Origin of the sequence: Streptomyces novaecaesareae (assembly GCF_000716875.1) — a bacterium.
GTDB classification, from domain to species: domain Bacteria; phylum Actinomycetota; class Actinomycetes; order Streptomycetales; family Streptomycetaceae; genus Kitasatospora; species Kitasatospora novaecaesareae.
Genome location: NZ_JNWQ01000054.1, coordinates 1 through 48,206, shown reverse-complemented (window position 1 = coordinate 48,206; position 48,206 = coordinate 1). Strand labels below are relative to the sequence as shown.

Genomic DNA, 48,206 nt, shown 5'->3' with positions numbered 1-48,206 from the left:
CCCGGCCACCGCCACGGCCTGGACCGCTGGTTCACCACCGGGAACCTGACCGTCGCCTACCTCTCCCTCACCGCCGCCCGCCCCATGCCCCGCACCGGCGACCCCACCCGCTACTGGAACACCCTCGTCACCGCCGGCGAACTCCTCGCCACCGCCCCCAACCCCGACACCCGCATCACATTCGCCCTCCTCCGCTGCCGCACCCACGCCACCCAAGCCACCCAAGCCACCCGCCCGTAGACACAGAAAGTCGACCCCACCGACTTCCTGTACAGCACAAGCACCGGCAGTCGGCGCCCGGCAGACCATCACCTATGCGGCCCTGGACTTGGCCGCCTCCGCGCCAAATACTCCAGCGGTGGATCGTGATCTGGTTACCGTCTTTCGGCAGAGCGCGCCGTGTGCTGCGGCGCGCTCCGCCGGGGTCGACTACTGCGCGGATGGCGGCTGCGCGAATCTCAGGATATTGCCGTACGGATCGATGACCTGAAGCGTCGGCCCTCCGGGCGCGTCCGGAGAGATTCCGGGACGTACCGGCGCGTTCGGTCGGGCGAGCAATTCCCTGTGCAGCGCGGCCACGTCGCGCACCGGGATCCAGACCGCGCCGTTGGGGCCGCCATCGCCGTGGTGCTCGGAGAGGTGCAGCACTGCTGACGAGCGCGATACCTGCACGTACAGTGGCAGCCCAGGCTCGAACCGGTGCTCCCAGTCCAGGGCGAAGCCCAGGTAGTCGAGGTAGAACGGCAGTGCCTGTGCGACGGACATGACGCGCAGGACCGGCACGCCCGGGCTGATGTCCGGCGCGTCAGGGCTCCCGGCCCGGCGGGCCAGAGCGGCGAGCACGTTCCAGTCCTTGGTGCCGAGTTGGTGGGCGACCAGTTCGAGCGCAAGGCTGTGCGGGATCTCGACCCCTGCTGCGGCAAGGTCCTCGCGCAGCAGTTTGGCCAGCTTCTTGGCCTGGTCTGTGGTGGTGAACGTCATCGCGCCCGGCTTTCCACGCTGACCCGAGAGGGGGCTATATGAACTTTCGTCCGGTAGAGGGCTAGGCCCACGACTGGAGGGTCCTGGCCGCAGCCCTGCCCAGCTCCGGGTCACTCACCAACTGCCGCAGCAACTCGGCACTGCGGTCGTCCCTGCCGGCCCGCTGGAGAGAGCTCAGCGCGTTGTCGCGCACATTGGGGTCGCCGTCGTGCAGTACCGCGGTAGCCAGCGCCTCGAACACCACCGTGTCACCGACATACGACTCCAGCGACCGGGCGGCCCACTGGCGCACCAGGTAGTCCTCGCCAACTTGAAGCGCCGCCACCATCGCCCGCCCGACCCGTTGCCGACCGGCCGCCGCGTCCGGCGGCCACAGGCGAAGAATCTTGATGCACTCGATCCGGGCGAGATCGTACTCGGCCGGATCGCTGATCACCGAGACGAAGAACGAGAGCACCCGGGCGTCGTCGAGGTGGTCTTCGAGTTCGACGATGACGTCAACCTTACTGCTGCCCTGGATGTCGGCCCCGGCGGGCGTGGACCGAAACAGGTCGACGAGACGACGTCCGAGCCACCGGCGACGCCTGACAGAAGAATCATCCGGTATGGACGCAAACAGCTCGATGAGATGCCCTACCTGATCCACGGCCCCCCTCCGACTGCCCGCCGCCCTGCGTGCCCCATCGGAGCCCGCCGGGTCAACCATAACGGGACCGGCCGTCAACCGGATCGACGCCACCAGGGGCTTCGGAGGCGTTAGGTAGGTGTTCTATGCGTTTCATCCCCGCTCCGGCGAAGTAGCTTCTGCTTCAAGGTGGTTGACGTCCGGCCGCGCCGGTGTGCTGACGGCCAATGCCGGACCCTCACACCGGGCATGGTGCCTCGCCCAGGGCCTCGCCGCCGAGGCGTGGCGGCACACCCTCGGCTGCGATCCAGACGCCAACCACCTTTATTACACCGAACTCGAAGCCGGACGACTGAGCCAGGCGGAGTGGAACCGGCAGGTGGCTCCCATCCTCGGCGTGCCGGAGCACGAGAACCTGAGGAGCCGGGCGTGGACGAGTCTCCGTCTCCGGCGAGTACATGCGCCTGGCGCCGCTCGACCCGGCCACCGGGCGGCGGGACTTCCGCCCACTGGCAGAGCTGTTCACCATGCTCAAGCGCGCCGGGGCCGAGCGGATCATCACCTACGAGGCCCTGGACCTCGCCCGCCTTCTCCGCACCTAAACGGTGGGCCGGATCTCCGCGAGGATGCCCTCCGCACCTCGGTCCAGCAGGAGGCCGGCCACCTGCACGCCCAGCTTCTCCGGCTCGCTCAACGGGCCGGAGCAACTGGCCTCCACCTGCCTCTTGCCGTCCACGGAGGTGACCTGCGCGTGCAACGTCAGCACGTTCCCGTCGGCCTTGCCGTAGGCGCCGATCGGCACCGAGCACCCGCCGTGCAGCTCGGCGAGCATCGCCCGCTCGGCCCGCACCTCCGAGTCCACCACCAGGTCTCCGGCGGTGGACAGGATCTCGCGGAGCGGCTCGTTGTCCTCCCGGATCTGGATGCCCAGGGCCCCCTGGCCTGGCGACGGAGGGAACTGCTCAACCGGCAGGATCTGGCTGATCGCGTCGTCCAGCCCAAGGCGCTTGAGCCCGGCCGCCGCCAGCACCACCGCGTTCAGGTTCATCGTCTTGAGCTTGTGCAGCCGCGGCGGCACGTTACCGCGGATCGGCACCGGCACGAGGTCCGGGCGGACGTGGAGTAGCTGGGCGATCCGACGTGCCGCCCCGGTGCCGATCCGCCCACCCTGCGGCAAGCCGGCCAACGTACTCCCGCACAGCGCGTCCCGGACGTCCTCCCGTCCCGGTGGCGGCAGCAGGACCAGGCCGGGCGGGTTGGCGGTCGGCAGGTCCTTGAGGCTGTGCACGATCACGTCCACCTCGCCGGCCACCAAGGCGGTTTCCTGGTTGGTCGAGAACGCCGAGCCACCGGCGCGCGCGGAGACCTGCGGCAGGGCCGTCTTCCTGTCCTGGTCGCCGCGTTCCAGGATCACCTGGTGGCGGAAGGTCACGTCGGGGAAGCGCTCCCGCAACGGCGCCAGAAGCTCCTTGACCTGGGCCCGCGCCAAGTGACCGGCTCTCGACCCCACCACCAGTGTGCTCATACGTCAACTCCCGGCATCCGGAGAGATGTTGGCCGCATGCTACCCGGATCGACCGTGCCCGGTTTCCGACGTTATGTCGGAACCATCGAAGGAGCAGCCCGTGCTGGACACCGCCCCGGTCCTCGCCGCCGGTTAGGCAGCCAGTCAGCCGCGTGCAGCCAGGGAGGTGTACGACGCGGCTCGCAACCGCCGATGGGCCCGGACGAGGGTACGAGGCTGCACCCGGGCCCGGCCCCTGGGAGGCAGCGGCCGACCACCTCAGTGCGGCGGCGGCGTCGACTCCGGGATCGACTCCGGGCCGATCCTCGCCGAAGCGGTCTTCTCCATCTGGCCGGACGTGGACGAGGTCAAGGACGTGTGGCGGCGGGCCATGGCACACGGGCGGCTGCTCATCCCCGGGCTCCCGGCCGTGACTGCTCGTCAGTGCTCGACGGCGGCCGAGAGGAGCAGGTCCACCAGCCGGTCAGCGGCATCCGGCCGGCCGTAGGAACGCGCCCGCTCGGCCATGCCCGCACGGCGGTAGGCATCGGTCAGCAGCGGGTCGACCGCCTCTCGGAGCCGCTTCGCCGTCACCTCACCGAGGAGCGCGACCGCCGCCCCGGCCTCGTGCAGGTGGCCGGCGTTGTGCGCCTGCTCGTTGCCGGCCGAACTGGCGAGGGGGACGAGGACCGCAGCTTTACCGAGCGCCGTCAGCTCCGCGATCGTGCCCGCCCCGCTGCGGGAGACCACCACATCGGCCAGCGCGAGGACGTCGGGCAACTCGGGACCGACGAACCCGGTGAGCAGATACCGGGACGCCAGATGCGGGGGAAGAGCCGCGGCCCGGGCCCGCAGGGCTTCGACGTTCGCCGGGCCGCACTGGTGGATCACGTTGGCGCCGGTCAGCAGCCAGGGCAGAACGTCGGCCACCAGTCCGTTGATCTGCTCCGACCCCTGCGCGCCGCCGGTGACGTACACGGTCGGCAGGTCCTGGCGGAATCCGTGCAGCCCGAGCGCCTGAATCGCCTTGTCCACATGACCGGTCAGCATCTCGGGCCGCACCGGGTTGCCGGTGACGACCGCGATCGAGCGGGACGCCTCCGGCAGCAGCGCCAGCGTGGACTCGGAGGACACCGCGATACGGGCCGCCCGTCCCGCGAGCGTCCGGTTGGCCAGGCCCAGGCGCACCGTCTGCTCGTGGACGACGAGCGGGCGACGACACAGCGAAGCGGCGATGCCCACCGGCACCGCGACGTATCCGCCCGTGGCCAGCACCACATCGGGGCGGAACCGGGAGACCACCGCGCGGGCCTGGGCGACACCGAGCGGCACACGCGCCATGTCGCGCACATTCGCCGGAGAGACCATCTTGAGCGGGTTCCGGTGGCGTCGGATCTTCCCCGTCGCGACCGCCGCGAACTCGATGCCTTCACCCGCCGCGACACGGGACTCCAGGCTGTCCGCCGTGCCGACCCACAGCACGTCCAGCGCCCGACCGGCAGCGGCGAGTCTCGCCCCCGCGGTGCGGATCGCGGTGAGCGCGGGGTAGGTGTGCCCGCCCGTTCCACCGCCCGTCACGATCAGCCGGAAGGCCCGCGCCGGGAGACGGTCGACGGCATCGCTGGTCACAGAGGAGCTCCCCATCCATTCGCGCCCGGAAGCGGCGCCCGAACACGGCGGACGATAGCAGGCCACCACAGCAGTCAGGCTCGCCGTCACTGCTCGAACTGTGCGATGCCGCAGGCAACTTCACCCGATCGAGGACACATATGCGACACGCCGAGAGCCCGTCGCCGATCTCCCGGCAGGGCAGCCACCGACCGCCCTGCCGGCACGCGCGGGTGCGTCAGTGCGCGGCGGCCTCCCGGTTGGCGCCGATGCCGACGCAGACGCCGAGCCGACGAAGCGCACCAACGCCCGCCAGTAGGCTCAGCCCCCGCCCGAGTAGCCGGCGGAGTTGGCCGAACCGGAGCCGCCGTAGACCCGGGGCGAGGGCGGCGGGGTCTTGGACCGGACCCTGCGGAGGGTCTCCAGCTCGACCCGAACCCCAGCCGAGGACAGCAGCGCCGTCAGCTCCCCGGCCAGCCGCGTGGGATCCCCCGCACGCGAACGCACTGAGGGGGCCTTCTGGTTGTGCCGCAGCACCATGCGCAGGTCGTAGGCGTGACCGGCCGGGCGCCGGTCGCCCGGGTAGGGCTCCTCGATCCGGTGGGTGATCACGAACCTGCTCAACTCCGACACCGGGAGCCAGGGGTCGACGCGGCCGGCCCGGACGTACCGCATCCGCTCGGGAGCGGCCGGCGGAGCGAACTCCACCCGGTGGACCGCCTTGAGGTCGGCGAACGCCCCCAGGGGCGCGAAGACCAGGACCTCCCCCACCGACACCAGCATGACGACCAGCAGCACCGTGCCCAGGCCCACCCCGAAGGCGAGGAACAGCACAAAGCCGAGCAGCACCGAGAACCCGCCCAGGACCACCGGCGCGATCAGCGCGGCGCGGCCCGCCATCAGGACCGTTCGCACCGCCTGGGCGCGCGTCCCGCCGCCCTCCGCGAAGACCAGGTCCGTCGAGTCTGTCCCTGTGCGCAATGCCGGTCCGGCCGTCATGGTCCCAGCGTAGGGGCTGTGGGTGCGGCCGGGAACAGGCCCGCACCCACAGCCACCTGACGCACCGTCAGCGTATGGCGTCAGTGCGCGGCGGTCTCCCAGTTGGCGCCGACGCCGACCGAGACGTCCAGCGGGGCGCGCAGCGGGTAGGCGCCCGCCATCTGCTCGCGGACGACGGCCTCGACCTGCTCGCGCTCGCCCGGGACCAGCTCCAGGACGATTTCGTCGTGCACCTGGAGCAGCATCCGGGAGGTGAGGCCGGCCGCGCGCAGCGCCTCGTCCACCCGGAGCATGGCGATCTTGACGATGTCGGCGGCCGAGCCCTGGATCGGGGCGTTGAGGGCCATCCGCTCGGCCATCTCGCGGCGCTGGCGGTTGTCGCTGTTGAGGTCGGGCAGGTAGCGGCGGCGGCCGAGCAGGGTCTCGGTGTACCCCGTCGCCCGGGCCTCGTCGACGACCCGGCGCAGGTAGTCCCGCACGCCGCCGAAACGCTCGAAGTAGGTGTCCATCAGGCCCTGCGCCTCGGCCGGCTTGATGCCGAGCTGCTGCGAGAGCCCGTACGCGGACAGCCCGTACGCCAGGCCGTAGGACATCGCCTTGATCTTGCGCCGCATCTCGGCGTCGACCGCGTCGCCGGGGACCTCGAAGACCTGGGAGGCGACGGTGGTGTGCAGGTCCTCTCCGGTGGCGAAGGCCTCGATCAGCGCCTCGTCCTCGGACAGGTGCGCCATGATCCGCAGCTCGATCTGGGAGTAGTCGGCGGTGAGCAACGACTCGTAGCCCTCGCCGACGACGAAGGCGCGGCGGATGGCGCGGCCCTCCTCGGTGCGGACCGGGATGTTCTGCAGGTTCGGGTCCTGCGAGGAGAGCCGGCCGGTGGCGGCGACCATCTGGTTGAAGGTGGTGTGGATCCGGCCCTTGGGCGAGACGGTCTTGAGCAGGCCCTCGACGGTGGTGCGCAGCTTGGCCTGGTCGCGGTGGCGCAGCAGGATGACCGGCAGCTCGTTGTCGGTCTGGGTGGCCAGCCAGGTGAGGGCGTCGGCGTCGGTGGTGTAGCCGGTCTTGATCTTCTTGGTCTTGGGCAGCGCGAGCTCGCCGAAGAGGATCTCCTGGAGCTGCTTGGGCGAGCCGAGGTTGAACTCGTGCCCGGCGGCGGCGTGCGCCTCCTCCACCACGCGCTGGATCTCGGCGGCGAACTGGGCCTCCAGGCCGGTGAGCCACTCGCGGTCGGCGGCGATGCCGTAGCGCTCCATGCGGGCGAGCAGGGCGGCGATGGGCAGTTCCATGTCGCGCATCAGCTCGGTGGCTCCGACCTCGGCGAGGCGGGTGTCGAAGAGCGCGGCGAGGTCGAGCACGGCGCGGGCCTGGAGCATCAGCGACCGGGCGCCGGCCGTCTCGTCCTCCTCCGGTGCGTCGAAGGCGAGTTGGCCGCTCTCGGCGGCGGGGGCCGGGTCGAGCGAGCGGGCCAGGTACTCCTCGGCGAGCACCTCCAGGGTGAAGGTGCGGCGGCCGGGCTTCTCCAGGTAGGCGGCGAGCGCGGTGTCGGCGACGACGCCCTCGATGCTCCAGCCGCGCTCGGCGAAGGCGCGCATGACCTGCTTGGCGATGTGCAGGGCCTTGGGGGCGGCTGGGTCGGCGAGCCAGCCGGCGAGGGCCCGCTCGTCCTCCTCGGCGAGCAGCGCCGGGTCGAACCAGGCGGCCGACTCCCCTGCGGCGAGGGCGACTTCGGTGACCTCGCCACTGCCGAGCGCCCACTGGTAGACGGCGGCCAGCGCGACCGTGGTCTTGCCGTCGGAGGCGTGCTCGCGCAGCCAGGCGGCCAGCGTGCCCGGGTCGGTGAGCAGTTCGCCGTCGACCTCGACGCCGGGGGCGAGTTCGGCTTCCGCGGCGGCCTCGCCGGCGGACGGGTCGATGCCGAAGACGCGGTCGCGGAAGTTGGCGTTGCGGAACTCCAGCGACTCCATCAGGGTGCCGACGGCGGCCTTGTCGAACGGCGCGCGGGCCAGGTCGGCGACGCCGAGCGGGAGTTGGACGTCGCGGACGAGCTCGGTGAGGACGCGGTTGCGCTTGACCGAGTCGAGGTTGTCACGCAGCTTCTCGCCGATCTTGCCCTTCACCTCGTCGGCGCGGGTGACCAGTTCGTCGAAGGAGCCGAACTGGTTGACCCACTTGGCGGCGGTCTTCTCGCCGACGCCGGGGATGCCGGGCAGGTTGTCGGACGGGTCGCCGCGCAGCGCGGCGAGGTCCGGGTACTGGCTCGGGGTGACGCCGTACTTCTCGGTGACCTTCTCGGGGGTGAAGCGGGTGAGCTCGGAGACGCCCTTGGTCGGGTAGAGGACGGTGACGTGGTCGGTGACCAGCTGGAGCGAGTCGCGGTCGCCGGTGACGATGTCGACGTCGTAGCCGGCCGCCTCGGCGGCGGTGGCCAGGGTGGCGATGATGTCGTCGGCCTCGAAGCCCTCGACGGTCAGCCGCGGGATGTTCATCGCGTCGAGCAGCTCGCCGATCAGGCCGACCTGGCTCTTGAACTCGTCCGGCGTCTTGGCGCGGTTGGCCTTGTAGTCGGGGAACTCGACGGAGCGGAACGTCTGCCGGGAGAGGTCGAAGGCGACGGCGAGGTGGGTGGGCTGCTCGTCACGGACGGTGTTGGCGAGCATCGACGCGAAGCCGTAGACCGCGTTGGTGGGCTGGCCGGTGGAGGTGTTGAAGTTCTCCACGGGCAGGGCGTAGAAGGCCCGGTAGGCCATCGAGTGCCCGTCGAGCAGCATCAGCCGGGGCCGCGGGCCGGCCCCGCCGCCACCCGTCGCGCCCTTGTCCGTACTCTGCGTAGCCACGTCAACGTCCGTTCCTGCCGATTCCACTACCGGCCACCGATCCTATGGCCCGGCACCGACAAATGGGGCGCGGTGCCGGTGGGGCGCCGCACCACACCGGCCGCGCACCGCCGCCGAGTAGGACGGCCGTACGATCACTGGCAGCAGGACCCGTGACCCCCTGACCGGCAGGAGTTCCCCATGGCCGATGCGGCCCCCGGCACCGCCCCCGTCCTGAACGTCCCGCAGGACGTGCTGGACCACTTCGCCAAGCTCGGCGTCACCCCGGCGACCTTCTCCGGCGGCGACCTCGGCGAAAAGCTCGGCATCCGGATCGTCGAGGCCTCCGCCGACCGCGTCGTCGGCACCATGCCGGTGGAGGGCAACCAGCAGCCGTACGGGCTGCTGCACGGCGGCGCGTCGGCGGCGCTGGCCGAGACGCTGGGCTCGATCGGCGCGATGCTGCACGCCGGCCCCGGCCGGTACGCGGTCGGCGTGGACCTCAACGCCACCCACCACCGCTCGGCGACATCCGGGCTGGTCACCGGGGTGGCGACGGCCGTGTTCAAGGGCCGCACCGCCGCCACCTACGAGATCGCGGTCACCGACGACACCGGCAAGCGGATCACCAGCTGCCGGCTGACGTGCATGCTGCGCGACCGCTGACGGGCCCACCTCCGCCCCGGCCGCGACGCCCGCACCGTCCGCGACGCTCGCCCCGGCCGTAACGGCCGTAACGTCCGCGCTGCGGCGTCGAGTTCAGCCAATACGGGATCAAGTCCCTTGGCCGCCCCCCTGTTTGACCATCTGCCACGCTGGGCAGGCGTTGGTCTGGACAGGGGGGCGTTCGCATGTCCGGGCGCGGTCGGCGCGCGGCCCGGCCCCATCTCAAACTTGTAACACTGCGTAACAGGTAGGAAATCAGATCACCTGCCGGTTCCGGGGACCTCTCCCCACCCCCGGAGCCCCTTCGCCGCGCCCTCCTCGTCCGAAATCCGGACGCTCAAGAACGAAACCAGGGCACCGGACACGGCTGTCCGATTATCGGCACTGCCAGCTGCAACCCCTATTTCTGGGCCTTACATCCCCTTAGCAGGCGGTAAACGCCCGGCGCTGGAGGATCGATCGAGCCGAAACGACCACATGCTGAGACAACTGCTCCGTGTGCTCATAACAAGAGAATCACAGCATGCTCGCACCACTGCCCGAGCAGCCCATCGACATCTAGAGTCACGGCCAGTCACCGCGCTATCCGATTGGGCCCGGCCCTCGCGCACTCCGGCTCCCGCCACTCCCGCGCGGGCGCCTCCTGAACCGAAGGGGACCCTCGTGCGTCACCGTTCTGCAATTGTCGTGAGCATTGCCGTGATCGGCGCCCTCAGCCTCAGCGCCTGTGGCTCCCGCGGAGAGAAGAAGAGCGGCGACGGCGGCTCCGCCAACTCCGGCTCCGCCACCACCGTCGTCATCGGCGTCGACGCCCCGCTCACCGGCGACCTCTCCGCCCTCGGCCTCGGCATCCGCAACTCCGTCGACCTCGCGGTCAAGAAGGCCAACGAGACCAACGAGGTCCCGGGCGTCAAGTTCGAGATCAAGGCCCTCGACGACACCGCCAAGCCCGCCCCCGGCCAGCAGAACGCCACCCAGCTGGTCGGCGACTCCAAGGTGCTCGGCGTCGTCGGCCCCCTCAACTCCAGCGTCGCGCAGTCGATGCAGCAGATCTTCGACGACGCCAACCTGGTCGAGGTCTCCCCCGCCAACACCGGCGTCGCCCTCAGCCAGGGCGAGAAGTGGGCCAGCGGCGACAAGAAGCGCCCCTTCAAGTCCTACTTCCGCACCGCCACCACCGACGCCGTCCAGGGCCCGTTCGCCGCCCAGTTCCTCTACAACGACGCCAAGAAGACCAAGGTCTTCCTCATCGACGACCAGAAGACCTACGGCGCCGGCCTCGCCGCCACCTTCAAGGGCGAGTTCACCAAGCTCGGCGGCTCCCTCGCCGGCGAGGAGCACGTCAACCCCGACGACCGCGACTTCTCCGCCATCGTCACCAAGGTCAAGAGCTCCGGCGCCGAAGCCGTCTACTACGGCGGCGAGTACCCCGCCGCCGGCCCGCTCTCCCTCCAGCTCAAGGAAGCCGGCGTCAACATCCCCCTGATGGGCGGCGACGGCATCCAGAGCGGCGACTTCATCAAGCTCAACCCCAAGAGCCAGGGCGACTACGCCACCGCCGTCGGCCTCCCCGTCGAAACCCTCGACACCGCCAAGAAGTTCATCGCCGACTACAAGGCCGCCGGCTACAAGGACGCCTACGAGACCTACGGCGGCTACTCCTACGACAGCGCCTGGGCCATCATCCAGGGCGTCAAGCAGGCCGTGAAGGACAACAACGGCAAGGTCCCGGACCGCAAGGCCGTCCGCGACGCCGTCCAGAAGGCCTCCTTCGACGGCGTGACCGGCAAGGTCTCCTTCGACGAGTTCGGCGACACCACCAACAAGCAGCTCACCGTCTACACCGTCAAGGACAGCAAGTGGGCCGTGGAGAAGTCCGGCACCTTCAACGGCTGACCCGGCCCGACGGCCGACCCGGTCCACCAGCCGAGCCCGCTCAACGGCCGAGCCCGCTCAACAACTGAGCCCGCTCAACGGCCGAGCCCGCTCAACCGCTGACCCGACCGGCACCGCCACCACCAGCAGCACAGCGCGCGGGGGCGCCACGAGTGCCCCCGCGCGCCCCCACATCCACCACCCACGCGGACACCCCCGAACGCACTACGGAGGCCCAGCGGTGCACGACCTACCGCAGCAGCTGGCCAACGGCCTGATCCTCGGCGCCCTCTACGGACTCGTCGCGATCGGCTACACGATGGTCTACGGCATCGTCCAGCTCATCAACTTCGCCCACGGCGAGATCGTCATGGTCGGCGGCTTCGGCGCCCTGACCGCCTACCTCGCCCTCCCCGGCGGCACCACCCTCTGGCTGGCCCTACCGCTGATGCTGATCGCCGGCGTCCTGGTCTCCACCCTCACCGCCGTCGCCGCCGAGCGGTTCGCCTACCGCCCCCTGCGCAACGCACCCCGGCTCGCACCGCTGATCACCGCGATCGGGCTGTCCATCTTCCTCCAGCAACTCGTCTTCTCCTTCTACCCCGACGCCAAGAAGGCCCGCGTCTTCCCCAAGATCCCCGGCGACCCCTTCAGCCTCGGCTCCGTCACCATCCAGCGCAGCGACCTCTTCCTGATCATCGCCGCCCCCCTGTGCATGCTCGCCCTCGGCTGGTTCGTCACCCGCACCCGCTCCGGCCGCGCCATGCAGGCCACCAGCCAGGACCCGGACACCGCCAAGCTCATGGGCATCGACACCGACCGGATCATCGTCATGGCCTTCGCCATCGGCGCCGCGTTCGCCGCCGTCGCCGCCGTCGCCTACGGCCTGCGCAGCGGCCAGATCGACTTCCGGATGGGCTTCATCCTCGGCCTCAAGGCCTTCACCGCCGCCGTCCTCGGCGGCATCGGCAACATCTACGGCGCCATGCTCGGCGGCCTCGCCCTCGGCCTCGCCGAAGCCCTCGCCACCGGCTACATCCAGCACCTGCCCGGCATGCACCTCTTCGGAGGCGGCGCCTGGAAGGACGTCTGGGCCTTCGTACTCCTCATCCTCGTGCTCCTCGTCCGGCCCCAGGGCCTGCTCGGCGAGCGCGTCGCGGACAGGGCGTGACCACCATGACCACCACCAACACCGAAACCACCCCGGTCATCCCCCTGCCGGCCCGCGCCGCCGCAGCCCTCACCGGCCTCGGCGCCCTCGCCACCACCGTCTCCGCCGCCATGTCCTGGACCTGGACCTCCGACTTCCCCGGCGACCTCACCTACTACGGCTCCCCCGCCGGCCTCCAGTGGCTCGCCCTCACCGCCGGCCTCCTCACCCTCCTCCTGCTGCTCGCCACCCAGGGCGTCCCCGGCCTGCGCTGGGCCGCCCCCACCCACAGCAACAACGCCGTCCTGTACGCCGCCACCGGCGCCCTCGCCGTCGCCGCCTACTCCGTCACCTCGATCTCCGCCGAACTCGGCGGCCTCGCCAACCTCGAACCCGGCGGCTGGGTCCTCGCCGCCGGCGGCCTGCTCACCGTCCTCGGCGCCCTCGGCCTCCCCCTCGACCGGCGCACCGCCGTCCCGCTGCGGATCGTCGACAAGCGCCTCTTCCTGCTCGTCCCGGCCGCCCCCCTGGTCTGGCTCGGCGCCCACGCCATCCCCGACGACCAGCCCGTCGCCCCCGTCATCACCGCCCTCGCCGGCGGCATCGCCATCGCCACCGGCGCCGTCCTGCTGCTCCAGCTCGGCCACCTCGCCAACAGCTGGCTGCGCCTCGGCAAGATCGACCGCCCGCTCGGCGCACCGCGCGAACTCCCCTCCTGGGCCGAGGTCCTGATCATCGTCGTCGCCTTCGGGCTCGGCCTCTTCGCGATCACCTTCGGCATCGACACCGAGTACGGCGAACTCTTCACCGGCTGCCTGCTGTTCACCGGCCTCGCCGTCGCCGCCCTCACCAAGTCCGGCCTGATCGCCCGCCTGCGCGCACTGACCGTCAAGCACCGCCCGGTCACCACCGGCGCCGCCTTCGCCGCCGCCGCGAGCTTCCCGTTCACCCAGAGCAGCGACCAGTACACCTCCGTCGCCACCAACATCCTGATCTTCGCGACCGTCGCCCTCGGCCTCAACATCGTCGTCGGCCTGGCCGGCCTGCTCGACCTCGGGTACGTCGCCTTCCTCGGCGTCGGCGCCTATGCCGCCGCCCTGGTCTCCGGCTCCCCCGCCTCGCCCATCCACGTCCAGTTCCCGTTCTGGGCCGCGATGCTCACCGGCGCCGCCGTCTCCATGGTCTTCGGCGTCCTGATCGGCGCCCCCACCCTGCGGCTGCGCGGCGACTACCTCGCCATCGTCACCCTCGGCTTCGGCGAGATCTTCCGCATCACCATGCTCAACCTCAACGGCACCACCGGCCCCAAGATCACCAACGGGTCCAACGGCATCCCCCGGATCCCGGACCTGCAGATCCTCGGCTTCGACCTCGGCAAGCCCCACACCATCGCCGGCATCGAACTCGGCCGCTTCTCCAACTACTACCTGCTGATGCTGCTGGTCACCGCCCTCGTCGTGCTGATCTTCGCCCGCGTCGGCAACTCCCGCATCGGCCGTGCCTGGGTCGCCATCCGCGAGGACGAGACCGCCGCCGAAGCCATGGGCATCAACGGCTTCCGCCTCAAGCTCCTCGCCTTCGCCCTCGGCGCCTGCCTCGCCGGCCTCGCCGGCACCGTCCAGGCCCACGTCAGCTACACCGTCACCCCCGACCAGTACACCTTCGCCGAAGCCCTCCCCCCCAACTCCGCCTTCCTGCTCGCCGCCGTCATCCTCGGCGGCATGGGCACCATCAGCGGCCCCCTCGCCGGCGCCACCCTCCTCTTCCTCATCCCGAAGAAGCTCGAATTCCTCGCCGACTACCAGCTCCTCGCCTTCGGCGCCGCCCTCATCATCCTGATGCGCGTCCGCCCCGAAGGCCTCATCCCCAACCGGCGCCGGCAACTGGAATTCCACGAGGCCGCCATCCCGGCCCAGACCACCGGCGACCCGACCGCACTCACCAAGGCAGGGGCGTGACCGACCCGATGACCACCACCGCCGCACCCCTGCTCGAAGTCACCGGCGTCACCATGCGCTTCGGCGGCCTCACCGCCGTCAACGACGTCTCCCTCACCGTCGGCGAGGGCGAGATCATCGGCCTCATCGGCCCCAACGGCGCCGGCAAGACCACCTTCTTCAACTGCCTCACCGGCCTGTACGTCCCCACCGAGGGCGCCGTCCGCTACCGCGACGTCGTCCTCCCGCCCAAGCCCCACCTCGTCACCCAGGCCGGCATCGCCCGCACCTTCCAGAACATCCGGCTCTTCGCCAACATGACCGTCCTGGAGAACGTCCTCGTCGGCCGGCACACCCGCACCAAGGAAGGCATCTTCTCCGCCATCCTCCGCGGCCCCGCCTACCACCGCGCCGAGGCCGAGAGCCGCGAGAAGGCCATGGAACTCCTGGAGTTCACCGGCCTCGCCGCCAAGGCCGACCACCTCGCCCGCAACCTCCCGTACGGCGAACAGCGCAAACTGGAGATCGCCCGCGCCCTCGCCTCCGAACCCGGCCTCCTCCTGCTCGACGAACCCACCGCCGGCATGAACCCCCAGGAGACCCGCGCCGCCGAGGAACTCGTCTTCGCCATCCGGGACAAGGGCATCTCCATCCTCGTCATCGAGCACGACATGCGCTTCATCTTCAACCTCTGCGACCGCACCGCCGTACTCGTCCAGGGCCAGAAGATCGTCGAAGGCGACCGCGAGACCGTCCAGAACGACGAACGCGTCATCACCGCCTACCTCGGCGCCCCGCTCGAAGACAGCACCCCCGCAGCACCGGAGGACACCAAGTGACCGCGCTCCTGGAGGTCGAGGACCTCCGCGTCGCCTACGGCAAGATCGAAGCCGTCAAGGGCATCAGCTTCACCGTCCGGCAGGGCGAAGTCACCACCCTCATCGGCACCAACGGCGCCGGCAAGACCACCACCCTGCGCACCCTGTCCGGTCTCCTCAAGCCCACCGCCGGACGCATCACCTTCGAGGGCCAGGACCTCAGCACCGTCCCCGCGCACAAGATCGTCGCCCTCGGCCTCGCCCACTCCCCCGAGGGCCGGCACATCTTCCCCCGCATGACCATCGAGGAGAACCTCCTCCTCGGCGCCTTCCTGCGCAGCGACACGGCCGGCATCCAGGCCGACGTCGAACGCGCCTACAGCCTCTTCCCCATCCTCGGCGAGCGCCGCAAGCAGGCCGCGGGGACGCTGTCGGGCGGCGAACAGCAGATGCTCGCCATGGGCCGGGCCCTGATGTCCCAGCCCAAACTGCTCATGCTCGACGAACCCTCCATGGGCCTCTCGCCGCTCATGATGCAGAAGATCATGGCGACCATCGTCGAGCTCAAGGCCGGCGGCACGACCATCCTCCTGGTCGAACAGAACGCCCAGGCCGCCCTGTCACTGTCCGACCAGGGCTACGTCATGGAGACCGGCCGCATCGTCCTCTCCGGCACCGGCGCCGACCTCCTCCACGACGAATCCGTCCGCAAGGCCTACCTCGGCGAGGACTGACCCCGTATACGGCAAGGGCCCGGCGGACGCTGTCCGCCGGGCCCTTCCTCACGTCCTACTCGGACTTGCCCTCTTCCGCCTTCTTGCGGTCCTGGGCCTCGCCCTCCTCGATGACCGCCTCGGCCACCGCCGCCATCGTCATCCGCCGGTCCATCGACGTCTTCTGGATCCACCGGAACGCGGCAGGCTCGTTCAGCCCGAACTTCGTCTGCAGCACACCCTTCGCCCGGTCCACCAGCTTCCGGGTCTCCAGCCGCTGGGTGAGATCCCCGATCTCCTTCTCCAGCGCCCGCATCTCGGTGTACCGCGACACCGCCATCTCGATCGCCGGCACCAGGTCCGACTTCGAGAACGGCTTGACGATGTACGCCATCGCCCCCGCGTCCCGCGCCCGGTCCACCAGCTCCCGCTGCGAGAACGCGGTCAGCATGAGGACCGGCGCCAGGTGCTTCTCGTGGATCTGCTCGGCGGCCGACAGCCCGTCCAGCACCGGCATCTTCACGTCGAAGATCGCCAGATCCGGCTTCAGCTCCTCCACGAGCTGCACCGCCGTAGCCCCGTCCCCGGCCTCCCCGACGACGGTGTACCCCTCCTCCTCCAGCATCTCCTTCAGGTCGAGACGGATCAACGCCTCATCCTCGGCGATCACAATCCGGGTGATCTGGGGCGATTCGGTCTCAAGCGGCTGTGCCTGCTCGTCGGCGGTGCTCACGGGGCTCCTAGTTCCGGCGGGGTACTGCATGCACGAGGGTACCTAGCTGCGCCGGACAGTGCTCACGGGGTATCCTTCACGGGCGCGAACTTGCCGGGTTGGTGGAAGGGCAGACACGATCGCCTCAAAAGCGATTGCCTGAAAGGGCGTGTGGGTTCGAATCCCACACTCGGCACCAGAATTTTCCTCATATTCCCAGGTTGCGGGAAATTCACCTCTTCCAGTGGACCGTGCCCAAAGCGTCCACCATCCGGCTTGACGCACCTCACTGTGGCGCACATGACCACACTTTCTGTGCGCGAACAGGCTGTTCACCTCCTCCGTCGAGGCATCAGCAATGCCGAGGTGGCCCGCCGCCTCCGCGTCCCGAAGGGCACGGTCTCGTGGTGGAAGCACCAGGACCTCGCCAAACGCAACGAGCTCCCCGGTCGTAAGCGCTCCGCGTGTATGCACTGCTACGGCGACGAGCTCAACCGCCCCGCCTACGCCTACCTCCTTGGCCTTTACCTCGGCGACGGCCACATCCTGCTACCCAACGAGTACCGCAGGACCCAGAGTCTCCAGATCACCTGCGACGACAAGTGGCCAGGCGTCATGGATTCCGTCGAACAGGCCATGCGTCAGGTGCTCCCCAACAACAAGCCTTGCCGGGTGCGGCGTACCGGATGCCACGACGTCAAGATCTACTCGAACCACCTCACCTGCCTGTTCCCCCAGCACGGCCCCGGCAAGAAGCACGAGCGCACCATAGCCCTAGCGCCCTGGCAGCGGGAGATCATCGACGCTCACCCCTGGGAGTTCCTGCGCGGCCTCATCCACTCCGACGGCTGCCGCATCACCAATTGGGCGACCCGCACGGTCGCCGGGGTCCAGAAGCGCTACGAGTACCCGCGGTATTTCTTCACCAACACCTCAGCCGACATCATCGGCCTCTTCACCGCCACCCTCGACGCCGTCGGCGTCCAGTGGAAGAACGCCTCCCGGTCCAATGGCGGCTTCAACATCTCCGTCGCCCGCAAGGACTCCGTCGCCCTCATGGACGCCCATATCGGCCCCAAGTACTGACAGCGGCGCGGCGGTTCGTTCGAAGCGGGCCCTGGCGGCCTCGTAGGCCGCGCCGGCGCCGGGGCGGTTGAGGATCTCCTGGCAGAGGTCGCGCCAGAGTACGTGGTCGCTCATCCCGCTGATTCTCACCCGGGCAAGCATGTGGGCGGCATCCCTCATACGAGGGATGCCGCCCAAGGAGAGTCCGTTCAGGCGTCCAGCGTTCCCACGTGGTGGACGCGGACCAGGTTGGTGGAGCCGGCGAGGCCGGGGGGTGAGCCGGCCGTGATCACCACGATGTCGCCCTTCTGGCAGCGGCCGAGGGAGAGCAGGGCCGCGTCGACCTGTTCGACCATCTGGTCGGTGGTCGGGGCGAAGGGGCCGAGGAAGGTCTCCACGCCCCAGGTGAGGGCGAGTTGGCTGCGGACGGCCGGCTCGTAGGTGAAGGCGAGTACCGGGATGGGTGAGCGGTAGCGGGTCAACCGGCGGGCGGTGTCGCCGGATTGGGTGAAGGCGATGAGGTACTTGGCGTGCAGGAAGTCGCCGATCTCGGCGGCCGCGCGGGCGACGGCGCCGCCCTGGGTGCGTGGCTTGTTGCCGGTGGTGAGCGGGGGGAGGCCGGCGGCGAGGATGTCGTTCTCGGCGGCTTCGATGATCCGGGCCATGGTCTTGACGGTCTCGACGGGGTACTTGCCGACCGAGGTCTCCCCGGAGAGCATCACCGCGTCCGTCCCGTCCAACACCGCGTTGGCGACGTCGGAGGCCTCCGCCCGCGTGGGCCGGGAGGCGTTGATCATCGAGTCGAGCATCTGGGTGGCGACGATGACCGGTTTGGCGTTGCGCCGGGCGAGCTTGATGGCGCGCTTCTGGACGAGCGGGACCTGTTCGAGGGGCATCTCCACGCCCAGGTCGCCGCGGGCCACCATGATGCCGTCGAAGGCGTCGACGACGGATTCGAGGTTCTCGACCGCCTGCGGCTTCTCGATCTTGGCGATGACGGGGACGTACCGTCCTTCCTCCGCCATGATCCGGTGGACCTCCTCGATGTCGCGCCCGCTGCGGACGAAGGAGAGCGCGATGAGGTCGGCTCCGGTGCGCAGCGCCCACCGCAGGTCGGCGACGTCCTTGTCGCTGAGTGCGGGGACGGAGACGGCGACGCCGGGGAGGTTGAGGCCCTTGTGGTCGGAGACGAGGCCGCCTTCGATGACGAGGCACCGTACGCGGGGTCCGTCGACGGCGAGGACTTCGAGGGTGACTCGGCCGTCGTCGACGAGGATGCGTTCGCCGCGGCTGACGTCGCCGGCGAGTCCGCTGTAGGTGGTTCCGCAGGTGTCCTTGTCCCCTACGACGCCTTTGTCGGTGGAGATGGTGAACTCGTCGCCGCGTTCGAGGAGTACGGGCCCGTGGGCGAAGGTGTCGAGGCGGATCTTCGGGCCTTGAAGGTCGGCGAGGACGCCGACGCTGCGGCCGGTCTCGTCGGCGGCTTTGCGGACGCGGCGGTAGCGTTCTTCGTGTTCGGCGTGCGTGCCGTGGCTGAGGTTGAATCGGGCGATGTCCATCCCGGCGTCGACCAGGGCTTTGATCTGGTCGTACGAGTCGGTGGCGGGCCCGAGGGTACAGACGATTTTTGCTCGGCGCATACTGCTGAGCGTAGGCATTACCGGCGCGTAACCTCGACGCGGGTCCAGTCTGCGGGATGACCTTTGCCGTAAGGGTAGTTGAACAATCTGACACATCCTCGGACCGGTGTGCGAGCGTTGTCCCGCGCGCCCCTTCCGGTGGTCCGCCGATGCGATTCCGTGAAGGGCTGTTCACCTCCGGTTCACCGTCACTTCCGTTGCCGCTCCCCGCCCGGCGGGACGCTCGTCACCCCCGGGTGAGCTGCCGGGGGTCCGGGTGGACCACCCGGACGAAGGAGCGGACGAGGGGGAGGCGTTCTGCATGAAACGCGCGCTGGGGGTGGTCGCGGCCTTGGCCCTGCTGGGCTGGGTGGCGTATGCGCTGGTCCCCGAGGACAAGCGGGCCGATGTGGTCACGGTCTCCGGTCTGATCGGTTCGGAGAAGCGCGACTTCTTCGACAATCCGGACGTGAAGGCGGAGTTGCGGAAGCGGGGCCTGGAGGTCAAGGCGGACTCGACCGGTTCCTGGACGATGAGCGAGCAGGCGAAGAACGCCAAGGGGCTGGACTTCGCGTTCCCGGCGAGTGCCGCGCCGGCCCGGGACATCCAGCGCAACTGGGAGTTGAAGGATTCGCCGCTGGTGCCGTTCTACTCGCCGCTGGTGATCGTGACGCACGAGTCGGCGGCTCAGGTCCTGAAGCAGAACCAGCTGGCGGACGTGGACGCCGGGAGCGGCGTCTGGACGTTCCGAATGGACAAGTACGTGGAGGCGCTGCGGACCGGCCGGAAGTGGAAGGACCTCAAGGGCGCCGCCGAGCACCCGGAGCTGGCCGGGATGCTGTACGTGTCGACCACGGACCCGGAGAGTTCGTCCTCGGGGGCGATGTACCTGGCGCTGCTGGCGTACGTCGCGAACGGCAACCAGGTGGTGTCGGACGACGCGGGGGTCAACACCGTCCGGGACGTCCTGGCCACGTCCAGCAGGCTGCAGGGCATGCAGAAGATCAGCAGTGACGAGCCGTTCCGGGACTTCTTCGCGGGGGTGGGCACGCTGGTCTTCGCGTACGAGTCGCAGGCGGCCGCGCTTCCGCTGCAGGGCAAGTCGACGGGGGACATGGTCGTGATGTACCCGGACACCACGGTGCAGTCGGACCACACCCTGGTGGCCCGTACGGACAACGGCCGCAAGCTGGCCGACGTGCTGGAGAACGACGAGGTGCTGCGCAAGCTGGAGGCCCGGTTCGGTCTGCGCCCGCAGGAGGACCAGGAGGCGTTCTGGAACCTGGTGAAGGACCGGAAGCCGCCGTCGTTCGCGCGCGACCTGCGCGGTTCCGGGTTCAAGCAGGCGACGCTGCCTTCGCTGGACAACCTGGTCAAGCTGACCAACGCGGCAAAGGGGAACGCGTAGTGGACTTCCGCACGAAGCGCGTGGTGGACTTCCGGACGAAGCGCCGTGGCGGGCTGACCGCCGCGCTGGCGGCCGTGCTCGTGGCCGTGACGGCCTGCACCTCCTCGGGGGGCGACAAGCCCGGCCCGGGGCCCTCCGACCAGCCGGCCGAGACGGCGCGCCCGGGGGTGCTGCGGATCCTGGCCGGCAGTGAACTGCAGGACCTGGCGCCGGTCCTGGAGGAGGCCAGGAAGGCCACCGGGGTGACGGTGCAGTTCGCCTGGACGGGCACGCTGGACGGCGCGGACGCGGTGTCCTCGGGGCGGGCGGACGGCAAGTACGACGCGGTGTGGTTCCCGTCGAACCAGTACCTGCGGTTGGATCCGGTCGGCAAGTCCAAGGTGCTGTCCGAGACTCCGGTGATGGTGTCGCCGGTGGCGATCGGGGTGCGTTCCTCGGTGCTCGGGGACCTGGGCTGGGGCGACGGCTCGAAGGTCACCTGGGCGCAGGTGGGCGACGCGGCCGCGGCGGGCAAGCTGACGTACGGGATGGCGGATCCGTCGCGGTCCAATTCGGGCTTCTCCACGCTGGTGGCGGTCGCTTCGGCGTTCTCCAAGGCGGATTCGGCGCTGTCCGAGGCGGACGTGCAGAAGGCGACGCCGCAGCTGAAGCAGTTCTTCACCGGCCAGAAGCTGACGTCCGGTTCCTCGGGCTGGCTGGCCCAGGCGTACACCCGGGCCGAGTCGGGCGTGGTGGGTGCGCTGGTGAACTACGAGTCGGTGCTGCTGTCGTTGAACAAGACGCTGCCGGCGCAGCAGCAGTTGACGGTGGTGCGTCCGTTGGACGGCGTGGTGTCGGCGGACTACCCGTTGTCCCTGCTCTCCTCCGCCGCGCCGGACCAGCGCGACGCCTTCCAGCGGCTGACTTCGTACCTGCGCAAGGACGAGGTGCAGAAGCGTATCTCGGAGGTGACGCTGCGGCGTCCGGCGGCCGCGGGTGTGGCGCCGGCCGCCGGGTTGCCGACGGACCGCCGTCCGGAGTTGCCGTTCCCGGGGACGCGGGCGGTCGCGGACGGTCTGCTGGCCGCGTACCAGAACGATCTGCGCCGGCCGTCCCGGACGGTGTACGTGCTGGACACCTCGGGCTCGATGGAGGGTGCGCGGATCTCGGCGCTGAAGACGGCGCTGGGCCGGCTGACGGGGGCGGACGACACCCGCGGGGTGCGGCGCTTCCGCAACCGCGAGGAGGTCACCCTGCTGTCGTTCGCCTCCTCGGTGAAGTGGACGAAGACGCATCTGGTGCCGCCGACGGGCAGCCAGCCGGGGCCGCAGGCGGAGCTGGCGGCGATCAACGCGGATGTGCAGTCGCTGTCGGCGACGGGCGGTACGGCGCTGTACGACTCGTTGGAGGAGGCGTACCGGGTGATCGGGCGCCAGCAGGCGGCGGCGAACGACGACCGGTTCACCTCGATCGTGCTGATGACCGACGGGGAGAGCAACTCCGGGGCGACGGACGCGGACTTCAAGCGTTTCCACGACGCGCTGCCGGCCTGGCAGAAGTCGATCCCGGTGTTCCCGATCAGGTTCGGCGAGGCGGCGGTGAGCCAGTTGCAGGGGGTCGCGGACCTCAGCGGCGGCAAGCTGTTCGACGGTTCGGGTTCGCTGGACGGGGCGTTCGAGGAGATCCGTGGCTACCAGTGACGGGCTCGTCCGGCGGGCGCTGCGGTACCTGGAGTCGGCCAGGAACCTGGTCGGCTGTGCGGGCGGCGCGGTCGGGGTGGGGCTGCACTACGCCGGGCTCGGCGGGGACCTGTGGCCGGGGGTGGTGGCCGGCCTGTACGCGGTGGGCGCGCTGCTCGCGCCCGGCCGCCGGGGCGACCCGTCGGAGGGGTCGTCGGCCCCGCCGGGCCCGGCCTCCGCGGGGGCGAACCCCGGCCCGGATCCGCGGTCGGGGTCGGTATCGATGCCCGTTTCCCCGCCGGGACCGGTTTCCCCGCCGGCGCCCGAGCCCGACCCGGAGCTGGAGGCGCTGGCCGCCTACCTGGACACCGTGCCGCTGCCGCCCGGCGTCGGCGTGGACGGTCTGCTGACGGCGCTGCGCGAGGCCGGCCCCGGCCCGGTGGCGGAGCTGATCGTCCGGGACCGGCTGCCGGTCGCGGTGGCCGGCTACCTGCGGGCGCGGACCTGGCAGCCGTGGGCGGGCCCGGACGCGGCGGACCCGGCGGCGGAGCTGGGCCGCGAGGTGGGCCGGCTCGCCGCCGAGCTGGCCTGACCTCGCGGACACCTCGCGGGACACCTCACCCGACTCCCCGCCGGACTCCCCCGCGCTCCCCGCCCGGCACCCCCTACCACCCTCGTCCCCGCCCGACTTCGTCACGAACGAGTCGCCAAGATCTCACCTCCTGGACAGGTCCGGGGGCTATTCAGCGACCCGGCCCGCACGGCAAACTTCTACGCGCGTCCTTCTACGCGCGTCGATGCGCGTCGACGCGGAAGCACGCACTCGCCATCGAAGAACACCAGTTGACGGCCCATCTGCCGTCGTTCCCACCCGGGAGAGTCGTCCATGCCCCTGAACCGCCGTGACTTCGTCACCCGGTCCGCCGCCACCGCCGCCGGCGCCGCCCTGGTCGGCGGTGCCGCCGTCGCCGCCGCCCCCTCCGCCGCGGCCGCCGAGCCGGACACGGCGGCCGCCAAGGGCCCGCAGCGCAAGCCGCGCAAGCAGGCCTTCACCGTCATGGGCACCACCGACCTGCACGGCCGGGTGCTCAACTGGGACTACTTCACCGACGCCGAGTACGTCGACAAGGCCCACAACGCGGTCGGCCTGGCCAAGATCTCCACCCTGGCCAACCAGGTGCGCGAGGAGAAGGGCTGGGACCGCTGCCTGCTGATCGACTCCGGTGACATCATCCAGGGCACCCAGCTGACCTACTACTACGCCCGGATCGAGCCGATCGCCACCGACGGCGACACCGTGCCGGACCACCCGATGGCCGTCGCCATGAACCTCATGCAGTACGACGCCGCCGCTCTCGGCAACCACGAGTTCAACTACGGCATCCCGACCGTCAAGGCCTTCGAGGACCAGCTGGAGTTCCCGCTGCTGGGCGCCAACGCCCTGCACGCGAAGAACGAGAAGCCGGCCTTCCCGCCGTACGTGATCAAGGAGCTGCACCTGGGCGAGGGCAAGTCGCTGAAGGTCGGCATCCTCGGCCTCACCAACCCGGGCATCGCGATCTGGGACAAGGCCAACGTCAGCGGCAAGATGGTCTTCCCGGGCATCGTGGAGACCGCCGCCAAGTACGTGCCGCGGATGAAGGCGGCCGGCGCGGACGTCATCGTGGTCTCGGCGCACTCCGGCATCGACGAGCCGACCACCTACGGCGACCAGCTGCCCTGGCCCGAGGACGCCTCGGGCGAGATGGCGGCGACCGTCCCGGACATCGACGCGGTGCTGGTGGGCCACACCCACAAGGAGGTCCCGCAGCGCCTGATCGTCAACAAGAAGACCGGCAAGACGGTCGTGCTCTCCGAGCCGCTGTGCTGGGGCCAGCGCCTGAGCTGCTTCGACTTCGAGGTCGAGTTCGCCGACGGCGCCTGGAAGGTCACCTCGGTCTCCTCGCGGGTGCTGAACTCCAACACCGTGCCGGAGAACCCGGAGATCACCGACGCGCTCACCGAGCAGCACAAGAAGGTCGTCGCGTACGTCAACCAGAACATCGGCACCAGCAAGATCGAGCTGTCGATCGCCGAGGCCCGCTTCAAGGCCACCCCGATCATCGACCTGATCGGCAAGGTCCAGGCCGACGCCGTCAAGACGGCGCTGGCGGGCGGCCAGTACGCCAACCTGCCGGTGCTGGCCCAGGCCGCTCCGTTCAACCGCACCGCCCTGATCCCGGCCGGCCAGGTCAAGCTGCGCGACGCCGCGGGCCTGTACATCTACGAGAACACCCTGGAGGCCCGCATCCTGACGGGCGCCCAGCTCAAGGACTACCTGGAGTTCTCGGCGAAGTACTACAACCAGCTCGCCCCCGGCGCCCCGGTCGACAAGGACGCCCTGACCGGCGCCGAGACCACCCCGGACTACAACTACGACTCGCTCTACGGCCTGAGCTACGACATCGACATCGCCCAGCCGAAGGGCCAGCGGATCGTCAACCTGTCCTTCCAGGGCAAGCCGATCGACCCGGCCGCCCAGTTCGTCCTGGCCGTCAACAACTACCGCGCCAACGGCGGCGGCAACTTCCCGCACGTCGCCAACGCCAAGCTGGTCTGGTCGAACTCGGACGAGATCCGCAACACCATGATCACCTGGGTGAAGGCCAAGGGCGTCATCGACCCCGCCGACTTCTTCACCAACTCCTGGCGCCTCGTCCGCGCCGGTCAGCCGGTCTTCTGACCAGCACCCCTCCGCTCCCCCAGAGGCGCCGCCGGGCCCGTCCGCCCGGCGGCGCCTCGCCGCATCCGCCGCGGTGGCATGATGCCCGCATGGTCGAGCCGGATCGCCGAGCTCGCTACCGACACCCTGCTCCGGTACCCGGCCTGACCCACTCGCCCGGCGAGACGATCGGACATCTGGCGGAGACTGGAGGATATTCATCGGCTCGCCGGACCTCCCTATCGTTGATCGCATCGAGAACGGCCCCACGGGGGGCCGGGGTTGATCGACCGGACAGGGAGTGAGTGCGATGCGTGCGGTGGTGCAGCGGGAGGTCGGCGGGCCGGAGGTGCTGGAGGTCGCCGAGGTGGAGCGTCCCGAGCTGCTGAGCGGCGAGGTGCTGGTGCGGGTGAAGGCCGCCGGGGTGAACCCGGTGGACGTGGCGGTGCGGGCGGGCTGGTTCCCGCTGCTGGGCGAGCCGCCGTTCACACTCGGTTGGGACGTCTCCGGGGTGGTCGAGGAGGCCGCGCCCGGCGCCCGCTACCGGGTGGGCGAGGAGGTGTACGGGATGCCGTTCTTCCCACGCGCCGCGAACGCCTACGCCGAGTACGTGGCCGCGCCGTCCCGCCAGCTGGCCCGCAAGCCGGCCTCGATCGACCACGCGGCGGCCGCCGCCCTGCCGCTGGCCGCGCTGACCGCCTGGCAGGGCCTGGTGGACGCGGCGCGGATCGGCGAGGGGCAGCGGGTGCTGGTCCACCGCGCGGCGGGCGGCGTCGGCCACTTCGCCGTGCAGATCGCCAAGGCCCGCGGCGCGCACGTGATCGCGCTGGCGAGCGAGCCCAAGCACGCCTTCCTGAAGGAGCTCGGCGCGGACGAGGTCATCGACTACCGCACCACCGACTACACCCGGGTCGTCGAGGACGTCGACGTCGTCTTCGACTCCTCCTCCGAGAACACCCGCGCCCTGGAGGTGCTGAAGCCCGGCGGCGTGCTGGTGAGCATCATGGAGCACCGCGACCAGGAGCTGGCGGCCGCGGTCGAGGCCGCCGGGCGCCGCTTCGCGGGCATCTCCGTCGAGCCCGACTACGCCTCGCTGGAGGCGATCGCCGCCCTGGTGGACGAGGGCCTGATCCGCCCGCACGTGGCGCGGACCTTCCCGCTGGCCGAGGCCGGCCGGGCGCACGAGCTGGTGGGCTCCGGTACGGTCCAGGGCAAGGTCGTCCTGACCGTCGACTGAACCCGGTCGACCGAACGCGGCAGAACACCGAAAGCACCCAAGGGGGACGGGCGTTGGACATCCTGACCGAGGCACTGGGCTCGATGCGGACGGCGTACCCGTCCTCCGTCCGCACCGAGGGCCGCGCGCCCTGGGCCCTGCGCCTGCCCCCGGTGCTCGGCGCCGGCTTCCACGTGGTGCTGTACGGCACCTGCTGGCTGCTCCCGCTGGGCGCCGGGAGCGGGGCGCAGCCGCACGGGCCGGTGGCGCTCAGCCCGGGCGACATCGTCTTCCTGCGCGACGGCGGCGGTCACGTCCTCGCCGACCATCCGGACACCCCGCCGGTGGACTCGCACGCCTGCCGGGTGAACGACTCCTCGCCGATCGGCACGCTCTCGCTGGGCGGCGACGGGGCCCGCACCAGTCTGCTGTGCGGGAACTACCACCTGGACCAGGGCCGTCCGCACCCGATGGTCCGCCAGCTGCCGGCCCTGATCCATCTGCCGACCCGGCACGGCCGGCACCCCGAACTGGCGGCGGCCGTCCAGCTGTTGGGCAGCGAGTTGGAGAATCCGCGGATCGGCTCGGCCGGGATCGTGCCGGCGCTGATCGACTCGCTGCTGCTGTACATCCTGCGGGCCTGGTTCGAGGACCAGCCCGCCGCGACGGCGGCCGGGTGGGCGGCGGCGCTGCGGGACGCGGCGGTGGCGCCGGCGCTGGCGGCGATCCACGAGGCGCCGTCCACGCCGTGGACGGTGGAGTCGCTGGCGGACCGGGCGGGTCTGTCCCGGGCCGCGTTCGCCCGCCGGTTCACGTCGATGGTGGGCGAGCCGCCGATGGCGTACCTGACCCGTTGGCGGATGACCACGGCGGCCCGGTTGCTGCGGGAGTCGGAGGCGCCGTTGACCTCGGTGGCGGCGCAGACCGGCTACGGCTCGGAGTACGCCTTCGCGAAGGCGTTCAAGCGGGAGTTCGGCCAGGCTCCCGGCGGTTACCGCCGGGAGGCCCGCGCCGCCTGAACGTCCGTTTCCGGTACGGGATCAGCAGGGATCAGAACGGGAACGCCGCCCGCCCGTGCTGTACCGAGATCCACTTCAGGGTGGTGAAGGCGTCCACGGTGGACTCTCCGTTGAGCCGTCCGACGCCGGAGTTCTTCTCCCCGCCGAAGGGCACGCTCGGCTCGTCCGCGATGGTCCCGCCGTTGACGTGGATCATGCCGGTCTCGATCCGCTGCGCGAACCGCACGCCGCGTTCGAGGTCCGCGGTGTGGACGGCGCCGCTGAGCCCGAACGGCGTGTCGTTGGCGATCCGTACGGCCTCGTCCTCGCCGTCGAAGGGCACCACCAGTACGACCGGGCCGAACAGTTCGCGCTGCAGGATGGGCGCGTCCTCGGCGAGGCCGGTGAGGACGGTCGGCGCCATCAGGCTGCCGGTGGTGGTGCCGCGCAGCAGTGCGGTGGCGCCGGCGGTGATCGCCTGGTCGATCTGGGTGGAGAGGGCGTCGGCCTGGACGGAGTTGATCAGCGGGCCGATGTGGGTGGCCGGGTCCTTCGGGTCGCCGACAGTGAGCGAGGCGACCTTGGCGACGAACTTCTCGGTGAACTCGGCCTCGACGCTGCGGTCCACCAGGACGCGGTTGGCGGACATGCAGACCTGGCCCTGGTGGACGAAGCGGCTGAACACGGCCGCGTCCACGGCGTAGTCGAGGTCGGCGTCGTCGAGCACGATCAGTGCGCTGTTGCCGCCGAGTTCCAGGACGGAGCGCTTGAAGTGCGCGGCGGCGACGGTGCCGACGTGCCGGCCGACCTTGTCGGAGCCGGTGAAGGAGATCACCTTGGGGACGGGGTGGTCGATGAAGCTGTCGCCGATCTCGGCGATGTCGGTGATCACGACGTTGAGCAGGCCGGGCGGCAGGCCCGCGTCCTCGAAGATCTTCGCGATCAGGCCGCCGCCGACGACCGGGGTCTCCTGGTGCGGCTTGAGGACGACGCCGTTGCCGAGGGCGAGGGCCGGGGCGACGGCCTTGAGGGCGAGGAACAGCGGGAAGTTGAAGGGGCTGATCACGCCGACGACGCCGACCGGCAGCCGGTAGAGCCGGTTCTCCTTGCCGGGCGTGGTCGAGGGCAGCAGTCGGCCCTCGGCGGCCACGGACAGGTGCAGGCATTCCCGCAGCATGTCCTTGACCAGGGAGAGTTCGAAGCCCGCCTTGAGTGCGGTGCCGCCGAGTTCGGCCATGATCGCGGCGACGATCTCCGGCTCGCGCTCCTCGAACAGGCGAAGCGCGCGCTCGAAGACGAGTCGCCGCTGGTAGGGGCTGGTGGCGGCCCATGCCTTCTGGGCGCGTTCGGCGGCGCGGTAGGCGCGGTCGACCTCGGCGACGGTGGCGACGGTGATGGTGGCGAGTTTGTCGCCGGTGTAGGGGTCGACGTCGACGATGTCCCAGGAGCCGCTGCCGCTGCACCATTCGCCGTCGATGTACTGCAGCGCCAACTCGGAGAAGTACGACATCTGATCCCTCTCATGCACCGACCTGATGGGACATCATCGTACTGACGTGTTACAGCTCCTGGCGTACCGCGTGGAGCAATTCCCTGGTGCTTTCCGGATCCAGGCTGTCGGCGAGCAGGTCGTCCATGGCGTGCCGGTACTCGGTGACCTCGGCGGGCTTGTCGAGGTAGAGGGCGGTGGTGAACTGCTCCAGGTAGACGACGTCGGACAGTTCCTGCTCGGCGAAGCCCAGCACGGTGAACGCGCCGCTCTCGGCGCTCAGCCCGGCGTTGCCGAGCGGCAGCACCTGCAGTCGGACGTTGGGCAGTTCGCCGAGTTCCAGGAGCCGGTCCAGCTGGCCGCGCATCAGCTCGGGCCCGCCCCAGGGGCGGCGCAGCGCGGCTTCGTCCAGGACGGCTACGAGTTGCGGCGCCTGTTCGCCGGTGAGCACCGTCTGGCGCTTGAGCCGGACGTCGACCCGGCGTTCGATGTCCTCGGCGCGGTGGTCGTGGCTGCCGGCGGTGACGACGGCCCGGGCGTAGTCGGCGGTCTGCAGCAGGCCGTGGACGAACTGGACCTCGTAGCTGTGGATCTCGGTGGCGGCTTCTTCCAGGCCGAGGTAGTTCTGGAACCAGCCGGGCAGGACGTCGCCGTACTCGTGCCACCAGGAGCTGGCGTTGGCCTCGTGGACGAGTCCGAGGACGGTGGTGCGTTCCGGTTCGGCGTCGACGCCGTAGAGGGTCAGCAGGTCGGCGACGTCGCGTTCCTTGAAGCCGACCCGGCCGAGTTCCATCCGGCTGATCTTGGATTCGGAGGCGCGGATCGAGTAGCCGGCTTCCTCACGGCTGACACCTCTGGCCTCGCGGAGTTTGCGCAGTTGGCTGCCGAGCAGCAGGCGCCGTACCGTGGCGCCCCCACCTGCCTGAGTCGTGCCCATCGAAGTCAACCTCCGCACTTGCGCAGCCCCCCGGCCGTCGGCGGCAGTCTGCCACCTGGCGCCGACGAACAACAGCCCGTGCGGGTCGCATTCCGGCCGCTGTGAGAAGCCTGTGCGTCCGCTGTGAACCAACCCTCGGCGTGCGAACGGGCAGGCCGGCGGTCCCGCGGGCGGGCATGCGCACGGCGAAGCCCCCGGAAGGACTCGTTCCGGGGTACGCGACGGCGCCCGCCCTCCAACTGGTCGGGGAAGAGGGCAGGCGCCAGGAGACCGCGTTGGCCCGGCGACGCTGGCGGGGGCAGCGGGTTGAGCTCCCGGCGATGCGGCGCCGGGGGTTCGGGGTGGGCCGGTCGGACCGTCAGACCACCAGGGGGCGGTCCGTGGGGCGGATCGGGGCGGGAAGCGGGGTCTTGCCGCCCAGGTACGTGTCCACCGCGGCAGCGGCCGAGCGGCCTTCCGCGATGGCCCAGACGATCAGCGACTGGCCTCGGCCGGCGTCTCCGCAGACGTACACGCCATCGACATTGGTGGCGAACCGGCCGTCTCGGGCAATGTTACCTCGCGCGTCGAGGTCGGCTCCCAGCTGCTCGACCAGCCCGTTCTTGACGTCCGTGCCGGTGAAGCCCATGGCCAGGGTGACGAGCTGCGCGGGGATGGCCCGTTCGGTGCCGGGCACCGGCTCGAACCGGCCGTCCTTGAACTCCACCTCGACGAGGTGCAGTTCCTGGACGTTGCCGTCCTCGTCGCCGGTGAAGCGGGTGGTGTTGACGGAGTAGATCCGCTCGCCGCCCTCCTCGTGGGCGGAGGTGACCTTGTACGTCATCGGCATGGTCGGCCACGGCTGGTGGCCGGGGCGCTCCTCGCTGGGCCGGGGCATGATCTCCAGCTGGGTGACGGAGGCCGCCCCCTGCCGGTGGGCGGTGCCGACGCAGTCGGCGCCGGTGTCGCCGCCGCCGATGACCACGACGTGCTTGCCCTTGGCGCTGATCGGGGACTCGACGAAGTCGCCCTCCTGCACCTTGTTGGCCAGCGGCAGGTACTCCATGGCCTGGTGGATGCCCTTGAGCTCGCGCCCGGGCACCGGCAGGTCGCGGGCGGTGGTGGCGCCGGCGGCGACGACGACGGCGTCGAAGCGCTCGCGCAGCTGCTGCCCGGTGATGTCCTCGCCGACGTGGACGCCGGTGCGGAAGCGGGTGCCCTCCGCGCGCATCTGCTCGATGCGGCGGTTGATGTGGCGCTTCTCCATCTTGAACTCGGGGATGCCGTAGCGCAGCAGTCCGCCGATCCGGTCGGCCCGCTCGTACACCACGACGGTGTGCCCGGCCCGGGTGAGCTGCTGGGCGGCGGCGAGGCCGGCCGGGCCGGAGCCGACGACGGCGACGGTCTTGCCGGAGAGGCGCTCGGGGATCTGCGGGGTGACGCCGCCGCGGTCCCAGGCCTTGTCGATGATGGTGACCTCGACGTTCTTGATGGTCACCGCGTCCTGGTTGATGCCGAGGACGCACGCGGACTCGCACGGCGCCGGGCACAGGCGGCCCGTGAACTCCGGGAAGTTGTTGGTGGCGTGGAGGCGCTCGATCGCACCGACGAAGTCGTCCCGGTAGGCGAGGTCGTTCCACTCGGGGATGAGGTTCCCGAGCGGGCAGCCGTTGTGGCAGAACGGGATGCCGCAGTCCATGCAGCGGCCGGCCTGCTTGGTGATGATCGGCAGGAGGCTGCGTTCGACGTAGACCTCGTTCCAGTCCCGCAGACGGACGTCCACGGGCCGGCGCTCGGCCAGCTGCTTGCCGGTGGTCAGGAAGCCCTTGGGGTCAGCCATGTGCCGCCTCCATCATCTTGCGAGTGGTCTCGGCCTCGGAGAGGCCATCGCGCTCAGCGGCGTCCTTGGCGGCGAGCACTGCCTTGTAGTCGGTCGGCATGATCTTGGAGAAGCGGGAGACTCCGCTGCCCCAGTCGGCGAGGAGTTCGGCGGCGACGGTGGAGCCGGTCTCCTCGTAGTGCTGCTGCACGGTCTCGCGCAGCCATTCGCGGTCGGCGGCGGTGGGGGCCTCGATGCCCACCAGGCCGTCGTTGACGTTGGCGGGCCGCAGGTCCAGGACGTACGCGATGCCGCCGGACATGCCCGCCGCGAGGTTGCGTCCGGTCTCGCCGAGGATGACGACCCGGCCGCCGGTCATGTACTCCAGGCCGTGGTCGCCGACGCCTTCGACGACCAGGGTGGCGCCGGAGTTGCGGACGGCGAAGCGCTCGCCGGCCTTGCCGCGCAGGTGGATCCGGCCGGAGGTGGCGCCGTAGCCGATGGTGTTGCCGGCGATGACGTGGTTCTGCGCGCCGTTGCCGATGGCCGCGGCCTCGCGGGCCGGGCGGACGATCACCACGCCGCCGGAGAGGCCCTTGCCGACGTAGTCGTTGGCGTCGCCCTCCAGCCGCAGCGTCACGCCGCGGGGCACGAACGCGCCGAACGACTGCCCGGCGGAGCCGGTGAAGGTGACGTCGATGGTCCCCTCCGGCAGGCCTTCGCCGCGGTACCGCTTGGTCACCTCGTGGCCGAGCATGGTGCCGACGGTGCGGTTGACGTTGCGGATCGGCAGCTGGATCCGCACCGCCTCGCCGCGCTCCAGGGCGTCTTCGGCGAGCGTGATCAGCTGGTTGTCCAGGGCCTTGTCGAGCGCGTGGTCCTGGGTGGTGGTGCAGTGCCGGGCGGCGCCCTCCGGCAGCTCCGGCACGTGGAAGAGCGGGGCCAGGTCGAGCCCGGCGGCCTTCCAGTGGTCGATCGCGGCCTGGGCGTTGATGTGCTCGGCGCGGCCGACGGCCTCCTCGATCGAGCGGAAGCCCAGCGAGGCCAGGATCTCCCGGACCTCCTCGGCGATGAACTCGAAGAAGTTGACGACGAATTCGGGCTTGCCGGAGAACCGCTCGCGCAGCACCGGGTTCTGGGTGGCGACGCCGACCGGGCAGGTGTCCAGGTGGCAGACGCGCATCATGATGCAGCCGGAGACGACCAGCGGGGCGGTGGCGAAGCCGAACTCCTCGGCGCCGAGCAGCGCGGCGATGACGACGTCGCGGCCGGTCTTCAGCTGGCCGTCGGTCTGCACTACGATCCGGTCGCGCAGCCCGTTGAGCAGCAGGGTCTGCTGGGTCTCGGCGAGGCCGAGCTCCCAGGGGCCGCCCGCGTGCTTCAGGGAGGTGAGCGGCGAGGCGCCGGTGCCGCCGTCGTGTCCGGAGACCAGCACCACGTCCGCGTGCGCCTTGGACACGCCGGCCGCGACCGTCCCGACGCCGACCTCGGAGACCAGCTTCACGTGGACGCGGGCCGCCGGGTTGGCGTTCTTGAGGTCGTGGATCAGCTGCGCCAGGTCCTCGATCGAGTAGATGTCGTGGTGCGGCGGCGGCGAGATCAGGCCGACGCCCGGGGTGGAGTGCCGGGTCTTGGCGACCCACGGGTACACCTTGTGGCCGGGCAGCTGGCCGCCCTCGCCGGGCTTGGCGCCCTGGGCCATCTTGATCTGGATGTCGTCCGCGTTGACCAGGTACTCGGAGGTGACGCCGAAGCGGCCGGAGGCGACCTGCTTGATCGCCGAGCGGCGCTCCGGGTCGTACAGGCGGTCCGGGTCCTCGCCGCCCTCACCGGTGTTGGACTTGCCGCCGAGGCGGTTCATCGCGATGGCCAGGGTCTCGTGCGCCTCGCGCGAGATCGAGCCGTACGACATGGCGCCGGTGGAGAAGCGCTTGACGATCTCGGAGACCGGCTCGACCTCCTCGACCGGGATCGGCTCGCGGTCGAGGCCGTCGAACCGGAACAGGCCGCGCAGCGTCATCAGGCGGGAGGACTGCTCGTTCACCCGGTCCGTGTACTGCTTGAAGATGTCGTACCGGCGGTTGCGGGTGGAGTGCTGCAGCCGGAAGACGGTGTCCGGGTCGAACAGGTGCGGCTCGCCCTCGCGGCGCCACTGGTACTCGCCGCCGATCTCCAGCGCGCGGTGCGCGGCGGGGATGCCGGAGGCCGGGTACGCCTTGGCGTGCCGGGCGGCCGTCTCGCGGGCGATCTCGTCCAGGCCGATGCCGCCGAGCTTGGTGGTGGTGCCGGCGAAGTAGCCGTCGACCAGGTCCTGGGAGAGGCCGATGGCCTCGAAGACCTGGGCGCCGCGGTAGGAGGCGACGGTGGAGATGCCCATCTTGGACATGACCTTGAGCACGCCCTTGCCGAGCGCCTTGATCAGGTTCTTGATGGCCTTCTCGGGCTCGACGCCCTCGATGCCCTCACTCTTGAAAAACGTGCCCTGGGCGACGAGGTCCTCGACCGACTCCATGGCCAGGTACGGGTTGACGGCGCCGGCGCCGTAGCCGATCAGCAGCGCGACGTGGTGCACCTCGCGGACGTCGCCCGCCTCGACCAGCAGCGACACCTGGGTGCGCTGCTTGGTGCGGATGAGGTGGTGGTGGATCGCGGAGGTGAGCAGCAGCGAGGGGATCGGGGCGTGCTCGGCGTCGGAGTGCCGGTCGGAGAGCACGATGATGCGGGCGCCGTCGGCGATGGCGGCGTCGGCCTCGGCGGCGATCTCCGCCAGCCGGGAGGCCAGGGCCTCGCCACCGGAGGCGACCCGGTAGAGGCCGGAGAGCGTGACGGCCTTGAGGCCGGGCTGGTCGCCGTCGGCGTTGATGTGGACGAGCTTGGCCAGCTCGTCGTTGTCGATCACCGGGAAGGTGATGCCGACCGAGCGGCAGGCGGAGGCCTCGGCGGCCAGCAGGTTGCCCTCGGGGCCGAGGTTGGAGAGCAGCGAGGTGACGAGCTCCTCGCGGATGGCGTCCAGCGGCGGGTTGGTGACCTGCGCGAAGAGCTGCACGAAGTAGTCGAACAACAGGCGGGGCTTCTCGCTCAGCGCGGCGATCGGCGAGTCGGTGCCCATCGAGCCGAGCGCCTCGCCGCCGGTGCGGGCCATCGGCGCGAGGATGACGCGCAGTTCCTCCTCGGTGTAGCCGAAGGTCTGCTGGCGGCGGGTGACGGAGGCGTGGGTGTGCCAGATGTGCTCGCGCTCGGGCAGCTTGGCGAGCTGGATCTGGCCGGCGGCGACCCACTCCTCGTAGGGGTGCTCGGCGGCGAGGGCGGACTTGATCTCCTCGTCCTCGACGATGCGGCCCTCGGCGGTGTCGATCAGGAACATCCGGCCGGGCTGCAGGCGGCCCTTCTTGGTGACCTTCTCCTGGTCGATGTCGAGCACGCCGACCTCGGAGGAGAGGACGACCAGGCCGTCCTCGGTGATCCAGTAGCGGGCGGGGCGCAGGCCGTTGCGGTCGAGCACGGCGCCGATCTGGGTGCCGTCGGTGAAGGTGACGCAGGCCGGGCCGTCCCAGGGCTCCATCAGGTTGGAGTGGTACTGGTAGAAGGCGCGGCGGGCCGGGTCCATGGTGGCGTGGTTCTCCCACGCCTCCGGGATCATCATCAGCACCGAGTGCGGCAGCGAGCGGCCGCCGAGGTGGAGCAGCTCCAGGACCTCGTCGAAGGAGGCCGAGTCGGAGTGGTCGGGGGTGCACACCGGGAAGATCCGGCTCAGACCCTGCCCGTTCTTGTTGGCGGGGATCAGGTCGGTCGCGAGCTGCGACTCCCGGGCCCGCATCCAGTTGCGGTTGCCCTTGACCGTGTTGATCTCGCCGTTGTGCGCGACGAAGCGGTACGGGTGGGCGAGCGGCCAGCTCGGGAAGGTGTTGGTGGAGAACCGGGAGTGCACCAGGCCGATCGCGGAGGCGTAGCTGCGGTCCGACAGGTCGGGGAAGAAGGGCTCCAGCTGGCCGGTGGTCAGCATGCCCTTGTAGACGATGGTGCGCGCGGACAGCGACGGGAAGTAGACCCCGGCCTCGCGCTCGGCCCGCTTGCGGACGACGAAGGCGGTGCGGTCCAGCTCGATGCCGGCCAGGCCGGCCTTGCCGAGGAAGATCTGGCGGAAGCGCGGCATCACGCCGCGGGCGGTGGCGCCGAGCAGGTCCGGGGTGACGGGGACGTCGCGCCAGCCGAGGACGGTCAGGTCCTCCTCGGCCGCGATGGCCTCGATCTGCGCGACGGCGGCCGCGTCGGCCTCGTCCGCGTCCGGGAGGAAGGCGATGCCGACGGCGTACGAGCCGGCCGCGGGGAGCTCGAAGTCGACCTTCCCGCGCAGGAAGGCGTCCGGGATCTGGGTGAGGATGCCGGCGCCGTCGCCGGAGTCGGGCTCGGCGCCGGTGGCGCCGCGGTGCTCCAGGTTGCGCAGGACGGTCAGCGCCTGCTCGACGATGGTGTGGTCGGCGATGCCGGTCAGCGTGGCGACGAAACCGACGCCACAGGCGTCGTGCTCGTTTCGCGGGTCGTACAGGCCCTGAGCAGCAGGTCGCGCATCCGGCACGAGCGCGTAGGGCGGGCGGGGGGCGCCGGCCTGGGGCTCGTTGGCGGAGTGCATGGATGCAGACAGCATCGGCTCTCCCGTCGTCGTCTTTCGGCAAGTTGGTGCAAGTAGGGACGACGTTGGCCCTGATGCGATGGTGTGATGTCGTGCAAGTTACATGATGCCCAGGATCCCGAGAAGCGGAATATCCCGTCCACATGGCGGGACGAGCCGCAGGTCAGGGGGTGTGGGAAGAAGGACGTGCCACAGTGCACGTCCAGACGATTGTGCCCAACCCTCCGCGCCATGAAACAGGGGCGAAACCGGACCGCCACACAAGCCGATCATGGCCGCCTGCGAATCCATCCCGGGAGCCCGCCCGCGGATGCGAAACCGCGGCGCCGGGGCTCGGATGATGAGACTAGGCCAGGCGATACGCAACGCCCATGTGTGAAACGTCACGCATTGGCCAGCATAATCATGCAGAGGTCTGGGTCATCCCACATGCCCGCCGATCAGCCGGCCGAGCAGGTAGGTCACCCCGGCCGCCGCCCCGCCGAGCACCAGCTGCCGCAGCCCGCTGAACCACCAGCTGCGCGCCGTCACCCGGGCCACCACCGCCCCGCACAGGAACAGCCCGGCCGCCGCCAGCAGCAGCGCGGGCAGCAGCGTGGTCGCGCCCAGCAGGTACGGCAGCAGCGGCAGCAGCGCGCCGAGCGCGAAGCACAGGAACGACGAGACGGCCGCCACCAGCGGCGAGGGCAGGTCGGTGGGGTCGACGCCCAGCTCCTCGCGGGCGTGCACCTCCAAGGCCAGCTCCGGGTCGGCGGAGAGCTGCCGGGCCACCTCGTGCGCGAGGTCCGGGTCCACCCCGCGCGAGACGTACAGCTGGGCCAGCTCGGCCAGCTCGCCGTGCGGGTTGCGGCTCAGCTCCAGCCGCTCGACCTCGATCTCGGCCTGCACCAGCTCCCGCTGCGAGGCCACCGAGGTGTACTCCCCCGCCGCCATCGAGCAGGCGCCGGCCGCCAGGCCCGCCAGCCCGGTCAGGATCACCGTGCCGTGGGACACCGCGCCGCCGACCACACCGGTCATCAGCGCGAAGTTGGACACCAGGCCGTCCACCGCGCCGAAGACGGCCGGGCGCAGCCAGCCGCCGTTGACGTCCCGGTGGTGGTCTGCCGCGGGTATCCGGGGCGGGTGTCCGGCCCCGTGTTCCAGGGTGGTCGCAGTCATCGTCTCTTCCCCTCCGTCGTCGTTCGTCCGCCCTGAACGTAGCCCGCTGACCTGGGCATTTCCAGCAAAGTAAGGCTGTCCGAACACAGTTGAGGCCACCCTTCGCAAGCACTGCGAAGGGTGGCCTCAGTCGGGGGGAAGTCCCAGGTCAGATCGGGTTCTTGGCGTCCTCGCCGGTCTTCTCGGCGACCACGGCGGCCGGTTTCCCGTCCACGGACCGGGACGACTTCGCGTCCACGGACCGGGACGACTTCTCGTCCTTCGGCCCGGCCTCCTCCTCGCCCTCGGCGGCGCCGGCCTCCGCCAGGTGCGCGGCCGGGTCGATGCTCGCCGGGTCCTCCCGGCCGGGCCGCTTCCTGCCGACGATCACCAGGTACGCCACGGCGGCCAGGAACACCGCGATGGACACCCAGTCGTTCAGCCGCAGGCCGAAGAAGACGTGCGCGTCGTCGATCCGCAGCCACTCGGTCCAGAACCGGCCCACCGTGTACGCGGCGACGTACAGCGCGAAGGCCCGGCCGTGGCCCAGCTTGAACCGGCGGTCCGCCCAGATCACCAGCAGGGCGACGCCGACGCACCAGAGCGACTCGTACAGGAAGGTCGGGTGGTAGACGCCGTCCACGACGGTGCCGTCCGGCAGCACCTTGTGGATCTTCAGGCCCCAGGGCAGCGTGGTCTCCCGGCCGTACAGCTCCTGGTTGAAGTAGTTGCCCCAGCGGCCCAGCGCCTGCGCGAGCGCGATGCCCGGCGCGATGGCGTCGGCGTACGCGGGCAGCGGCACGCCCCGGCGGCGGGCGCCGATCCAGGCACCGACCGCGCCCAGCGCGATCGCGCCCCAGATGCCGAGGCCGCCCTCCCAGATCTTGAGGGCGTTCCAGGGGTTCTGCCCCTCGCCGAAGTACAGCCGGCCACCATCGGTGATCACGTGGTAGAGGCGGCCGCCGACGAGGCCGAACGGCACGGCCCACACGGCGATGTCACCGACCGTGTGCTTGGCACCACCCCGGGCGACCCAGCGCTTGCTGCCGAGCCAGACGGCGACGACGACACCGAGGATGATGCAGAAGGCGTAGGCGCGCAGCGGGACCGGTCCGAGGTACAGGACGCCCCGCGACGGGCTGGGAATGTAGGCGATATCCATGGCAGTTCCGACGCTACAGGGTCGGCGGGCCCGGTCGGGCACCCCCGGGGTCACAGAAACCGAACAACGGCGGCCGCCGCCCCCTCCGGACGGGAAGGGTGCGGCGGCCGGGTCGGGGGCTCAGCCGGCCGTCGGCGACGGGTTGTTGGCCTCCGAGGCGGCGCTGGTCGGCGCCGGGGTCTGCCCGTGCGAGCCCGCGGTGCCGAGCTGCTTGCCCTGGTTCGCGGCGTCCACCCACTTCGCCAGGTTGGCCGGGGTGATCTCCTCGGTGCCGTTCTTCGGGTAGATCGGCTGGCCGTTGAGCAGCACCGTCGGGGTCGACTTGTAGCTGGACTTGTCGAAGTCCTGCTGCACCGAGGAGACCCACCCGCCGAACTTGTCGTCGTTGACGCAGGCCTGGAACTCGGGCGTGTCCAGGCCGTCGACCTGCTTCGCCAGGTTGATCAGCACGGCCTTGTTGCCGAAGGCGTCGTTGGTCTCGTCCGGCTGGTTGCGGTACAGCACGTCGTGGTAGTCCCGGAAGTGCCCGGCCTCCTGGGCGCAGGCCAGCGCGTTGGCGCCGTTCTTGGAGCCCTTGCCCGGCACGGCCCGGTCGATGAACGACACGAGGTGGTAGTTGGTATAGACCTTGCCGGCGTCCTCCAGCTGGTCGACGGTCGCCGAGAACTCCCGCTCGAAGCTGCCGCAGGCCGGGCACCGCGGGTCCTCGTAGACCGTCAGGACGGACGGTGCGTTGCCCGCCCCGACCGGGATGACCAGGTTCTTGTCCCCGATGGTCCCGGCCGGGGCCGCGGTCGGGGTCTCCGGCTTGGAACGCTCGTTCTGCACCACGACGCCGGCGATGACGGCGGCGGCGATCACCGCGAGCACGGCGCCGCCGACGATCAGCTTCTTCCTGCGCCGGGAGGAGGCCTCGTCCGCCGCCCGCTGCTCCAGCATCCGCTCGCGGGCGGTGCGCTTGCCTTCTCGGTTCTTCTCGCTCATTGCCTTGACATCCACAGTCGGGGGCCTTCGTCGGGTGCGGGGGTGGGGGTGCGGAAGTGGGGGTGTGCAGGAGTGGGGGTGCGGCGCAGGGTCAGCTCGCCAGCCAGCCGTCCGCCGAGAGCCGGGTCCGCGGCCGCCACAGCAGCCACCCGGCGAGCAGCAGGAACCCGGTGTCGCGCAGGATCTCCTGCAGGTACGTCGTCTGGGACTCGTCGACGTGCCCGCCGCCGCCGAAGCAGCCGCAGTCGATGGAGATGCCGCGCGCCCAGGCGGAGGTGATCCCGGCGATGAAGACGAGCAGCAGCAGCGCCGAGACCCCGGCGACCAGCCGGACACCGAGGCCGACCACCAGCAGCAGGGCCAGCGCCAGCTCCAGGAAGGGCAGGCCGTAGCCGATCGGCTTGACCAGGCTCTCGGGCAGGATCTCGTAGGCGCGGACGGCCTGGGCGGCTTCCGCCGGGTCGGCGACCTTGGCCAGCCCGGCCCAGCCCCACACCACCGCGAGGCCGAGCCGTACGGCCGTACCGACCCACTCGCTCCAGGCCGACACCGGCTTACCGGGCTGCACCGCCGGGCCGGCCATCAGGGAACCCCCCTCGGGAAACACGTTCACTTCCTGATGAACCGTAAGGGATGAAGAGGAGTTCCTCCGTATTCAGGAATTAAGCCGGATGAGTGACGCTATCTGGCGTTCTGTCCGAATCCGTCGAACAACCGCCCACTACCGGCACCCGAACTACCGGCAGCCGAACTGTCGCCCCACCTCGAAGAAGTCCGCCCGCGCACCGCCGGCCCGCTCGGTGGCATCCCAGCGGGCCGCCTCCGCACAGGCCACCGCCTCCCGCTCCGCCCGCTCGGCAGCCCGCTTGGCCAGCGCCTGCCCCACCTCCGCGTGCGCCCCGACCGCGGCCCCGAGCGCGAGCGCGGCAGCCGCCGCCCGCAGCAGAACGGCCCGATGGAAACCCCTCACCGGCTCACCCCTTCGCTCGCTCGGCCACCCTGCGCACGTCGTTCGTGCACTCGTCCCTCCACTCAACGCCGGTCAACCCCGGCTGATGCGTGTCTCCGCAACTGTTCACCCGTTCGGGGTCGACACCACGTCGACACCACGTCGACGCCGCCGGGAACGCCGACGGCCCGCCACTCCCGGAGGAGTGACGGGCCGTCGCCCGGGCAGAGCCGTGTCAGCGCCTGCGAACGCCCGCCGCCAGCTCCCCGGCCAGGGCCCGCACGGCGTCCAGCGCCGCCGCCTCGTCCTCACCCGCGGCCAGGATCCGCTTCACGAACGCCGACCCCACGATCACCCCGTCCGCGAACCGCGCGACCTCCGCCGCCTGCTGCGCGTCGGAGACGCCGAGCCCGACGCAGACCGGCAGGTCCGTGGTGGCCCGGGTGCGGGCGACCAGGTCCTCGGCGAGCGAGCCGACCGCCGAGCGGGTACCGGTCACCCCCATCACCGCGGCCGCGTACACGAACCCGCTGCCCGCCGCGGTGACCTCGGCCAGCCGCGCGTCCTTGCTACTGGGGGCGACCACGAACACGGTGTCCAGCCCGTGCTCGTCCGCCGCCTTGCGCCACTCCTCGGACTCCTCCACCGGCAGGTCCGGCAGGATGCAGCCGGTGCCGCCCGCGGCCGCCAGGTCGGCGGCGAAGCGCGCCACGCCGTAGTGGTCGACGGGGTTCCAGTACGTCATCACGAGCACCGCCGCCTCGGGGTGCGCCGAGGCGACCTCCTGGACGGTGCGCAGCACGTCCTTGATCCGCACGCCGCCGCGCAGCGCGATGTCGTCGGCGGTCTGGATGACGGCGCCGTCCAGCACCGGGTCGGAGTGCGGCAGGCCGACCTCGACCACGTCGCAGCCGCCCTCGATGAGCGCGTTGACCGCCCGGATGCCGCCGTCGACGGTCGGGAACCCGGCCGGCAGGTAGCCGATCAGCGCGGCGCGGTCCTCCGCCTTGGCGGCGGCCAGGACACTACTCAGCTTCGAAGCCATGATCACTTACCCCCCTGCTCGGTACCGGCACCGGTCGAACCCGCGGCGCCGCCGGCGGACCCTGCCCCCGGCTCGTCGTACAACCCGAAGTACTCGGCCGCGGTGTGCATGTCCTTGTCCCCGCGCCCCGACAGCGACACCAGGATCGTCGCCTCCGGCCCGAGCTCGCGCCCCAGCTCCAGGGCGCCCGCGAGCGCGTGAGCGCTCTCGATGGCCGGGATGATGCCCTCGGTGCGGGACAGCAGCCGCAGCGCCTGCATCGCGGCGTCGTCCGTCACCGGCCGGTACTCGGCCCGCCCGGTGTCCTTCAGCCAGGCGTGCTCCGGCCCGACGCCCGGGTAGTCGAGCCCGGCCGAGATCGAGTGCGACTCGATCGTCTGCCCGTCCTCGTCCTGCAGGACGTACGTCCGGGAGCCGTGCAGCACGCCCGGGTCGCCCTTGGTCAGCGTCGCCGCGTGCCGGGGCGTCTCGGCGCCCTCGCCGGCCGCCTCGCAGCCGATCAGCCGCACCCCGGCGTCCGGGATGAACTCGTGGAAGATCCCCATCGCGTTGGAGCCGCCCCCCACGCACGCCACGACGGCGTCGGGCAGCCGCCCGGTCCGGTCGAGCACCTGCTGGCGGGCCTCGACGCCGATGATCCGGTGGAAGTCGCGGACCATCATCGGGAAGGGGTGCGGCCCGGCGACGGTGCCGAACAGGTAGTGGGTGGAGTCGACGTTGGCGACCCAGTCCCGGAAGGCCTCGTTGATGGCGTCCTTCAGCGTCCGGCTCCCGGACGTGACGGCGATCACCTCGGCGCCGAGCATCCGCATCCGGGCGACGTTCAGCGCCTGGCGCTGGGTGTCGACCTCGCCCATGTAGATGGTGCAGTCGAAGCCGAACAGCGCACACGCGGTCGCGGTGGCGACCCCGTGCTGCCCGGCGCCGGTCTCGGCGATGATCCGGGTCTTGCCCATCCGCTTGGTGAGCAGGGCCTGGCCCAGCACGTTGTTGATCTTGTGCGAGCCGGTGTGGTTGAGGTCCTCGCGCTTGAGCAGGACGCGCGCGCCGCCCGCCTCTGCGGAGAAGCGGTGCACGTCGGTCAGCGGGCTGGGGCGCCCGGTGTAGTCCTTGAGCAGCCCGTCGAGCTCGGCGGCGAAGGCCGGGTCGGCCTTGGCCTTCTCGTACTCCTCGGCGACCTGCTCGACCGCGGCGACCAGCGCCTCGGGGATGAAGCGGCCGCCGTACGCGCCGAAGTAGCCGCGCGCGTCCGGCACCTGGGCGCCGGGCAGGTAGTCCTTCTCGGACATGTGGTTTCCCTTGGGGAGTTGGACGACGGTGACGCCTGATCGGCCGGCCCCGGAGAGGGGCCCGCTGATCGGCCGGGCCTGCCAGGAGGCCCACTGGTCGGCCGGGCCCGGAAAGGGGCCTCAGCCGTGCGTCACGCGCCATCGCCGTCCCGGCACCTGCCCGGGCTCACAGCCGATGACGTACCGCACCCGACGCCCCAGCACCCGGCGTGCGGGCGCGCGGCAGCCGCGCGGGCGGCAACCGGGGGCGAGTCGGGAGGCGATCTTCATCGGGTCGGGTCAGTCCTTGTGCCGGACGGCGGGGTGGGCCCCGGCGGCGACCAGGTCGGCGACCGCGGCACGCGGGTCCTTGCCGGTCACCAGGGACTCGCCGACCAGCACCGCGTCGGCGCCCAGGTTGGCGTAGTTGATGACGTCCAGCGGGCCGCGCACCCCGGACTCGGCGATCTTGACGATGCCGTCCGGAATGGCGTGGGCCACGTTCCCGAAGGTGTTGCGGTCCACTTCGAGGGTCTTCAGGTTGCGGGCGTTGACGCCGATGATCCGTGCTCCGGCGTCCACCGCGCGCTTGATCTCCTCCTCGTCGTGCACCTCGACCAGCGGGGTGAGGCCGATCGACTCGGCGCGCTCGATCAGCGACACCAGGGCCGGCTGGTCGAGGGCCGCGACGATCAGCAGCGCGAGGTCGGCGCCGTGGGCGCGCGCCTCCCACAGCTGGTAGGCGGTGACGATGAAGTCCTTGCGCAGCAGCGGGGTGTCCACCGCGGCGCGGACGGCGTCCAGGTCGGCCAGCGATCCGCCGAAGCGGCGCTGCTCCGTCAGCACGCTGATCGCGGCGGCACCGCCGGCCGCGTAGTCGCGGGCCAGCGAGGCCGGGTCGGCGATCGCGGCCAGGGCGCCCTTGGACGGGCTGGAGCGCTTCACCTCGCAGATCACCCGGACCCCGTCGCCCTTGAGGGCGGCGACGCCGTCCTTGGCCTCCGGGGCCTTCGCGGCGAGCTCCTTCAGCTCGTCCAGGGAGACCCGGGCCTGCCGCTCGGCGAGGTCCTCGCGGACCCCTTCGATGATCGAGTCGAGCACACTCACTCGGGAGCCCCCATCTTTTCTGCCAGTTGGCCAGCGAGTGCCGGGCGGGCAGGAGCCCGCCGGCTCTTCGATGGTATCGGCACCCGGGGGCACGGGGCTCATCGGCCCGGCGGGCGTCTCGCGGAGCGGACGCCCGCTCCAGCCGCCCTCAACTGCGACTTCACCGCTTCTGCACCCGCCAGCGGACATACCCGGCGCTCAGACCGCCGGCGGCGCCAACCCCGCTCCGACCGGCGAATTTCGCACCACGGTGAAGACCAGCACGAGCAGCACGATCAGCGCCCAGCGCCGGCCCCCGACGGTGGTCCCGGGCGGCGGCCCGCAGGTCAGCGCGGCCCAGGCCCAGCGCAGCCAGAGCACCGCCAGCACGCCGAACAGCAGGACCGCGACGGCGTTGTCGTGCAGGGCGCTCGTCAGGTCCCCGTGCGCCAGCGCGTGCACGCAGCGCAGCCCCCCGCAGCCGGGGCACCACCAGCCGGTGGCGGCCAGGAAGGGGCAGTCCGGGTAGTGCCCGGGGGCGTTCGGGTCCACCGCGGCGACGTACGCGGCGGGGACGGCCACCGCCGCCAGCGCGGCCAGCGGCGGGCTCAGTCGGCGCAGCACGGGGGGCGGGGCGGAGGCGGTGGGGGCGGCGTTCACGCCCCGATTCTGCCCGCGCCGGGGCCCGGGAACGACGAAACGGCGGGCGCGACGCGCCCGCCGTTCGGTTGTGCGAAAGGCGTCAGGCGGCGACGGCGGCGCGGGCCTCGCGGGCCGCGACCTGCTCCTCGGACGACGTGTAGACGTGGGTGCTCGGCTGCTTGCCCATGCCGGCCATCGACATGGCCTTGCCGACGACGCCGCCGGCCACCACGACCGCCAGGCCGGCCCAGACCAGCAGCACCGACGGCAGGATCATCGCGACACCGGCGATGCCGAAGCCGACGAAGGAGATGACGACGCCGGTCCAGGCGGCGGGGGTGTGGCCGTGTGCTGCTGCTGCCATCTGAGGTGCTCCTTGGCTCTCGGGGCCCGGCCGGGCCTGCGGGGCCGCCGGCGGGTTGACGGAATCCATTGTGCCGGGCCGCACACCCGCTCCCCAAAGCGGGTGGTGGGTCTATCGCGTCACATCTGCACGTCGGGCGGTCGCGGGGCCCGACGGGACGGCCGTGGGGGCTCGGACCGCCTGCCGCAGGCGCCTCAGACCGCCGTCGGGTCCTCGCCGCGGTCCAGGGCCTTCCAGAGGTCGCCCGGCGTCTCGGTCGTCGCCGGGGCCTTGCGGGTCGGCGCCTCGTAGCGGCTGCCCATGGCCGGCCAGCCGCGGCCGTAGCGCAGGGTGAGCAGTCCGGCGAGGGCCAGCAGCACGCCGCCGACCAGGGCGACCCAGGGCCAGCCGGTGTGCGAGACCTCGGTGGCCGCCGAGCCGGTCAGGGCGAGCTTGCGGGCGGCCTCGGCGTCCAGCGCGGCGGTGTCGCCCGCCCCGGCGGCCGAGGCGGCGGCCGCGCCGATCCCGGCCAGCAGGGTCAGCGCGCCGACGGCCAGCCGGCCGGCGCCGCGCACCGCGAACACCGCGACGGCCGCGGCGAGGCCCACCAGGGCCAGCCCGCCGGGCAGTTCGGAGATCCTGCCGCCGGTGACGGAGACGTCCAGGGTGCCCGCCCGGCCCTCGGCCCAGGTCCGCCCGGCCGCGGTCAGCACCAGCAGGGCGCTCAGCACCGTCAGCAGCAGCATCACGCCGAGGGTGCGACGGCTGGGGGCGGCGGGGGCGGGGGTCTGGTCAGCACTCACCGGTCCACTATCCCCCGGCCGACACCTCAGGCCGTACCCGGGGTGGGCTTCTCCGTCGGAAACTCGTCGGTCTCCAGCACGAGCGTCCGATCGCCGAGCGGCAGGAACAGGTCGTTCCCGAACGGCACCCGCTCCGCCTCCCGGTACGCCCCGCGCCGCGATGGAGCCGTGTGTACCGTGCAGGCGGCCTCTGCCGGATCGATCACCACGTAGATCGGGATTCCGCACTCCGCGTAGACCCGCACCTTGGTGACGTAGTCCTTGTCCTGGCTCGACGGCGACACCACTTCGAGCACGGCCTCGACGTCGTGCCACTCGTAGCGGCCCCGGCTGTTGTGCTCGGCGCCGGGAGCGATCACCGCCAGATCCGGCGCGTAGCCGAAGAGGGTGGACGGGAAGTCGATCATGACGTCGGACAGGATCCGCCCATGGCCCGCGAGCTGCTTCTTGATCTGGGGCGATGCGCTGAGGATCACCTCCCACTGGTTCTCCCCCTGCGGCGTCATGATGATCCTCCCGTCCGTGATCTCCACCCGGTAGCCCTTGGGAAGGTTGACGCCGTCGAGGGCGTCCCAGGCGCTCTCCGTGGTCATCGCGGTCATCTCGCCGCCTCCCTCAGCAACTCGACGCTGTGCTCACGATAGCGGCCTCCGCAGCGTATTGGCGGTGGCGACGGCCCGCAGCACGGCGGCCGCCTTGTTGCGGCACTCGGTGTCCTCGCCGTGCGGATCCGAGTCGGCGACGACACCCGCGCCGGCCTGCACGTACGCGGTGCCGTCGCGCAGTACGGCGGTACGGATCGCGATCGCGGTGTCGGAGTCCCCGGCGAAGTCCAGGTAGCCGACGCAGCCGCCGTACAGGCCGCGGCGGGTGGGCTCCAGCTCCTCGATGATCCGCATCGCCCGCGGCTTGGGCGCCCCGGAGAGGGTGCCGGCCGGGAAGCAGGCGGTCAGCACGTCGTAGGCGGTCCGCCCGGGCGCGACCTTGCCGGTGACGGTGGAGACGATGTGCATCACGTGGCTGTAGCGCTCGATCTGCATGAAGTCGACCACCTCGACGCTGCCCGGCTCGCAGACCCGGCCGAGGTCGTTGCGGCCGAGGTCCACCAGCATCAGGTGCTCGGCCCGCTCCTTGGGGTCGGCGAGCAGTTCGGCGGCCAGCGCCGCGTCCTCGTGCGGGGTGGCGCCGCGGTGCCGGGTCCCGGCGATCGGGTGCAGCATCGCCTCGCCGTCGGTGACCTTGACCAGCGCCTCCGGGCTGGAGCCGACCACGTCGAAGCCGCCCTCGGCGGTGCCGCCCGGCCCGGGGAAGCGGAACAGGTACATGTACGGGCTGGGGTTGGTGGTGCGCAGCACGCGGTAGACGTCCAGCGCGGAGGCCGGGCAGGGCGCCTCGAAGCGCTGCGAGGGCACCACCTGGAAGGCCTCGCCGGCCCGGATCCGCTCCTTGATCTCCTCCACCGCCGCCCGGTAGGGCGCCCCGCCGAAGGGCGAGTGCACCTCGCCGGTGCCGACCGGGGTGAAGGTGGCCAGGCCCGGGTCGACGGGCTTGAGCAGGCCGGCCTCCATCGCGTCCAGGCGGCCCACGGCGTCCGCGTAGGCCTCGTCCACGCCGGTGTCCAGGTCGTTGTGGTTGACGGCGTTGGCGATCAGCAGCACCGTGCCGTCGGCGTGGTCGAGCACCGCGAGGTCGGTGGCCAGCAGCATGGTCAGCTCGGGGAGCTTGAGGTCGTCCGGGTTGAGGTCGGGCAGCTTCTCCAGCCGGCGGACGATGTCGTAGCCGAGGTAGCCGACCAGGCCGCCGGTCAGCGGGGGCAGGCCGTCGTCCTGGTGGCGCGGGGTGTGCAGCGCCTCCAGGGCGGCGCGCAGCACCTGCAGCGGGTCGCCGGTGGTGGGGATGCCGACCGGCGGGGTGCCGAGCCAGCGGGCCTGGCCGTCCTGGCCGGCGGTGAGCGTGGCGGCGCTGCGCACGCCGACGAAGGAGTAGCGCGACCAGCTGCCCTGCTCGGCGGACTCCAGCAGGAAGGTGCCGGGCCGCTCCTCGGCGAGGCTGCGGTAGAGGCCGATCGGGGTGAGGCCGTCCGCGAGGAGCCTGCGGGTGACCGGGATGACCCGGGTGTCGACGGCGAGCTTGCGGAAGGCTTCGAGATCCATGCTGGGCGGCACCTTCTTGAGTTCTTCGGGTTGACTGGGATCAGGAGAGCGGGAGCACGTCGGCGTCGAAGCAGGTGCGGTCGCCGGTGTGGCAGGCCGCGCCGGTCTGGTCGACCTTCACCAGCAGGGTGTCGCCGTCGCAGTCCAACGCCACCGACTTGACCGCCTGGACGTGGCCGGAGGTGTCGCCCTTCACCCAGTACTCGCGGCGGCTGCGGCTCCAGTAGGTGCAGCGGCCGGTGGTGAGCGTGCGGTGCAACGCCTCGTCGTCCATCCAGCCGAGCATCAGCACCTCGCCGGTGTCGTACTGCTGCGCGATGGCCGGGAGCAGGCCGTCCTCGGTGCGCTTGAGCCGGGCGGCGATCTCGGGGGCCAGAGCGGTCGTGCCGGGAGTGGCGGGTGTGGTGGACATGGGGCCATTGTGTCAGCCCGACCGGCCGCCCCGGCGGGGTCCTCCGACCTCCGGCTCCCGGCCGTCCGTCCGTACGGGGCGAGTTCGGCGAACCGCCTGCCGGGCGGGGGCCGCGTGGGCCATCCTCATGGCCATGACCTCCGAGCAGCCGCCCGCAGCCGCGCCCCGCCCGTCCCGCGGCCTGGTCCTCACGGTCGTCGCCGTGCTGGTCGCCCTCCTCGCGGTGGTGGCCACCGCGGTGCTCTGGCCCTGTCTCTTATACACATCTCCGAGCCCACGAGACAGGCAGAAATCTCGTATGC

Annotated in this window: 40 protein-coding genes, 1 tRNA gene and 2 pseudogenes; 16 read left to right on the top strand and 27 right to left on the bottom strand. The window is 71.1% G+C overall.

All coding sequences use genetic code 11. The features are described from left to right. Window positions 1-240 (top strand): annotated as a pseudogene (locus OP86_RS20955) (hypothetical protein); the annotation flags it as partial. A gap of 189 nt (window positions 241-429) precedes the next feature. Here the strand turns inward: OP86_RS20955 and OP86_RS37520 are convergent. Further along, on the bottom strand, window positions 430-981 hold the full coding sequence (locus OP86_RS37520) for a glyoxalase superfamily protein (protein ID WP_030057738.1): 552 nt from the start codon (window positions 979-981) through the stop codon (window positions 430-432). A gap of 61 nt (window positions 982-1,042) precedes the next feature. After that, complete coding sequence (locus OP86_RS20945) at window positions 1,043-1,627, bottom strand: HEAT repeat domain-containing protein (RefSeq protein ID WP_051830347.1); 585 nt, start codon at window positions 1,625-1,627, stop codon at window positions 1,043-1,045. A gap of 431 nt (window positions 1,628-2,058) precedes the next feature. On the opposite strand from OP86_RS20945, the pseudogene OP86_RS35990 reads away from it, so the two are divergent. After that, a pseudogene (locus tag OP86_RS35990) lies at window positions 2,059-2,208 on the top strand (delta-aminolevulinic acid dehydratase); the annotation flags it as partial. Here OP86_RS35990 and hemC read toward each other — a convergent pair. The 4 genes from hemC to polA all read right to left on the bottom strand — a co-directional run bounded on the left by hemC (window position 2,205) and on the right by polA (window position 8,485). Continuing rightward, window positions 2,205-3,131, bottom strand: coding sequence for a hydroxymethylbilane synthase (gene hemC / locus OP86_RS20935; protein ID WP_030057735.1), 927 nt, complete (start codon window positions 3,129-3,131; stop codon window positions 2,205-2,207). The pseudogene OP86_RS35990 and the gene hemC overlap by 4 nt on opposite strands. A gap of 420 nt (window positions 3,132-3,551) precedes the next feature. Then, window positions 3,552-4,754, bottom strand: coding sequence for a UDP-N-acetylglucosamine--N-acetylmuramyl-(pentapeptide) pyrophosphoryl-undecaprenol N-acetylglucosamine transferase (locus OP86_RS20930; protein WP_030057734.1), 1,203 nt, complete (start codon window positions 4,752-4,754; stop codon window positions 3,552-3,554). 285 nt (window positions 4,755-5,039) lie between these two features. Further along, window positions 5,040-5,699, bottom strand: a complete 660-nt coding sequence (locus OP86_RS20925) for a hypothetical protein (RefSeq protein WP_157849796.1) — start codon at window positions 5,697-5,699, stop codon at window positions 5,040-5,042. A gap of 98 nt (window positions 5,700-5,797) precedes the next feature. After that, a complete protein-coding gene (polA, locus tag OP86_RS20920; RefSeq protein ID WP_199815228.1) occupies window positions 5,798-8,485 on the bottom strand; it encodes a DNA polymerase I in 2,688 nt (895 codons plus the stop codon). A gap of 246 nt (window positions 8,486-8,731) precedes the next feature. On the opposite strand from polA, the gene OP86_RS20915 reads away from it, so the two are divergent. The 6 genes from OP86_RS20915 to OP86_RS20890 all read left to right on the top strand — a co-directional run bounded on the left by OP86_RS20915 (window position 8,732) and on the right by OP86_RS20890 (window position 15,710). Continuing rightward, window positions 8,732-9,196 carry a PaaI family thioesterase gene (locus OP86_RS20915; RefSeq protein WP_051830345.1) on the top strand — a complete coding sequence of 155 codons (465 nt, stop codon included), beginning with the start codon at window positions 8,732-8,734 and terminating at the stop codon, window positions 9,194-9,196. A gap of 663 nt (window positions 9,197-9,859) precedes the next feature. After that, window positions 9,860-11,092: a branched-chain amino acid ABC transporter substrate-binding protein gene (locus OP86_RS20910; RefSeq protein ID WP_030057730.1), complete on the top strand. Its 1,233-nt coding sequence runs from the start codon at window positions 9,860-9,862 to the stop codon at window positions 11,090-11,092. Between the two features lie 220 nt (window positions 11,093-11,312). Next, window positions 11,313-12,242 (top strand): branched-chain amino acid ABC transporter permease, encoded by a 930-nt coding sequence (locus OP86_RS20905; RefSeq protein ID WP_030057729.1) that lies wholly within the window; start codon window positions 11,313-11,315, stop codon window positions 12,240-12,242. A gap of 5 nt (window positions 12,243-12,247) precedes the next feature. Further along, on the top strand, window positions 12,248-14,179 hold the full coding sequence (locus tag OP86_RS20900) for a branched-chain amino acid ABC transporter permease (RefSeq protein WP_051830351.1): 1,932 nt from the start codon (window positions 12,248-12,250) through the stop codon (window positions 14,177-14,179). An 8-nt stretch (window positions 14,180-14,187) separates the two neighbouring features. Next, window positions 14,188-14,997 carry an ABC transporter ATP-binding protein gene (locus OP86_RS20895; protein ID WP_051830350.1) on the top strand — a complete coding sequence of 270 codons (810 nt, stop codon included), beginning with the start codon at window positions 14,188-14,190 and terminating at the stop codon, window positions 14,995-14,997. Continuing rightward, the gene (locus OP86_RS20890) at window positions 14,994-15,710 is read left to right on the top strand and encodes an ABC transporter ATP-binding protein (protein WP_030057725.1); all 717 of its coding nucleotides are present in this window, start codon (window positions 14,994-14,996) and stop codon (window positions 15,708-15,710) included. Before OP86_RS20895 ends, OP86_RS20890 begins: the two co-directional genes overlap by 4 nt. Before the next feature lie 55 nt (window positions 15,711-15,765). Here OP86_RS20890 and OP86_RS20885 read toward each other — a convergent pair whose 3' ends face one another. Then, the gene (locus OP86_RS20885; RefSeq protein ID WP_245231817.1) at window positions 15,766-16,452 is read right to left on the bottom strand and encodes an ANTAR domain-containing response regulator; all 687 of its coding nucleotides are present in this window, start codon (window positions 16,450-16,452) and stop codon (window positions 15,766-15,768) included. A 62-nt stretch (window positions 16,453-16,514) separates the two neighbouring features. On the opposite strand from OP86_RS20885, the gene OP86_RS20880 reads away from it, so the two are divergent. Both OP86_RS20880 and OP86_RS20875 read left to right on the top strand, forming a co-directional pair. Then, window positions 16,515-16,600 (top strand) — tRNA-Leu (locus tag OP86_RS20880). Between the two features lie 101 nt (window positions 16,601-16,701). Continuing rightward, window positions 16,702-17,487 carry a helix-turn-helix domain-containing protein gene (locus OP86_RS20875; RefSeq protein WP_030057723.1) on the top strand — a complete coding sequence of 262 codons (786 nt, stop codon included), beginning with the start codon at window positions 16,702-16,704 and terminating at the stop codon, window positions 17,485-17,487. 188 nt (window positions 17,488-17,675) lie between these two features. Here the strand turns inward: OP86_RS20875 and pyk are convergent, their stop codons facing one another. Next, window positions 17,676-19,106, bottom strand: a complete 1,431-nt coding sequence (pyk, locus tag OP86_RS20870) for a pyruvate kinase (protein WP_030057722.1) — start codon at window positions 19,104-19,106, stop codon at window positions 17,676-17,678. Window positions 19,107-19,407: 301 nt separating this feature from the next. Between pyk and OP86_RS20865 the strand changes: the two genes are divergently transcribed. The 6 genes from OP86_RS20865 to OP86_RS20840 all read left to right on the top strand — a co-directional run bounded on the left by OP86_RS20865 (window position 19,408) and on the right by OP86_RS20840 (window position 27,087). Continuing rightward, window positions 19,408-20,493 carry a substrate-binding domain-containing protein gene (locus OP86_RS20865; RefSeq protein ID WP_030057721.1) on the top strand — a complete coding sequence of 362 codons (1,086 nt, stop codon included), beginning with the start codon at window positions 19,408-19,410 and terminating at the stop codon, window positions 20,491-20,493. Then, the gene (locus OP86_RS20860; protein WP_234435063.1) at window positions 20,493-22,172 is read left to right on the top strand and encodes a vWA domain-containing protein; all 1,680 of its coding nucleotides are present in this window, start codon (window positions 20,493-20,495) and stop codon (window positions 22,170-22,172) included. The genes OP86_RS20865 and OP86_RS20860 overlap by 1 nt, the downstream gene beginning before the upstream one ends. Then, window positions 22,159-22,743, top strand: coding sequence for a hypothetical protein (locus tag OP86_RS20855; RefSeq protein WP_051830344.1), 585 nt, complete (start codon window positions 22,159-22,161; stop codon window positions 22,741-22,743). The genes OP86_RS20860 and OP86_RS20855 overlap by 14 nt, the downstream gene beginning before the upstream one ends. A gap of 294 nt (window positions 22,744-23,037) precedes the next feature. After that, on the top strand, window positions 23,038-24,873 hold the full coding sequence (locus tag OP86_RS20850) for a bifunctional metallophosphatase/5'-nucleotidase (RefSeq protein ID WP_030259888.1): 1,836 nt from the start codon (window positions 23,038-23,040) through the stop codon (window positions 24,871-24,873). A gap of 289 nt (window positions 24,874-25,162) precedes the next feature. After that, window positions 25,163-26,089 carry an NADP-dependent oxidoreductase gene (locus tag OP86_RS20845; RefSeq protein ID WP_030259885.1) on the top strand — a complete coding sequence of 309 codons (927 nt, stop codon included), beginning with the start codon at window positions 25,163-25,165 and terminating at the stop codon, window positions 26,087-26,089. Window positions 26,090-26,142: 53 nt separating this feature from the next. Continuing rightward, entirely contained in the window at window positions 26,143-27,087 is a 945-nt protein-coding gene (locus OP86_RS20840) for an AraC family transcriptional regulator (RefSeq protein WP_030057716.1), read from the top strand. 31 nt (window positions 27,088-27,118) lie between these two features. On the opposite strand, the gene OP86_RS20835 is transcribed toward OP86_RS20840, so the two are convergent. The 19 genes from OP86_RS20835 to hisI form a co-directional block, all read right to left on the bottom strand. Continuing rightward, a complete protein-coding gene (locus OP86_RS20835; protein ID WP_030057715.1) occupies window positions 27,119-28,576 on the bottom strand; it encodes an aldehyde dehydrogenase family protein in 1,458 nt (485 codons plus the stop codon). A gap of 49 nt (window positions 28,577-28,625) precedes the next feature. After that, window positions 28,626-29,492: a helix-turn-helix domain-containing protein gene (locus tag OP86_RS20830; RefSeq protein WP_030057714.1), complete on the bottom strand. Its 867-nt coding sequence runs from the start codon at window positions 29,490-29,492 to the stop codon at window positions 28,626-28,628. A 358-nt stretch (window positions 29,493-29,850) separates the two neighbouring features. Then, entirely contained in the window at window positions 29,851-31,311 is a 1,461-nt protein-coding gene (locus OP86_RS20825) for a glutamate synthase subunit beta (protein ID WP_030057713.1), read from the bottom strand. Further along, window positions 31,304-35,920 carry a glutamate synthase large subunit gene (gene gltB, locus OP86_RS20820; protein ID WP_106973468.1) on the bottom strand — a complete coding sequence of 1,539 codons (4,617 nt, stop codon included), beginning with the start codon at window positions 35,918-35,920 and terminating at the stop codon, window positions 31,304-31,306. Before gltB ends, OP86_RS20825 begins: the two co-directional genes overlap by 8 nt. Window positions 35,921-36,340: 420 nt before the next feature. Continuing rightward, entirely contained in the window at window positions 36,341-37,078 is a 738-nt protein-coding gene (locus tag OP86_RS20815) for a VIT1/CCC1 transporter family protein (RefSeq protein ID WP_030057711.1), read from the bottom strand. A 148-nt stretch (window positions 37,079-37,226) separates the two neighbouring features. Beyond that, window positions 37,227-38,219 (bottom strand): prolipoprotein diacylglyceryl transferase, encoded by a 993-nt coding sequence (gene lgt, locus OP86_RS20810; protein WP_051830343.1) that lies wholly within the window; start codon window positions 38,217-38,219, stop codon window positions 37,227-37,229. Window positions 38,220-38,339: 120 nt separating this feature from the next. After that, on the bottom strand, window positions 38,340-39,203 hold the full coding sequence (locus OP86_RS20805) for a DsbA family protein (protein ID WP_030057709.1): 864 nt from the start codon (window positions 39,201-39,203) through the stop codon (window positions 38,340-38,342). Between the two features lie 91 nt (window positions 39,204-39,294). After that, window positions 39,295-39,810, bottom strand: a complete 516-nt coding sequence (locus OP86_RS20800) for a MauE/DoxX family redox-associated membrane protein (RefSeq protein ID WP_234435062.1) — start codon at window positions 39,808-39,810, stop codon at window positions 39,295-39,297. Window positions 39,811-39,939: 129 nt separating this feature from the next. Next, window positions 39,940-40,173 (bottom strand): hypothetical protein, encoded by a 234-nt coding sequence (locus OP86_RS20795; protein ID WP_030057707.1) that lies wholly within the window; start codon window positions 40,171-40,173, stop codon window positions 39,940-39,942. Window positions 40,174-40,387: 214 nt separating this feature from the next. Then, a complete protein-coding gene (trpA, locus tag OP86_RS20790; RefSeq protein WP_030259881.1) occupies window positions 40,388-41,197 on the bottom strand; it encodes a tryptophan synthase subunit alpha in 810 nt (269 codons plus the stop codon). Between the two features lie 2 nt (window positions 41,198-41,199). Next, on the bottom strand, window positions 41,200-42,486 hold the full coding sequence (gene trpB / locus OP86_RS20785; RefSeq protein ID WP_030057704.1) for a tryptophan synthase subunit beta: 1,287 nt from the start codon (window positions 42,484-42,486) through the stop codon (window positions 41,200-41,202). Window positions 42,487-42,606: 120 nt separating this feature from the next. Further along, the gene (gene trpM / locus OP86_RS39220; RefSeq protein ID WP_418952643.1) at window positions 42,607-42,756 is read right to left on the bottom strand and encodes a tryptophan biosynthesis modulator TrpM; all 150 of its coding nucleotides are present in this window, start codon (window positions 42,754-42,756) and stop codon (window positions 42,607-42,609) included. A gap of 9 nt (window positions 42,757-42,765) precedes the next feature. Continuing rightward, window positions 42,766-43,572 carry an indole-3-glycerol phosphate synthase TrpC gene (trpC, locus tag OP86_RS20780; RefSeq protein WP_030057703.1) on the bottom strand — a complete coding sequence of 269 codons (807 nt, stop codon included), beginning with the start codon at window positions 43,570-43,572 and terminating at the stop codon, window positions 42,766-42,768. Between the two features lie 198 nt (window positions 43,573-43,770). Further along, window positions 43,771-44,211 carry a DUF2752 domain-containing protein gene (locus tag OP86_RS20775; RefSeq protein WP_030259871.1) on the bottom strand — a complete coding sequence of 147 codons (441 nt, stop codon included), beginning with the start codon at window positions 44,209-44,211 and terminating at the stop codon, window positions 43,771-43,773. 82 nt (window positions 44,212-44,293) lie between these two features. Further along, window positions 44,294-44,557, bottom strand: a complete 264-nt coding sequence (locus OP86_RS20770; protein ID WP_030057701.1) for an HGxxPAAW family protein — start codon at window positions 44,555-44,557, stop codon at window positions 44,294-44,296. Between the two features lie 194 nt (window positions 44,558-44,751). Beyond that, window positions 44,752-45,339, bottom strand: coding sequence for a TIGR02234 family membrane protein (locus OP86_RS20765; RefSeq protein ID WP_030259868.1), 588 nt, complete (start codon window positions 45,337-45,339; stop codon window positions 44,752-44,754). A gap of 26 nt (window positions 45,340-45,365) precedes the next feature. After that, window positions 45,366-45,941 carry a Uma2 family endonuclease gene (locus OP86_RS20760; RefSeq protein ID WP_051830342.1) on the bottom strand — a complete coding sequence of 192 codons (576 nt, stop codon included), beginning with the start codon at window positions 45,939-45,941 and terminating at the stop codon, window positions 45,366-45,368. Between the two features lie 33 nt (window positions 45,942-45,974). After that, the gene (locus OP86_RS20755; RefSeq protein ID WP_030259866.1) at window positions 45,975-47,492 is read right to left on the bottom strand and encodes an anthranilate synthase component I; all 1,518 of its coding nucleotides are present in this window, start codon (window positions 47,490-47,492) and stop codon (window positions 45,975-45,977) included. Window positions 47,493-47,532: 40 nt separating this feature from the next. After that, window positions 47,533-47,904: a phosphoribosyl-AMP cyclohydrolase gene (hisI, locus tag OP86_RS20750; RefSeq protein ID WP_030057698.1), complete on the bottom strand. Its 372-nt coding sequence runs from the start codon at window positions 47,902-47,904 to the stop codon at window positions 47,533-47,535. Between the last annotated feature and the right edge of the window lie 302 nt (window positions 47,905-48,206).

Bases quoted from the DNA above. Each gene is read 5' to 3' on its own strand.
- OP86_RS20770 (WP_030057701.1), bottom strand. From the start codon at position 44,557: ATGGCAGCAGCAGCACACGGCCACACCCCCGCCGCCTGGACCGGCGTC.
- trpB (WP_030057704.1), bottom strand. From the start codon at position 42,486: ATGTCCGAGAAGGACTACCTGCCCGGCGCCCAGGTGCCGGACGCGCGC.
- OP86_RS20930 (WP_030057734.1), bottom strand. From the start codon at position 4,754: ATGGGGAGCTCCTCTGTGACCAGCGATGCCGTCGACCGTCTCCCGGCG.
- polA (WP_199815228.1), bottom strand. From the start codon at position 8,485: ATGCTGCTCGACGGGCACTCGATGGCCTACCGGGCCTTCTACGCCCTG.
- OP86_RS20815 (WP_030057711.1), bottom strand. From the start codon at position 37,078: ATGACTGCGACCACCCTGGAACACGGGGCCGGACACCCGCCCCGGATA.
- OP86_RS20900 (WP_051830351.1), top strand. From the start codon at position 12,248: ATGACCACCACCAACACCGAAACCACCCCGGTCATCCCCCTGCCGGCC.
- OP86_RS20845 (WP_030259885.1), top strand. From the start codon at position 25,163: ATGCGTGCGGTGGTGCAGCGGGAGGTCGGCGGGCCGGAGGTGCTGGAG.
- OP86_RS20865 (WP_030057721.1), top strand. From the start codon at position 19,408: ATGAAACGCGCGCTGGGGGTGGTCGCGGCCTTGGCCCTGCTGGGCTGG.
- hisI (WP_030057698.1), bottom strand. From the start codon at position 47,904: ATGTCCACCACACCCGCCACTCCCGGCACGACCGCTCTGGCCCCCGAG.
- OP86_RS20805 (WP_030057709.1), bottom strand. From the start codon at position 39,203: ATGAGCGAGAAGAACCGAGAAGGCAAGCGCACCGCCCGCGAGCGGATG.
- OP86_RS37520 (WP_030057738.1), bottom strand. From the start codon at position 981: ATGACGTTCACCACCACAGACCAGGCCAAGAAGCTGGCCAAACTGCTG.
- gltB (WP_106973468.1), bottom strand. From the start codon at position 35,920: ATGCACTCCGCCAACGAGCCCCAGGCCGGCGCCCCCCGCCCGCCCTAC.
- OP86_RS20850 (WP_030259888.1), top strand. From the start codon at position 23,038: ATGCCCCTGAACCGCCGTGACTTCGTCACCCGGTCCGCCGCCACCGCC.
- OP86_RS20825 (WP_030057713.1), bottom strand. From the start codon at position 31,311: ATGGCTGACCCCAAGGGCTTCCTGACCACCGGCAAGCAGCTGGCCGAG.
- hemC (WP_030057735.1), bottom strand. From the start codon at position 3,131: ATGAGCACACTGGTGGTGGGGTCGAGAGCCGGTCACTTGGCGCGGGCC.
- OP86_RS20915 (WP_051830345.1), top strand. From the start codon at position 8,732: ATGGCCGATGCGGCCCCCGGCACCGCCCCCGTCCTGAACGTCCCGCAG.
- OP86_RS20875 (WP_030057723.1), top strand. From the start codon at position 16,702: ATGACCACACTTTCTGTGCGCGAACAGGCTGTTCACCTCCTCCGTCGA.
- trpA (WP_030259881.1), bottom strand. From the start codon at position 41,197: ATGGCTTCGAAGCTGAGTAGTGTCCTGGCCGCCGCCAAGGCGGAGGAC.
- OP86_RS20760 (WP_051830342.1), bottom strand. From the start codon at position 45,941: ATGACCGCGATGACCACGGAGAGCGCCTGGGACGCCCTCGACGGCGTC.
- pyk (WP_030057722.1), bottom strand. From the start codon at position 19,106: ATGCGCCGAGCAAAAATCGTCTGTACCCTCGGGCCCGCCACCGACTCG.
- OP86_RS20895 (WP_051830350.1), top strand. From the start codon at position 14,188: ATGACCACCACCGCCGCACCCCTGCTCGAAGTCACCGGCGTCACCATG.
- lgt (WP_051830343.1), bottom strand. From the start codon at position 38,219: ATGGATATCGCCTACATTCCCAGCCCGTCGCGGGGCGTCCTGTACCTC.
- OP86_RS20885 (WP_245231817.1), bottom strand. From the start codon at position 16,452: ATGCAGTACCCCGCCGGAACTAGGAGCCCCGTGAGCACCGCCGACGAG.
- OP86_RS20755 (WP_030259866.1), bottom strand. From the start codon at position 47,492: ATGGATCTCGAAGCCTTCCGCAAGCTCGCCGTCGACACCCGGGTCATC.
- trpM (WP_418952643.1), bottom strand. From the start codon at position 42,756: ATGAAGATCGCCTCCCGACTCGCCCCCGGTTGCCGCCCGCGCGGCTGC.
- OP86_RS20830 (WP_030057714.1), bottom strand. From the start codon at position 29,492: ATGGGCACGACTCAGGCAGGTGGGGGCGCCACGGTACGGCGCCTGCTG.
- OP86_RS20835 (WP_030057715.1), bottom strand. From the start codon at position 28,576: ATGTCGTACTTCTCCGAGTTGGCGCTGCAGTACATCGACGGCGAATGG.